Annotated in this window: 50 protein-coding genes and 2 pseudogenes (2 of these 52 only partly in view); 25 read left to right on the forward strand and 27 right to left on the reverse strand. The window is 57.4% G+C overall.

Annotated elements, in window-relative coordinates; all coding sequences use genetic code 11:
* Positions 1 to 530: the 3' portion of a PGF-CTERM sorting domain-containing protein gene (locus E2484_RS07760; protein WP_137284630.1), read on the forward strand. It extends 1,645 nt beyond the left edge of the window; 530 of the gene's 2,175 nt are visible here — the last part of the coding sequence; its start codon lies beyond the left edge, outside the window; the stop codon is at positions 528 to 530.
* Between the two features lie 353 nt (positions 531 to 883).
* On the opposite strand, the gene E2484_RS07765 is transcribed toward E2484_RS07760, so the two are convergent.
* Complete coding sequence (locus E2484_RS07765; protein WP_137284631.1) at positions 884 to 2,134, reverse strand: ABC transporter permease; 1,251 nt, start codon at positions 2,132 to 2,134, stop codon at positions 884 to 886.
* 72 nt (positions 2,135 to 2,206) lie between these two features.
* Here E2484_RS07765 and E2484_RS07770 point away from each other — a divergent pair, with 72 nt between their 5' ends.
* A complete protein-coding gene (locus E2484_RS07770) occupies positions 2,207 to 2,458 on the forward strand; it encodes a hypothetical protein (RefSeq protein ID WP_137284632.1) in 252 nt (83 codons plus the stop codon).
* 74 nt (positions 2,459 to 2,532) lie between these two features.
* Here the strand turns inward: E2484_RS07770 and E2484_RS07775 are convergent, their stop codons facing one another.
* Entirely contained in the window at positions 2,533 to 3,630 is a 1,098-nt protein-coding gene (locus E2484_RS07775; RefSeq protein WP_137284633.1) for a DUF1616 domain-containing protein, read from the reverse strand.
* Positions 3,631 to 3,715: 85 nt separating this feature from the next.
* Positions 3,716 to 5,386, reverse strand: a complete 1,671-nt coding sequence (locus E2484_RS07780; protein ID WP_137284634.1) for a DUF4129 domain-containing protein — start codon at positions 5,384 to 5,386, stop codon at positions 3,716 to 3,718.
* 818 nt (positions 5,387 to 6,204) lie between these two features.
* Between E2484_RS07780 and E2484_RS07785 the strand changes: the two genes are divergently transcribed.
* The 4 genes from E2484_RS07785 (at position 6,205) to E2484_RS07800 (ending at position 9,694) form a co-directional block, all read left to right on the forward strand.
* Positions 6,205 to 6,771 carry a HalX domain-containing protein gene (locus tag E2484_RS07785; protein WP_137284635.1) on the forward strand — a complete coding sequence of 189 codons (567 nt, stop codon included), beginning with the start codon at positions 6,205 to 6,207 and terminating at the stop codon, positions 6,769 to 6,771.
* A gap of 89 nt (positions 6,772 to 6,860) precedes the next feature.
* On the forward strand, positions 6,861 to 8,318 hold the full coding sequence (locus E2484_RS07790; RefSeq protein ID WP_137284636.1) for a DUF58 domain-containing protein: 1,458 nt from the start codon (positions 6,861 to 6,863) through the stop codon (positions 8,316 to 8,318).
* A gap of 143 nt (positions 8,319 to 8,461) precedes the next feature.
* A complete protein-coding gene (locus E2484_RS07795) occupies positions 8,462 to 8,785 on the forward strand; it encodes a hypothetical protein (RefSeq protein WP_137284637.1) in 324 nt (107 codons plus the stop codon).
* 3 nt (positions 8,786 to 8,788) lie between these two features.
* Entirely contained in the window at positions 8,789 to 9,694 is a 906-nt protein-coding gene (locus E2484_RS07800) for a hypothetical protein (RefSeq protein ID WP_137284638.1), read from the forward strand.
* A 97-nt stretch (positions 9,695 to 9,791) separates the two neighbouring features.
* On the opposite strand, the gene E2484_RS07805 is transcribed toward E2484_RS07800, so the two are convergent.
* The 4 genes from E2484_RS07805 to E2484_RS07820 form a co-directional block, all read right to left on the reverse strand.
* Entirely contained in the window at positions 9,792 to 10,025 is a 234-nt protein-coding gene (locus E2484_RS07805; protein ID WP_137284639.1) for an Rcat domain-containing protein, read from the reverse strand.
* Between the two features lie 312 nt (positions 10,026 to 10,337).
* A complete protein-coding gene (locus E2484_RS07810) occupies positions 10,338 to 11,366 on the reverse strand; it encodes an AAA family ATPase (RefSeq protein ID WP_137284640.1) in 1,029 nt (342 codons plus the stop codon).
* A 59-nt stretch (positions 11,367 to 11,425) separates the two neighbouring features.
* Entirely contained in the window at positions 11,426 to 12,499 is a 1,074-nt protein-coding gene (locus tag E2484_RS07815; RefSeq protein ID WP_321112123.1) for a DUF4350 domain-containing protein, read from the reverse strand.
* On the reverse strand, positions 12,500 to 12,775 hold the full coding sequence (locus E2484_RS07820) for a hypothetical protein (RefSeq protein WP_137284641.1): 276 nt from the start codon (positions 12,773 to 12,775) through the stop codon (positions 12,500 to 12,502). It abuts the gene before it with no gap.
* A gap of 318 nt (positions 12,776 to 13,093) precedes the next feature.
* Here E2484_RS07820 and E2484_RS07825 point away from each other — a divergent pair.
* Positions 13,094 to 13,576, forward strand: a pseudogene (locus E2484_RS07825) (transcription initiation factor IIB); the annotation flags it as partial.
* A gap of 101 nt (positions 13,577 to 13,677) precedes the next feature.
* On the forward strand, positions 13,678 to 13,914 hold the full coding sequence (locus tag E2484_RS07830) for a hypothetical protein (protein ID WP_137284642.1): 237 nt from the start codon (positions 13,678 to 13,680) through the stop codon (positions 13,912 to 13,914).
* Between the two features lie 130 nt (positions 13,915 to 14,044).
* Here E2484_RS07830 and E2484_RS07835 read toward each other — a convergent pair whose 3' ends face one another.
* Complete coding sequence (locus tag E2484_RS07835) at positions 14,045 to 16,555, reverse strand: efflux RND transporter permease subunit (RefSeq protein ID WP_137284643.1); 2,511 nt, start codon at positions 16,553 to 16,555, stop codon at positions 14,045 to 14,047.
* Positions 16,556 to 16,677: 122 nt separating this feature from the next.
* Positions 16,678 to 17,578 (reverse strand): annotated as a pseudogene (locus tag E2484_RS25965) (ATP-binding protein); the annotation flags it as partial.
* Between the two features lie 214 nt (positions 17,579 to 17,792).
* On the opposite strand from E2484_RS25965, the gene E2484_RS07850 reads away from it, so the two are divergent.
* The gene (locus tag E2484_RS07850; RefSeq protein ID WP_137284644.1) at positions 17,793 to 18,068 is read left to right on the forward strand and encodes a HalOD1 output domain-containing protein; all 276 of its coding nucleotides are present in this window, start codon (positions 17,793 to 17,795) and stop codon (positions 18,066 to 18,068) included.
* 16 nt (positions 18,069 to 18,084) lie between these two features.
* Here E2484_RS07850 and E2484_RS07855 read toward each other — a convergent pair whose 3' ends face one another.
* The 6 genes from E2484_RS07855 to sat all read right to left on the reverse strand — a co-directional run bounded on the left by E2484_RS07855 (position 18,085) and on the right by sat (position 22,300).
* Positions 18,085 to 18,324 (reverse strand): UPF0058 family protein, encoded by a 240-nt coding sequence (locus E2484_RS07855; protein ID WP_137284645.1) that lies wholly within the window; start codon positions 18,322 to 18,324, stop codon positions 18,085 to 18,087.
* 577 nt (positions 18,325 to 18,901) lie between these two features.
* Positions 18,902 to 19,378 carry a hypothetical protein gene (locus tag E2484_RS07860; protein ID WP_137284646.1) on the reverse strand — a complete coding sequence of 159 codons (477 nt, stop codon included), beginning with the start codon at positions 19,376 to 19,378 and terminating at the stop codon, positions 18,902 to 18,904.
* Complete coding sequence (locus tag E2484_RS07865) at positions 19,375 to 19,848, reverse strand: DUF4330 domain-containing protein (RefSeq protein ID WP_137284647.1); 474 nt, start codon at positions 19,846 to 19,848, stop codon at positions 19,375 to 19,377. Before E2484_RS07865 ends, E2484_RS07860 begins: the two co-directional genes overlap by 4 nt.
* A 392-nt stretch (positions 19,849 to 20,240) precedes the next feature.
* Positions 20,241 to 20,444, reverse strand: a complete 204-nt coding sequence (locus E2484_RS07870; protein WP_137284648.1) for a hypothetical protein — start codon at positions 20,442 to 20,444, stop codon at positions 20,241 to 20,243.
* A 75-nt stretch (positions 20,445 to 20,519) separates the two neighbouring features.
* Positions 20,520 to 21,140 carry an adenylyl-sulfate kinase gene (gene cysC / locus E2484_RS25970; protein WP_137284649.1) on the reverse strand — a complete coding sequence of 207 codons (621 nt, stop codon included), beginning with the start codon at positions 21,138 to 21,140 and terminating at the stop codon, positions 20,520 to 20,522.
* Positions 21,137 to 22,300 (reverse strand): sulfate adenylyltransferase, encoded by a 1,164-nt coding sequence (gene sat, locus E2484_RS07880; RefSeq protein WP_137284650.1) that lies wholly within the window; start codon positions 22,298 to 22,300, stop codon positions 21,137 to 21,139. Before sat ends, cysC begins: the two co-directional genes overlap by 4 nt.
* Before the next feature lie 217 nt (positions 22,301 to 22,517).
* Between sat and E2484_RS07885 the strand changes: the two genes are divergently transcribed.
* The 7 genes from E2484_RS07885 to E2484_RS07915 all read left to right on the forward strand — a co-directional run bounded on the left by E2484_RS07885 (position 22,518) and on the right by E2484_RS07915 (position 29,721).
* A complete protein-coding gene (locus tag E2484_RS07885; RefSeq protein WP_137284651.1) occupies positions 22,518 to 23,945 on the forward strand; it encodes an oligosaccharide flippase family protein in 1,428 nt (475 codons plus the stop codon).
* Positions 23,946 to 23,957: 12 nt separating this feature from the next.
* On the forward strand, positions 23,958 to 24,848 hold the full coding sequence (locus tag E2484_RS07890; protein ID WP_137284652.1) for a sulfotransferase domain-containing protein: 891 nt from the start codon (positions 23,958 to 23,960) through the stop codon (positions 24,846 to 24,848).
* Positions 24,845 to 25,717 carry an FkbM family methyltransferase gene (locus E2484_RS25975; RefSeq protein ID WP_137284653.1) on the forward strand — a complete coding sequence of 291 codons (873 nt, stop codon included), beginning with the start codon at positions 24,845 to 24,847 and terminating at the stop codon, positions 25,715 to 25,717. The genes E2484_RS07890 and E2484_RS25975 overlap by 4 nt, the downstream gene beginning before the upstream one ends.
* 4 nt (positions 25,718 to 25,721) lie before the next feature.
* Positions 25,722 to 26,648 (forward strand): polysaccharide deacetylase family protein, encoded by a 927-nt coding sequence (locus tag E2484_RS07900; RefSeq protein WP_137284654.1) that lies wholly within the window; start codon positions 25,722 to 25,724, stop codon positions 26,646 to 26,648.
* 50 nt (positions 26,649 to 26,698) lie between these two features.
* On the forward strand, positions 26,699 to 27,583 hold the full coding sequence (locus E2484_RS07905; RefSeq protein ID WP_137284655.1) for a PHP domain-containing protein: 885 nt from the start codon (positions 26,699 to 26,701) through the stop codon (positions 27,581 to 27,583).
* 206 nt (positions 27,584 to 27,789) lie between these two features.
* Positions 27,790 to 28,515 carry a glycosyltransferase family 2 protein gene (locus tag E2484_RS07910; protein ID WP_321112130.1) on the forward strand — a complete coding sequence of 242 codons (726 nt, stop codon included), beginning with the start codon at positions 27,790 to 27,792 and terminating at the stop codon, positions 28,513 to 28,515.
* 225 nt (positions 28,516 to 28,740) lie between these two features.
* The gene (locus E2484_RS07915; protein WP_137284657.1) at positions 28,741 to 29,721 is read left to right on the forward strand and encodes a glycosyltransferase family 2 protein; all 981 of its coding nucleotides are present in this window, start codon (positions 28,741 to 28,743) and stop codon (positions 29,719 to 29,721) included.
* Here the strand turns inward: E2484_RS07915 and E2484_RS07920 are convergent.
* Entirely contained in the window at positions 29,691 to 30,869 is a 1,179-nt protein-coding gene (locus tag E2484_RS07920; protein WP_137284658.1) for an O-antigen ligase family protein, read from the reverse strand. The genes E2484_RS07915 and E2484_RS07920 overlap by 31 nt on opposite strands.
* Positions 30,870 to 31,007: 138 nt before the next feature.
* On the opposite strand from E2484_RS07920, the gene E2484_RS07925 reads away from it, so the two are divergent.
* Both E2484_RS07925 and E2484_RS07930 read left to right on the forward strand, forming a co-directional pair.
* On the forward strand, positions 31,008 to 32,111 hold the full coding sequence (locus E2484_RS07925) for a glycosyltransferase family 4 protein (protein ID WP_137284659.1): 1,104 nt from the start codon (positions 31,008 to 31,010) through the stop codon (positions 32,109 to 32,111).
* 333 nt (positions 32,112 to 32,444) lie between these two features.
* A complete protein-coding gene (locus tag E2484_RS07930) occupies positions 32,445 to 33,344 on the forward strand; it encodes a hypothetical protein (RefSeq protein ID WP_137284660.1) in 900 nt (299 codons plus the stop codon).
* A gap of 22 nt (positions 33,345 to 33,366) precedes the next feature.
* On the opposite strand, the gene E2484_RS07935 is transcribed toward E2484_RS07930, so the two are convergent.
* The 4 genes from E2484_RS07935 to aglF form a co-directional block, all read right to left on the reverse strand.
* Positions 33,367 to 34,479 carry a glycosyltransferase family 4 protein gene (locus tag E2484_RS07935; protein WP_137284661.1) on the reverse strand — a complete coding sequence of 371 codons (1,113 nt, stop codon included), beginning with the start codon at positions 34,477 to 34,479 and terminating at the stop codon, positions 33,367 to 33,369.
* A gap of 75 nt (positions 34,480 to 34,554) precedes the next feature.
* Positions 34,555 to 35,970: a sugar transferase gene (locus E2484_RS07940; RefSeq protein WP_137284662.1), complete on the reverse strand. Its 1,416-nt coding sequence runs from the start codon at positions 35,968 to 35,970 to the stop codon at positions 34,555 to 34,557.
* 69 nt (positions 35,971 to 36,039) lie between these two features.
* Positions 36,040 to 37,026 (reverse strand): SDR family NAD(P)-dependent oxidoreductase, encoded by a 987-nt coding sequence (locus tag E2484_RS07945; RefSeq protein ID WP_137284663.1) that lies wholly within the window; start codon positions 37,024 to 37,026, stop codon positions 36,040 to 36,042.
* Positions 37,027 to 37,117: 91 nt separating this feature from the next.
* Positions 37,118 to 37,885 (reverse strand): UTP--glucose-1-phosphate uridylyltransferase AglF, encoded by a 768-nt coding sequence (aglF, locus tag E2484_RS07950; RefSeq protein WP_137284664.1) that lies wholly within the window; start codon positions 37,883 to 37,885, stop codon positions 37,118 to 37,120.
* A 1,665-nt stretch (positions 37,886 to 39,550) separates the two neighbouring features.
* Between aglF and aglM the strand changes: the two genes are divergently transcribed.
* The gene (aglM, locus tag E2484_RS07955; RefSeq protein ID WP_137284665.1) at positions 39,551 to 40,843 is read left to right on the forward strand and encodes a UDP-glucose 6-dehydrogenase AglM; all 1,293 of its coding nucleotides are present in this window, start codon (positions 39,551 to 39,553) and stop codon (positions 40,841 to 40,843) included.
* Between the two features lie 66 nt (positions 40,844 to 40,909).
* Here aglM and E2484_RS07960 read toward each other — a convergent pair whose 3' ends face one another.
* The 3 genes from E2484_RS07960 to E2484_RS07970 form a co-directional block, all read right to left on the reverse strand.
* The gene (locus E2484_RS07960) at positions 40,910 to 43,267 is read right to left on the reverse strand and encodes an STT3 domain-containing protein (protein ID WP_137284666.1); all 2,358 of its coding nucleotides are present in this window, start codon (positions 43,265 to 43,267) and stop codon (positions 40,910 to 40,912) included.
* Between the two features lie 178 nt (positions 43,268 to 43,445).
* Positions 43,446 to 43,967 (reverse strand): Lrp/AsnC family transcriptional regulator, encoded by a 522-nt coding sequence (locus tag E2484_RS07965; RefSeq protein WP_137284667.1) that lies wholly within the window; start codon positions 43,965 to 43,967, stop codon positions 43,446 to 43,448.
* Positions 43,968 to 44,094: 127 nt separating this feature from the next.
* Positions 44,095 to 45,435 carry an aminotransferase family protein gene (locus tag E2484_RS07970; RefSeq protein WP_137284668.1) on the reverse strand — a complete coding sequence of 447 codons (1,341 nt, stop codon included), beginning with the start codon at positions 45,433 to 45,435 and terminating at the stop codon, positions 44,095 to 44,097.
* A gap of 173 nt (positions 45,436 to 45,608) precedes the next feature.
* Between E2484_RS07970 and E2484_RS07975 the strand changes: the two genes are divergently transcribed.
* The 4 genes from E2484_RS07975 to E2484_RS07985 all read left to right on the forward strand — a co-directional run bounded on the left by E2484_RS07975 (position 45,609) and on the right by E2484_RS07985 (position 50,235).
* Positions 45,609 to 47,084 (forward strand): CoA-acylating methylmalonate-semialdehyde dehydrogenase, encoded by a 1,476-nt coding sequence (locus E2484_RS07975; RefSeq protein ID WP_137284669.1) that lies wholly within the window; start codon positions 45,609 to 45,611, stop codon positions 47,082 to 47,084.
* Positions 47,085 to 47,325: 241 nt separating this feature from the next.
* A complete protein-coding gene (locus E2484_RS24835) occupies positions 47,326 to 47,481 on the forward strand; it encodes a hypothetical protein (protein WP_170977241.1) in 156 nt (51 codons plus the stop codon).
* Positions 47,482 to 47,485: 4 nt separating this feature from the next.
* Positions 47,486 to 48,919: a sodium:solute symporter family protein gene (locus E2484_RS07980; RefSeq protein ID WP_137284670.1), complete on the forward strand. Its 1,434-nt coding sequence runs from the start codon at positions 47,486 to 47,488 to the stop codon at positions 48,917 to 48,919.
* A 71-nt stretch (positions 48,920 to 48,990) separates the two neighbouring features.
* Positions 48,991 to 50,235, forward strand: coding sequence for a Zn-dependent hydrolase (locus E2484_RS07985; RefSeq protein WP_137284671.1), 1,245 nt, complete (start codon positions 48,991 to 48,993; stop codon positions 50,233 to 50,235).
* A 36-nt stretch (positions 50,236 to 50,271) separates the two neighbouring features.
* Here the strand turns inward: E2484_RS07985 and E2484_RS07990 are convergent, their stop codons facing one another.
* Complete coding sequence (locus tag E2484_RS07990; RefSeq protein WP_137284672.1) at positions 50,272 to 51,441, reverse strand: M20 family metallopeptidase; 1,170 nt, start codon at positions 51,439 to 51,441, stop codon at positions 50,272 to 50,274.
* Positions 51,442 to 51,639: 198 nt separating this feature from the next.
* Positions 51,640 to 52,983 carry an amidase gene (locus E2484_RS07995; RefSeq protein ID WP_137284673.1) on the reverse strand — a complete coding sequence of 448 codons (1,344 nt, stop codon included), beginning with the start codon at positions 52,981 to 52,983 and terminating at the stop codon, positions 51,640 to 51,642.
* Between the two features lie 220 nt (positions 52,984 to 53,203).
* Here E2484_RS07995 and E2484_RS08000 point away from each other — a divergent pair, with 220 nt between their 5' ends.
* A complete protein-coding gene (locus E2484_RS08000; RefSeq protein ID WP_137284674.1) occupies positions 53,204 to 53,623 on the forward strand; it encodes a VOC family protein in 420 nt (139 codons plus the stop codon).
* A 488-nt stretch (positions 53,624 to 54,111) separates the two neighbouring features.
* Here E2484_RS08000 and E2484_RS08005 read toward each other — a convergent pair whose 3' ends face one another.
* Positions 54,112 to 55,404, reverse strand: coding sequence for an L-lactate MFS transporter (locus E2484_RS08005; protein ID WP_137284675.1), 1,293 nt, complete (start codon positions 55,402 to 55,404; stop codon positions 54,112 to 54,114).
* 201 nt (positions 55,405 to 55,605) lie between these two features.
* Here E2484_RS08005 and E2484_RS08010 point away from each other — a divergent pair, with 201 nt between their 5' ends.
* The gene (locus tag E2484_RS08010) at positions 55,606 to 57,423 is read left to right on the forward strand and encodes an aldehyde ferredoxin oxidoreductase family protein (protein WP_137284676.1); all 1,818 of its coding nucleotides are present in this window, start codon (positions 55,606 to 55,608) and stop codon (positions 57,421 to 57,423) included.
* Positions 57,424 to 57,447: 24 nt separating this feature from the next.
* Here the strand turns inward: E2484_RS08010 and E2484_RS08015 are convergent, their stop codons facing one another.
* Positions 57,448 to 57,671, reverse strand: partial view of a hypothetical protein gene (locus tag E2484_RS08015; RefSeq protein WP_137284677.1) — the 3' portion only. Its footprint extends 49 nt past the window's final position; only the last 224 of its 273 coding nucleotides appear in the window; the start codon falls outside the window, past its right edge — the gene reads right to left on this strand; it ends in the stop codon at positions 57,448 to 57,450.

The raw sequence follows: 57,671 nt of genomic DNA on the forward strand, positions 1-57,671 counted from the left end.
GCCTCACGTTCGACCCGATGACATCGTACCCCGGAAGTGACGAACGCAGAGCTGCTTTGAACGGGACGATTATCGCCACGGACGCACAAACATTCGGGACTCCCCAATTCAAGCCCGGTGGACCGGACACTGATCCGACTCTCTCCCTGCTCGTCGCCGGACCTCACCTTACGGTAAATGGGAGCGAAAACAAGGGCTTCTATGAGGCCTACCTCCCCAATAATCTGCTCTCGTCGTGGGGTGTCTCTGACCCGTCGACACTCCAAGCAGCCTACAACAACTCGTCTCGCGACCTCTCAATCAGCCGCCACACCGACAATGGTGTCTATGTTTCGGTTCCGATCCACTACTCGAAGGGGACTGTAGTCGTCTCAAAAGCCGATGACCAAGAGGAGACTACTACGACAACTACGTCAACGTCATCAAGTGAGACGACGACATCCTTTGCTGGGACGCCTGGCTTTGAAGTCACAGGAACACTACTCGCGCTTCTAACGGCCCTTCTACTTATCAAGCGACGTCACGTCTAACCCACTACTTCAGTTTGGGCACTGACGTGTCTTCCCACCCTTTCTAATATAAGTCACAAACCACACCAATCCGTTTTCAGAAAGCTTATTACTTGTATCTGGGGATTTTTGTATGACGGCAGGTCACCATCCAATTGCTTGGACCGTGCCACCGCAGAGAGTCCACCTGCCGTTGTCTCCACTTTCCCCTGTTCAGAAACTATACGGTAGAGGAAAGGTCGAGAACAACCACTATAGCCCCAATGATTCAGCTGGGTGATACTAACTTGGAAGAATAGATACGACTTACCAGGTCAGTACCTATGAGTGTTATTAGTTACTAAAATCATGGGAAGACTGAGCGGGGGAACCGTCTAATCTAACGAATCGAGGATCTGCATTCGGCCGAGATGCCAGCTTGCGGCAAGTGCTCCAGCTAGCCCCATGCTCACTGCGAGACCAGCACCACCAGCAAGAAGTGCGGGAGGTGTCCGAATGAACTGCGTCGTCCCGAAGTACGCCGTAAGTCGATTAAGACCGAAAATAGCGGGCGGAACAAGAGCCAGCCCAACAACGCCTCCGAGAATACCGGTGAGCAGTCCCTGAATCGCCATCACGCCATAGAGGATGGTCTGCGAAATCCCGGTTGTGCTCAGGCCTGCGTACACAACCCGTTGAGAGTACACCATATGGCTAGACAGATTAATTGTGAGGACAAACCCAGCTCCGATGGCAAGGACGACCAGCGTAACACCGCTTGCGATTACCACGGCATTCTGTTTAAGAATTGACTGGAGCTGCTCGCGATTAGTTTGAACTTTATAATCTGGATGAGTTTGTGAGAGCTCTGTTGCAACGACTTGTCGGTCAGCGTCCGGTCTGACCGACACGCCGATTAGTGTCGCTGGATCCCGCCGAGTCGTGCCAGTGAGTTCTTGAAGCTCGCTGAGATGAAGCGTGACAGTAGGTGTTCCAAGGAAGCCACCGAACGCTGGGGAGATACCGATGACTGTAAACTCGTGTTGCCGAGCATTGCTCACCGTCCCACCGATGTGGACTGTGCCCCCTACCGAAAGGTTGAGTCGTGCGGCCGTCCGCGGGTCAATGACGACACTGTGGGTCATTGGGCCGTCATAGCTCCCGTTGGCGTAATGAACATCTCCACGGCCGAAGTACTCCCCAGCGGTCACTTGGACATGGAGAGTATCGCCAGGGACGCCCATCCCTGTTAGTGTCGTTAGGTTCTCAGTGTCCTTCCCGACGTAGACAGTTTGAAACCCCATCGGCGTGGCCGTTCGGACATTCGGGTAGTCGCTGATATTCTTGGCTACCGAATGGGCATCGGTTAGTGGTGCATTCACGCCTCCAGGGCGTCCAGGCGCGAGTTCGACGGGTCCACCAGATATCCAGAGATCACGCCCGGTGGCTGAGAATTTCTGCTGGCCAGCGTCGACAACACCGTAGCCGATGCTCGCGAGTAAAACTGTAGCAAGGACCGCAATAGCAATGCCGAAGATAGTGAGGCTAGTCCGGAGACCGTTATGGCGTAACTGGGCGACTGCAACAGCACTCGCCCCTCGAACAGTAACGCCAATACTCCGGATTAGATGGGAGATATCCGTCATAGCGATTTGGAAGAGGTTTGTTAGTCAAGTGTATTTAATGCCGATGAACAAATGCCACTGTGTAGAATTGGGATGGATGTACGAAAGCTCAAGACGGTAAATGTGGGAGTCGTGACTGTTATGGGTGAGTTCTCCGTACGAGAAGTTAGAGTGATTGGTCGATTCATGAATCGGGTTCTCGAAAAGGTACTGGCGTTCAGTGAGGCTGTTTCTGAAACGTATCATGAAGACGGCCTACCATCGGCACTTGTTGGAATCGGACTGTTTCTTCCCGTTGTCGCAGTTGAGTTTTCACTCAAGTTCAAACCTTCTCGGCCGGAGTGAACGACCCCTTTCAGTAGCGACAAAGCATCCCCGATGTCCGGCAAACCGGTATTGGTGAAAATATTCCCCCGGGTTTAGGAAGCGTACGACTGCTCTTTGCTAGAAACTGACGAAGGCGGGACACGGTGTTGGGTTGACTGAGTTGCGGTGACGTTCACCCAGAGGTGGAGTTCTCGATACGCATTTTTGACGGTCGGCTCTGCGGGCGGATTCTCTTTATAGAGCAGGAAAGCCAGTCGCAATCGCTGGCCCTCTATCGTGGGTGTGATATTGAGTTGCTGCTGCCACGTCTCGTTCGCGCCGACAGACGTACCAAACCGTGTGAGTTCACGTTCGGTCTGGACACGGGTCGTATTATTGCTGATCGTCACCTTTTGGAGTTCCACAACGACCGAGTAGTCCATCTGACGATGTTCGTGGTTCCCGATGCCGACGTAGAGTGGCTTCGATTCCCCAACAGTGTACTCGGTCGGATAATCATCTGCGACGAGGTCTCCGGTTTCGTTCTCAGTTAGCACGTAGAATTCGGTGAATGCTTCGCCTTGCTTGGGCACGGCGACAGCGTAGGTGACACTCACAGCAGCCAGTAAGACACTGAGTACTAAGAGGGCGTTTAGTACTTTGTCAGTTCGATCGTCTGGCTCAAAGAGTTCTGTCTTTGCCGTTTCTGCCCAGTCTTCGTATGGAACTCGAAATCGTTCTTCTGGAGGAAGTTCCAACCGACGCGTCGCCGCAATACCGGTCGCGAAAACGGTGAACCCGCTCACAGCGACTAATATTGGCACTAGTCGAATTCCCCAGGGGGTAAAGTTGAGGAGTAGTCCAATCATGGGGACAATCGCGATACTCGTTCCGAACGAGAGTGCAACACGCTCGATTCCATCAATTCCGGTCTCCGAGCGCATTTCTGATGTGTCCGTATCAGTGTCTGGCTCTGCTGTCTTACCTGTTTCAGGGAAGAGAGCGGCGATGAATGCATAGCCGGGGATGAAGAGGACGAATGGGAGGCCAACGAGAACACGAAGCGGTGTCTGTTGAAGTCCGGGCGTAAGTACTGCAGTGCAAGTAAGAACGACGACAGCAAGTACGGCTGCGAGGTCAGCGGGGAGACGCCGAACCGACCGTGGGAGAAGTAACCACAGCCGATGGACACGGTCAGAATCAGACGACATGTACGTATACGTGGCCTTTCAGCACTCCCGTAAAAATCACTCGGTCTTAAGCTTAGGAAACACCGGAACGTCTCCCCTTCGTGGACTACTCGGTCGGTTCCACGCCAGACTCATCATCCGTGTCGGTTGGTGAGACGATGCTCGTAGCTATCTTGACAGCCGTAGTTGCCTGCTCGGATGATAGTGAACTTGGCGTGAATCGTGCCTGCTCGAACGCTTCTGTGAGTGATTCAAGCTCTGACAGACGGACAAGCGTACTATCCTGGGGGTTTTGATATTCTCGGTAGAACTCCCAATGGGTCTGTGCTGTCGGTTCCGCTACGGTATTGGTCTGTTCGGTCAGCTGTTGCCGGACCGCTCGATATGCCATCTGAACTGCATTGTTGTACTCTCCGTCCTCTAGGTGTGTCGTTGCTTGTTCGAGCAACGATTCGCCAACTGCCATCGTCCGTTCAGAGGGATGTGTCTCACTGGCAACCGAACTCGTGTGTTCTTGATCGGTGTCTGTATCTTCGGCAGTGGTCCGAGGACTACTCTGGGTGAGACTCCGAAGTACGAGAGCCCCAATCACGCCAATCCCCAGAAGACTCCCTCCGAATACGAGTGGTGAGACTGGAAGGCTATTCCATGGACTTTCTCCTGCGCCGGTCTCAATTTGAGTGGCTGCGTGAGCCTGTTTGAGGTTGCCTGCGCCACTATAGGTGACGTTCACGTTCACGGATTGGTCACTGGACAACGCAGTGGTGTTAGACGTGTTGAGTACCGTCGCGTACGCACCGCTTTTGTTCGTGGTTACGGTTGCAAGGGTCTGATTTGCTGCTTCAACGCGAAGTGTTTGATTCGCGATTGGCTCGCCAGCTACGGTACGTAACTCACCTTGGAATTGGACTTGGTTTGCTGACTCCTGTAGCGTTGTCACCGATAGGTGGGTGGCTGTTTCCGTAACAGATATTGATTCAGTCGTCGTTGTTCTGGCAAGTGCACGGTCTTCAAGCGGGACTGTGACCTGGAGTTCTTGACTACCTGCTTGAAGGGATGCAGGGATGGTCGCGTTGAGAGTGAATGTGCCAGCGGCGGTCGTCTTCGTTGTGCCGACGATTGTAGAGCCGAGTGTGACACGGAGTGGGACTTCTTCACCGACACCGATGCTCGCAACATCAACTTGCCCTGCAATCGTCACCGTCTGATTGTACTGGCTTTGTGATGGAAAGTGAGTCAGCGTCACTGTCGGGGTGACCGCAGTCACGTTCACCGTTATCGCAGTTGTTGAACTGAGATATGCAGATGTGTTCGCTGGGAGGTAGCGGAGTGAGATGGTCTGTGTTCCACGCGAGATGAGTGTCGGCCGAGCGCTGACAGTAAACGAGCCATTTGTGGTCGTGTTGGTCAACACCGTCCGGGGGCCTAGTTTGATAGCGATTGTACGATTCTCAAGTGCTGTGCCGTTAGCTGACGTCAGTCTCCCTGTGACGTTTAGTGGGTCACGGAACGAGATGTTAGTCGTAGCTTGGTCGATAGTTATCGTTGTCTGCGTGAACTCTGTCCGGCGTATATCGGCCTGTTGTGTCGAAATATTCTGCGAGGAATTCGAAATTGAGCGTTGGACGGTTGTGAGATTCGAACCGGTATTGTTCGCGATACTCTCGTAACTTTGGGTGAGATTCGTTTCACTTCGATTGATCTGTGTTTGAAGCTGTTCGAGTTCCCGTGCTAGTTTCCGAGCACGTGTCTCATTTCCGTTCTGCTTGGCCGTCACGTACGCTTTCTCTGTACGTTGATAGTCTTCAACACGTGAAATGTACTCTCGATGTTGTGCTGTCGTATTTTGGAGGCTGTCGGCAGTTTGGTCGTCCGTACTATTTGGCGACTGTTCGGCGAGTTCGCTGTAGCGCGCTAACGTTTGGTTGTAGTCATCCCCGAGTAGTGCTTGCGCAGTATCGTACTCGCCTTGACTGAGATTAGCGCTACTGTTTTTAAGTTGCGAACTAAGTTCCCGGGCGAACCATTGTTGGAGTGCCGTCGTGTCACCGTCTTCATCAACGTGTTCAGGATTCTCGTGCTGAGCTACGGACGAGTTGTTCGCCGACGGTTGAGCTAGCATACCATCCACTCTTGGCTCTTTAGCTGCGAACGCCGGAGTCGCAGTTACCGGATGATTGTTGGTTGCGTGAGTGGCTTCGGCTCCGTGTGCTAATATTGGACTGGTGGTTGCCGCTAGGAGTATGAGGAGAGAGAAGAGTAGTGTACGCACCGTGGGCGGAAGCATTACACCGATTTCGTCTCAACCCCTGCCTAAAATTCCTTCCATCTAAGATGAACTGCCCCGTTCTACTTGATGTCGTCCCACTGTTGCTGTATTGTTCCTGTTCAACGGATAGCGGATGCGATTAGAGTAAAAACATAGAAATATTGTTAATTATGGAAATATATAGAATTTTTATGTTATTGGTGTGTTAGGTACGGATGCTATCTTGATGTGCATAATAAAAATATACCCTAAATTGCGAATATGCAAAAGTATTAGTATTCCAAATATTTTGTTTTGAATAGTTACACAGAACGGGTTATAGAATAATGAGTGAGTCAGATACAGGACGGATTCTCGTTGTCGACGATAACCGCGACCTAGCAGACCTATACGCCGATTGGCTAGCTGGAACATACACCGTGAAAACCGCGTATAGCGGTGAAGAGACTCTCACAAAATTAGATAGCTCAACCGATATCGTTCTCTTAGATCGCCGTATGCCAGATTTATCTGGTGATGACGTGCTCGGAACCATCCGTGATCAGGGTCTTGACTGTCGGGTAGCTCTTGTAACGAGTATCGAGCCTGATTACGATATTCTTGACCTCGGGTTCGATGATTATCTCCAGAAGCCAGTCCAATCGGCGGAGTTACATGACCTCGTTGAGTCACTCCTCACACGGACTCAGTATTCGGAACACATTCAAGAGTACTTTGCAGTTGTCTCAAAGAAAGCAACTATACAATCGGAGAAAGACGACTCAGAATTAGCGACACATCCTGAATTCACAAGTGTCGTTGAGCAGAGTTCGAAGCTCAAAAGCGAAATTGACACCCTTCAGGAAGATTTCACCGAGGATGATTTCGTCGCCGCATTTCACGACCTTGACTAAATGCCAGCACCACTAAGACTATCCTTCCATCATCATTTCTGCAGACAGGACCAATAGATTCAACTGTTGGCCATTAGTGGATATCGCGCATGCAAGTCACGCGCCGTTATTGGGCTGCTGTTGGATTGGCAAGCCTACTTGCTGTGACTGCACTCATCTTTAGACAGCCACTCCTCGTCGGTGGCGCAGGCGCACTCGGTGCGTGGCTACTCATCCAGCAAATCGTATTCCTGAAAACCGTTCTGCAGGTGGATAACCAATTGAGTATAAGCCAAACGGTTGCACGCAAACGCGTGCTCGCAGAGGATAACGTTTCTATTGTCCTCAAAGCGACCCTCCCGGCTACTGATCTCCCTCATCCAGCTACGCTCACTATCACCGCAACCCTCCCCCCGGGACTCTCTCATACCGACCAATCGAATCGGCGTCTCACCCTCGATGCAGACTCACTCGAGGAAACGTCGACATTCACCATTAATGTCCCAGTTGCTGGTCGGTTTGAGTTACAGCAACCGACGGTCACCATGACAGATTCACAAGGACTATTCAAGTCTACATTCCCCACTCGAACAGCTGACACACCGTCGATTACAGTTGTCCCGCGCCGACCACAGAATCTACACGTCGGCCAAGGCGGTGATAACGCAATTTCTGCATTTGGTGATCACAAAACTGGTGACTTCGGATTGGGCTTGGAACCTGGCGAAGTCCGAGAGTACGTCCCTGGTGATACAATCCGCCAAATTGACTGGAAAGCAACTGCCCGCTCAACGAGCCCACACGTACGTGAATTCGAAGAGGAGTCAGACCGACAAACCGTACTGTTTGTCGACCATCGCGAGACGATGGGGACCGGTATTGACGGTGAAACAAAACTTGACTACGCCCGGCAAGTTGCGCTGGCATTCGCTGATAACGCTCAATCAAACCAGGAACCAATTGGGCTCTATACAGTCGGCGATGCAGGGATAACGACTCGTCAACCAGCAGCCACGACACTAGAGGCGTATACACAAATCCAGACGACACTCCATGATCTCACGCTAACCCATGCGTCTGCAGACACCCACCAAACAGCAGATTCACTCCCACCACGGAAGGCACGGCAGGCTGCTACGACCTTGACAGCAACTGACTCACCGTTTGCCACCCAGCTTCGGCCCTACTTCGAGGCATCCCGGACATACGTTCAGCGCATCAGCTCACAACCACTCTACAAGACGGTTAAAACCCAACTAGCTAGACAAGACAATACGATCAGTGCGATCGTTCTCACAGACGACAAGCATCGAAGTGAGGTCCGCGAAACGGTCAAGCTAGCCCGTAAACAACATGGGGACGTCCTAGTGTTCCTTACGCCAACAGTCCTCTTCGAACGCGAGGGACTGACCGATATCAATCACGCATACGACCGCTATTCCGACTTCGAGGAGTTCCGGCGTGACCTTACTCGGTTAGAAGGTGTCTCAGCATTCGAAATCGGCCCCGGTGATCGACTCGACGCACTATTGGCAACGCAATCAACCCCCAAACCGACTCACCAATGATACTCACGACTCGAAATCACCCTCGAACGTGGCTTGGCGCGCTTGGCACACTCATTGCACTCAGTACGTTCACTCTACTGCATGGCGTGCATGGCTTGCTTGCTGGAATCGTTACCGCGGTCAGTTGGTATCTGCTCCCGTCTGTGTACACCTTCACAATCGGCCAATTTGCACTCATTGCCACAGTCCCGGAACTGGGCACAAGTGCAATCCAGATAGGACTTCTCGAAGCTGGCTTACTTATGCTTCTCATTGAACCAGCTCTTACGGAAGACCAACAACTCCGAATACTCGTTCTTAGTTGGCTCGGCGCGAACCTTGGCATAAGTCTCGTCTTGGTGGTCTATGAGTGGCTTGGACTGCTCTGGCAGACGGGGCTCGTCCTCACCGTCAGTGTTGCCGTGTTGACGTACGGGTTGCACCGATACGAACAACTTGAACTCGGACTGCTCAAGGAGGTCTCATAACAGATGAGTATGGAAGCAACACCCACTCAGGATTCACAGAGTGAACAGCAGTCGGAAACCGACGTAGAATCGGTCGAAGACCTTGCTGCACAGGTCGAAGTACTGCAGGAAGAAAATCGGCGTCTCCGGACAGCGTATCGTGATGCTCGACGAACTGAGTATCGTCGCGCAGCCCTTGGAGTAGGACTCCTTGGTATAGTCGCCGGTCTCGGCGGGGTACTCTTCCCGGCGTCCCAAGCCACATTGTTCGCGTTTGCTGGAATCGGCCTCTTTACGAGTGTCCTCACGTATTATCTCACACCAGAACGGTTCGTTTCCGCGTCAGTTGGTGAGCGGACCTATACTGCTCTTGCGACATTCGGTCAAACTCTTGTTTCTGAACTCGGCCTGCAAGACACTCGTCTTTACGTCCCGACTGAGAGTACGACGGATGAAGCAATGGCAGACGTCCGACTGTTCATTCCAGAGCACACAAATTATACACTCCCGACTGCAGACGAACTGCAGTCCCTGTTCGTCGTGACTGAGGATGAACGGGCACGTGGAGTCGCAGTCCCATCAACTGGTGCGACGCTCTTTTACGAGTTTGCCCACACGATGACCGATTCCGTTGCGGACACACCGAGTAACCTTGCCGATCAAGTTACAGAGGCCATTGTTGAGGGTTTCGAGTTAGCGGATTCGGCAGTTGCTGAACTTGATGCTGAGACGAATCAAGTCACAATCGGCATTCAAGGGAGTGCATTTGGTGACGTTGGCCGCTTCGACCACCCAATCGCCTCCTTCCTTGCGACCGGGTTTGCTATCGGGCTAGGAACTCCCGTCCAACTCAAGACGGTAAATAGCGATGATGACCAGTTCGACTATCTCTTGATCTACTCATGGGAGTCTGAGACTGATACGGAATAGTCTCCTTCAGCGTTCTGTCGTGTTTCTCTCACACCCCGAATCACTACGGATGGGAGTTCCTTGTTGTGCGATGCACTGTTTTCGGTGGGATGGCCTGCTATGGAATTGGGCCAACTGTTTCAAATTCACACTGCGGACAGGTGTAATGCATGATATCCCCAAACGGTAGTTCGAGTCTGCCGTTCTTTTCTATTGATCCGTCTGGGCAATTCGGGCAGGATTCTCCCTCCTCTGGTGGTTCGTGTTCTTTCAGTCGATGATCGAGGTCGGTGACGAATGTAGACGACTGTGTTTTGTCTCCCGCTTCAGCATCAAATTGGTTTTCGCTCATCCCTTGTATCAGTTTGATTATGGGGTACAAAACGCTATAACTGAGAAATATGTTGCAATATCCATAATTGAATTGGTATATACAGTAATATGTAAGATAGGGGTATATTACGAAAGTGTCTGAAATACACGGATACCGCTTAACTTCATGGAATAAGGCAGGTCATCACTTCGAGTCGCCAGAGTCTCCGTCTTCCGGGATGACAAGAGAGCAACTCTCTCAAACCACTGACCCCGAAGCAGTTCACTCACTAAGAATAGAGAGTTCTCGGAGAGATTCCCCGGCTATGCTCTCACCGATCACGGGGAAAAACTACTTTTGATCTGTTGTTGCGGGCGAACCACCATCGCTACGTACGGCCGCTTCTGCAGGCTGAGGCTTTGTCTCCCCGCCGGGCGGTGTGACCGACTCAATAACGTCGTCGATGATCTCTGGCGCTGTTCGTTCACTGAGTTCCGCATCGGTACTCAGGACAACTCGGTGAGCGAGCACTGACTGTGCCATCGCTTTCACATCGTCCGAAATGACGTATTCTCGGTCGTGAATTGCAGCGCGTGCCTTTGCTGTTTGCATAAAGAGTAACGTTGCCCGTGGGGAGGCCCCATGCTCTAATGCATTACTTTCCCGTGTCTCTGACACGATTTCGCGGATGTATGATTTGACCGAATCATCGACGTAGATATCCGTGACGGTTTGTCGTGCCTCAACAATATCCTCTTCAGAAACTACCGTTGAGATATCTCCCGGACCAAGTTCTGGTTCCCCGTCGAATCGATCTAGCAGGGCGATCTCGGACGCTTCATCGGGAAGGTCAACGGTTAGTTTGAGTTGGAAGCGATCGCGTTGTGCCTCCGGGAGTCCATGGGTTCCTTCCATCTCGATCGGATTCTGGGTCGCGATGACCATGAACACAGCCGGCAACGAGAGGGTTTTACCCTCAATCGTCACTGACCCTTCCTGCATTGCTTCAAGAAACGCGCTCTGAGTTTTCGGCGTTGCCCGGTTAATCTCGTCAGCGACGACGAGATTCGTGAATATCGGCCCTCGCTGAAGTTCGAATTCACCGGTTTGTTCACGATAGACGTTCGTCCCAGTAACGTCTGCAGGAAGCAGGTCGGGCGTCATCTGGATTCGTGAGAACTCTAAGCCAGTAGCTGTTGCAAACAGGTTTGCGATCGTTGTTTTTGCGACGCCAGGAACTCCTTCAAGAAGGACGTGACCGCGCGTGAGCAGTGCAATTGTAAGTCCTTCAATGATCTCTTCATTCCCGATTAAAACGCTACTGACTTCTTCAGAGACGGCCGAATAGAGAGCTTTTGGATCACTAGGTCCGTTTGTCATTGAGCGAGGGCTTCTAACTACTGTATGATAAAGTACGGGGGTCGACAGCAAATAATAGACTATTCTTGCTGGGTTTCGGTATCGGGTGCCTTCCGGCGGGCAGTCACAACACGTTGGATTCGTTCATCGTCCCAGTCTGGATACTCCTTACGGAGATGGGTTACAAGATCTGTTTCAGTGACTTCGATTGCAGCTGGCTGCGATTGCGTTCTTGTGACCCTCCGTTTCAGTCTCATCAGGCCGTCAGTCTGAAGCACGATAAAGACTGCAAGCGTTCCTCCGACCCCGATAAGGAACTGTAGGAGAAGGGAGTCCCTGAGAAGAAGGAGGGCGACTGCAAGCGGTGGGAGACTTGCAGTATGGGAGTAATCGAGTACAACATGTGAGTGGCCTGCAAATAGTGAGTGGGCGAAGACCCGGTTACCGGATTTCTCGATCATTGCATTGATGAACAAACTTGGATCGCCAACGACGATGATGGTTCCTTGGCCAAGTTGTTCGGTGGTCACCACGGGATACGAACCGACTGTTTCGCTTGCATCAAGACTCTGGTTCTGATTTGTATCGAGATAGGCGTAGTGAGAGGTGCTGACGAGGACGGATGCATTGTTGGGGTTCACAGCCGTACCGTGATTCAACGTTACTGACGAGACGTTGTCTACAGTCGAGTGGTTTGTAACGTTGTTCGCAACTGGCATGGCTGGGGAGCGATAGTTGAACTGTTCGTCTCGAAGTGGTTGCCCATCAAGACGGGCCTCTGCACCAAGATCACTGAGCAGGCCATTCGTGTGCGACCCATAGTCGTCTGCAACAACGAGAGTCCCACCGTTTCTGACGTATGACTCGATTTGCTGTCGGTCTTCTTGTGAGTATGGCTGATCCGGCGAGAGTATTACACTGAGTGTCTCAGTTGGGGTGGACTGGGTGTATGCCGTTGTCTCACGGGCGATCGTGGTTGTAGCTCCAGTTGTTTCTGCAATGTCTTGTAGTTCTGCAGTTCCATCCCATGCGTTATTGTAAATCCCGAACGCTGCGGTTGACGTGCTTGCGGCAATGACAAGCATCACAACCGTCAGCAGTCCAAACCCAATTACGAGTCGTTTTGGGGAGAGAAGTGCGTCTAACTTAGTCACTTAGAACACCCCTGGTGGAAGGATTGCAAGAATGCGGCGAATAACGATACCTGCAAACACGAGTAGTCCGAATACGATAATCCATTTGAGGCGACGACGCCACTGTGGAGTCACGGTAAACGGAGCCGTCAACTCGACGGTGATGAGAAACCCAATGAGCGAGAGTACGAAGACGAGTTCAAGCGTGACTGAATTGAGGAGTGTTAGTCCAAAAACTGCGAGGAGCATCCAGGCGGTGAATCCGTAAATAAAGCGGAATCGCCGCTGTGTTGCCATATGGCTACGCAACCAAGGCATACTTTACAAACGTGTCGATTCCGCTGTTCGTATCCGTATTTTCAATTCTACTTCACTTTCGCCTTTCGCAAAATAGGTATATGTGTAATCTCTCGTATTGATTGAATATGGAGTTACTCGCGCGCATTCTCCAGCGAGATAACAATTCAGGGCCAGACTCGGGGGAGTATCAGTGCGGAGATTGCGGTGAGTGTTTTGAGGTTCAACGACAGGTCTGTCCGGAGTGTGGGGGGTATACTATCGACCGTCAATCCTGGCTGCGAACCCCAAAGTCATGAGTACTACCGGTCTTGTCCCGTCATCTATCGGCGTGCACTCAACGAGGACTTGATTCGTGGCCGGTCCATCGAAGGAGTCGCGACCAGTTGCCTCTGTGCTGCGTGCCGCCAAGAGGGGATTCCTCGTAGTCTGGAAGAAGTAGCTGAGGTTTCGCGTGTCGAGTAAAAAGAAACTGGCAGAACCTATCGGTACGTCGCGAAGGAACTCAGCCTCAAGATGGAGTCAGTCGGTCCCCAAGAGTACGTGCCACGGTTCAGTTCTGAACTCGGCGTGAGCGAGCAAGTGAAGATGCAGGCGAACTCGATTATCGACGAGACCGCTGAACAGGGCCTGCTCTCTGGGAAGTCTCCAACAGGCTACGCTGCTGCGGCACTCTATGCTGCATCGCTACTCTGTAACAAGAAGAAAACCCAGCGCGAGGTCGGCGACGTCGCGCAGGTCACCGAAGTCACGATTCGGAACCGCTATCAGGAACAGAACGAAGCGATGGGTATCCACTAACGCTATGAACGAGGGATTCGTCTCGTAAAGACGTGCCGTTACCATCTGTTTTATGATAGAAATGCTGATATTCATGAGGGTGTGCTTCCTCTATGAAAGTGATGAAGCGGTCGCCAGCGTCTCGACCACTACCAACCTATGCAGAGGAGGTGCTCGAACATTTGCAGTCGAAAATCGAGCCGACAGCAGATGGACTTCCACAAGACAAGGTAGAGACGAACTTAGACATAGAAGGCTTTGAGGATTCAACGATTGACGTGGCGCTTGAGGAACTACTGAATCGCGGCTACATCTACATCGTGAACGACCACATACGACTTACAGACAGCGACAGCTGATTCTCAATCCTACGCTCGAAATCACCATGATGTCAGGTGATTATCGCGGTTCAAAGGTATGGGCGCTACAGGCTCCGGTTCGACTGTCGAACGAATCGTGCTTTGCGGTGTGAGGCGGCTGAATTTAGTCTTAGGGGACGTCGGTTGTGGTGGGAGCGGTTGTCACGGTGGCAGGCACGTAGCGGTCCCAGAGGACGAGCAGGCTCGGTAGGACGAGGATGCTCACGACGAACGCCGTCGTCATGGCGATGACGACGATGGCGCCGAAGCTCTGGAGTTGGGGATGGGGGACGAGCATGATGGTAGCGAACGCTCCTGCAGAGGTGAGGGTGCTGCCAAGCAGTGCGCCGCCAGTACCGGTGACGGCGGCGTCGAGCGCCTCGGACGTGCTCGCGCCGTCGCGGCGTTCATCGGCGTAACGGTCGCCGACATGAATGTTATAGTCGACGCCGAGACCGATGACAAGACTCATTAGAAGCGCGGTCAGGAGCGTCAGCGGGATTGAGAGGACGTACATCCCGCCGATAACGAGGCCGAGGACCAGCGCGATGGGGATGGAGACGGCCAGTCCGAGCGTGGCGCTGCCGTGCATGTACTTGAACACGATGGCGAGTGTCAGGACGATGGCCGCAAGCGCGAGCGCCATCGTCGTGAGGATGCCGCCGACGATTTCGCCGAGCACTGCCTCGTTGACGGCGAAGCTACCGGCGACAGTCGCGGTTCGTTCGCCGCCGTCTTCCATGACGTTGGCACTGTCGGAGAGTTGTGCGACGACTTCCTCGGCGTTGGCATAGTCGGCGTCGAGCGAGAGCGTGACGACCAGGGACTCGTACTCGCCGTCGCGGCGTTCAACGACGCGACTCGCGACGTCGCTGTTGGCGGCGTAGAAGGCGTCGTACACCTGTTCGAGGTTGCGGTCAGGGACGCCATTGCCGTCGGTGTCGGCTCGCTGAAGCACGGCCGCGAACGATTGGTTCTGTGCGGCGACGGCCTGCATCGCCGTCACCGGCGACCGGACCGCGCGGGTGCCGGCCTGGTCGACGAGCAGGTCCTGCTGTCTGACGTCGTCGACGCCGCGCTGGAGGTCTTCGAGCGCGTCGTCGCTGGTGACGTCGCCCTCTATCAGGATGGGTTCCTGGAAGGCGTCGTCCGCGCTCGCGGGCTGGTAGACGTCTTCGACGTAGTTACTCTGGCCGGCGACGGGATGGGTGTCCCAGCCGAGGGGGCCGGGGAGTTGCTGTTTCCACTCTGCGACTTCGCCGTCGCTCTGCTGGTAGCTCTCCTCGTCGAGGTCCATCCAGGCGAAGCCACCGGCGGTACCGACGAGGACGGCAACGACCAGAACGACGGGCGCGCCGCATCGTGCGAGCGTTACGGTCCGTGCAAGCACCGGACGGAGGTAGCGGCCGTGGCCGAGCGCGGCTTTGCGGCGGTCGATACCGAAGCGTTCGAGCAGACCGTCGATGCCGATTTTTAGGGCGGGGACGACGGTGACGAAGATGAGGAGCGCGGAGACGACGCCGAGCGTGATGGAGACGCCGAGGTTGCGGATGAGCGGAAGGGGGTTCGAGAGGTTCGCGAGGAACCCGATGGCTGCCGTGACCGTCACGAGAACGAGTGCGGTGGCGACGAGCGTGACGCCGCGACGCATCGGCGCGCGGATGCCCTCGTCGTCGCCGCGCTGTTCGCGGTAGCGGTTGAAGACGTGGAAGCCGAAATCGATGCTCAGTCCGGAGACCAACACGACGGGGACGATGCTAACGGTGCCAGCGGCGACGCCGAGCCAGCCCAGTAGGCCGAACATCCACAGCACGGAGAGCACGACGCCAACCATTCCGACGACGACGTCGACCAGGTCGCGGTACGCGAACCCGAGCACGACGAGGATGAGCGCTAGCGCCGCGGGCACGACCAGTTCTATCATCTGGCCGAAGAAGTGACTGCTATAGGCGTTCCAGGCGTGGGAGTTCACGACGAAGAACTCGGAGTTGGACCGTTCGGACGCACTCTCGTAGAGGGCTGCGCTCGCGTTGTCGAGCGTCGCGTTAGAGACGTCGGTGTCGAGTGCAACCAGCATTCGGCGGTCGGTCGCCGTCGCGTCTGCGGGGTCGTGGTCGGCCGGGAGGAACCGCAGCGCCTGCGGGTCGTTCGTCAGGATCTGTTCGACCAGCCGTTCGACTTCGGCGGGACTCGCGTTCTCGAGCGCTCGAATCTGTTCGTCGAGGGACGCACTCTGGTTGCCCGCCGCGCGCTTGGCAACGAGGTTTGCGATACCCGTGACGCCGTCTTCGTGGAGTGCTGTGTTGATGGTCGCGTTCTCGCGTATTGCCTGCTGGTATCGTAATCCGGCTAGCAGGGACTTCTTCGAGAGTACGTTGCCGTCGTCGTCCCGGACGTATACCATCTCGAATGTCCGGTTCGGTCTGTCGTTAGTCTGTGCGAAGTGTTTCTGGATGTATTGTGCCTTCTGGACGCGTTCCACGTCGTCGAACGCGTCGGAGTCGGCACTGGCCTGACTCTCCGTGTCGAGCTGGGGAATCCCGGCCAACACCAGTGCCGAGAGGAGGACCATCACTAGTATCGTGATGCGTGTGTGGTCGGTGACGAAATCTACTGCTTTCGTTAGTCTGTCGCGTCTCATAGATTGCTTTACGACCCTGTTCTGATAGTATATATTTATGAATTGACATTGAGTTGCTTGACCAGAACCTAGCCAAAGACTTTAGATAGCAACCTGTCTCCGAGGGAGTCGGTCTTCTTTCCCTATCGATTAAGCGCTTCAACGACATCCTCGACAGAAAACAGGCGGAGGTCATCGCGCTCCTCGGCGGCTTCTTGAACGGATGTCTTGAAACCACTCCGTGAAAACAGCGCATACTCCTCGTTTCGCTCCCTCCCTTCGCTTGGCGTCCAGCGTAACTCCTTGACGTGGTTTTGAAGTTTCGAGAACGCCTCGTATCCAAGCAGCGAACGCTGGAACTTGCATTCTCCTGCGAAGAGAGTTTCGCCAGTTGTGAGACCAACAACGTCGACTTCGTGTTTGCCGTACCACCATTGGCCTGTGTCTGTAAGCGTGTACTCCGGATAAAGCGTTCGTAGCGCCGAACAGCATAGCTCCTTGAACGAGTAACTCACGAAGTCAGGTAGTTCAGGTTCAATGAGTATCTCGTATGCTTCGTCACCGAGTTCGTCGTATCGGGCACCAGTCCCATAGACGAAGTGGAACCAAAGCGGAAGAAGGGATTACGGATGCGGTAGCGACTTCGTTTCGTTCGCTCTTTTTGTTCGGTGACTGGGAAGTGCCGATCAACCAATCGCAGGCGCAACAGGCGTTGGAGATACTTCGAGAGTTGGTTGTAGTCGATACCGGTTGTTCCTGCGATTTCGTTCCGGCTAGTCTTCCCTCCCGCTATAGTCTCCAGAATCGAGAAGTACCGCGTTGGCTCGGTGAGTTCCATTTGGAGTACGTAATCGGGTTCATTACGTAGTGAACCATGTCGTGAGAGAATGGTTTGCTGAATGTTCTCTCCGAGGCTCGCGTCGGGAGCGACTTCTTCGAGATAATATGGCACACCGCCGAAGACCCCCATGTGAGAACCTGCTGGTCGGCCGTGTAACTCTCGGGGAAGAACTCCATCGCAGCGTCAAACGGAAATTGTCTGATACGAGCAGGTCAGCGTTCTATGTAGCGGCTTGGAAGGACGACGACTCGGAGACGATTCTCGAACGACTCGACCGTATCAGCTCGACTGCTAGCGACATCATCGCGACCGTGGGCTAATGTGTACTGTACTTTGATAGAGTACATTTCGTGTCTTCTTGTGGGTACCGGTAGATATGAGAGAATGGCCTTTCCACCCTGAGAACTATTACCACATATGGATGGGGACGAGGTCATTCCTACCAGTTTGACCGAAGAGGAACTGACACTGAGGGTGGTTGAGACGGTTGCAACGCACGAAGGGGTGGACCCAAAGGCCATCGTGGAACCCATCGGTGAGGTTCTCGACCCTGATGCCCTCGAAACACTGTTTCGACCAAAACGTGCGGAGAAGACGCAGAACGACGTGCGAGTCATCTTCCAGTACTACGAGTACGAAGTCACCGTCACAGCCACCCACGATATCTACCTCACAGAAAAGAGCGAACCGTAAGCACGTCCGACCTCTCTCACGGCACAGGGAGTTCCGGCTCCGTGTGCTGGGACTCTTCGACCCACGTTCCGATCTGGGTGGCGAGTTCCATGACTGCTTCGTGATGCTCTCGTTTCGATTTCTGAACGCTTGATGGCGCGACGCCGAGTCGGTGGTACGCAGATAGCTGGTCCCTCGGCATCCCCTCGCACGCGATTAGGTGTTCACGGGTTACGTTCAACAATGCGTGCAGATGAATGTACTCCTGTTTACGCATGGATACACCCCCTGTGGTCTCTCGTGTCCAACCGTCGTCGAACTGGTTTCGCCGGTAGTCGTTTCATTGTCTCCCCCTCTTTTCGGTTCGTTCTTGAATCGGAAATGGTGAACTCTCACACCTACTGGCGTACTTAACTGGACGCTACGAGAACTACCGTCGAAGCAGATTGCACTGGGCCTCAGTTGTACCCAGTCGGCAGTCAACGGTCGAACTCGAGCGCGTCGACACGTCACCGTACATCGGACCCGGCGACGTTGGAGTCCGCCTCTCGTCGGCTCCGAGCGTTCGAGACCGAGGCGCAGACTGCCCTGAAGGATTTGGACAACGCCGTCACGGACGCAGGTATCGGTGACCTCCACGAGTTCGTCGGCTTCCCGGAGGACGTCGAGTGGGAGCACAGGTACATGCCTGCGGCTGAACGGGCGACGTACGACGACTCACTTGGCGATTCGATTACGGGGCCGGAGACAGGAGTACCGACCAGTGAGCAGTCGGTCTGGGAGTCGAGAACGTGGATTCGGACTCGGTCGCGTTTCTGGGCTTCAGTCGCTGTTGAGTGGGTTTCGCTGAGCCACTACTCTCGGTGTTCCTCGGGCGGTGCCGGTGGTTCTAACGCGTCTCTCAGCAGTTGAATCGTTCTCGATTCCGCAATCCACTCTCGTTTCACGGAGGTCCCGAGTCGCTCCGTCGTTCGATAGGCGAGTGACCCGCGCCACGTGCGTTCGACGACCGGGGTCAATCGGTCGAGGAGCGCGATGAACGGGGCGACGGTATAGGTGTCCCGGAGGTCGATGACAATAGCGTCGGGTTCCGGTTCCTTGGTGAGCCAGCGGTACAGGTGGGAGTGGCGGACGGAGTGGGCGAGCCTCCGAAGTCCGGTTACGACGACCGAGGTATCGGTCGCGTCGTTGGTGGAGCGTTCGGAAGTCGCGGCAACGCGACCAAACCATGTGGCAGCGAGCCACCCTCGTAATCGGGCGACCGTGTTCGCAACGAGTCCGACGAGGACGGACTCCGCGAGATACCCTTCCTGTGGGGGTTGGTTCGTCATGAATTGGTTTGGACGCTCGTGACGTTCCCCTCGACGGTGACCGTCCCGAGGTCGAGGGAGAGCTCTCGGCCGACCTGAAGCGGTTCGCCATCGAATTGAATCTCTTCGTCTGACGTCGTGGTGGCGAGTGCGAGTTGTAGTGTTACGGTCTTCTTTTCGGGATGGGGTCGCTCGTGGAGCTCGCCGTGTTGATCCGCGACGACGACTTGGGACGGCTGGACGGATTTGTTCTCGACGGCAGTTATGGTGTCCGAGTCGATTTGGCCTTCGGGGATGGCGTCCACGACGTAGGGTTGGACATCGGTGATTTCGAATGTGATGGACGTGTTCTGTTGGTCGGTGTCCGTGTCGTCCGCGGTCAGTACGAATGTCGTCCCACCGGCGGTGGCTACGAGGACGAGACATACAGCGAGTACGTCGATGATGTTGATGGTGCCGAAGAGGCGGCCCTTGTCGTCGATAAAGGTCATATGTGTAATTCCGCCTTTGTGGTTCGGACTGTGGTTGGTCGGGCCGCTAAACTGTTGTGTTTCGTTCTAGTAATCCGGGTCTACAATGTGTCGGTACCTCTCACTTGGGTGAGGCTGTGCCGTTAAATACTAGTCGCCCGACGAATTCTGGCGAGACGTCTGCAGGTCCGCGGCGGTATCGACAGTGTTGGCTGGAACCGTCTTAACTCCGGCTCACACACCACATATCGACTTTCCCGCGAATTGTAACTCGGACATCACATTCGAAAGCCGAACTGTCGACTCATTCCGCGGCGAGATGGATTCGGTTGACGCCGACGAGTAGAATGCCTTCCACGACGGAATGATTTCATCGGGTGTCGAAACGTCCGAGCGGATATCGACGACGAACTTTATCGCTGAGTATCTTCGTCGATACAGAGGTGTTTTACGCCCACATGATTCGGGATGCCGAGCGCCACGACGCCGCCGTCGCCGCGATGGACGCCCTCCTCAACGGTGAGTGCGTCAATGACGTTGAAGTACCCAAGTGCGACCGTTATCGTCAATGAGATTAATAATGGACTGGTTGGGGGTATCAAATCGTACTGAGCCATTTCATTAAACAATCTCGTTTGTCGTCGCTAGCGTTGAGGAACAGGAGGCTCTCCTGCGACTGCGGCCGAACGAGATTAGTCGATGTGACCGAGTTCCGAGAGTCGGTCCTTGATGTCCTGTTCCTCCGAGCTATCGAGTTCGAAGTTGTAGTTCTGCTGGACGTCCTTGTCGAACACTTGAAGTTCTTGGAGTCGCTGTCTGACGTGTTCGACGCTTTCGGCCAAGGTCTGATCCTCGGTATCAACGACAATGTCTGGGTTGTGGGGTTCTTGGAATGGGTGGTTGACTCCAGTAAAGTTCTCAATCTTGCCTTGGCGGGCCTGCTGGTAGAGGTTCTTCGGGTCGCGGTTGGCACACTCCTCGACGGAGCATTTAACGTAGATGAGAACAAACTCACCCTCTGGTTCAACGATTTCTCGCGCCTTCTGCTGGGATTCGCGGAACGGGGTTATCATGCCCGTGACGACGGAGATTCCGTTTCGGTTGAGAAGCTTACTGATGAACGCCGTACGTCGGTTATTCGTCGCTCGGTCTTCCCGTGTAAAGCCGAGGTCCGGGTGAAGACTCTTTCGAACCTCGTCGCCATCAAGGTTTTCGACGGGGATCTCTCGCTCTCGGAGGTCCGCTTCGATGCGACTAGCGAGTGTCGATTTCCCCGACGCCGGACGGCCCATGAACCATAATGTTGATGTCATAATGCCTGCTCCTGAGACTTCTTCCGTTCGATGAATGGATTTTCAGCGTCCATAATGTAGCTTGCTACTTCCGACCGCATCATTTTCTTCGACGGCAATTCACCGTTTTGAATCAGTTCGCGGATTTTCGTGCCGCTGGGGTGAATCTGTTCGTCGTCGTCGTGCGGGCATACTTTCTCGGAGACCATACCGTCACAGCGCGTGCAGTAGAACGCGAAGTCGTAAAAGAGCGGTTTGATACCCAAATCTTCGATTTCTTTGAAAATACGCTGTGCGTCGAATCCGCCGTAGAAGTCCTTGACGCCAGCGTGATCGCGTCCGATGATGAAATGACTGCAACCCTGATTTTTCCGAACGAGCGCGTCGAAGATCGCCTCCCGGGGGCCAGCGTAGTTCATTTTGCTGGGGAATACCGTCAATGCCGTCCGCTGGTCGGGGTAGTAGGACTCAAGCAGTTTCTGGTACGCACCGAGGATGACTTCATCCCGGTAGTCGCCGGGTTTTTTCTCACCGAGCTTCGGTTGGACTAGCAGGCCATCTACCCGTTCGAGACCGGATTTCTGAATGTACTCGTGGGCACGGTGGGGCGCGTTTCGGGTCTGGAACCCGACGACGCTCTCCCAGCCTCGGTGTTCGAACAGGACCCGCGTCTCCCGCGGTAAGAGGTCGAACTCGTTGTAACGGTACTGGTCGAAGACGAACACCGTCCCACCTACGAAGAAGTCGTCTCGCTGGTAGAGATTGCGGACGCCAGGGTGGGAACGGTCCGTCGTTCCGAAGATTTTCGACGCCGCCTCTTTTTCATTATACTTGTAAATCTCGCTCACCTCTATCGCCCCAACCAACTCGCCGTGGGGATCTTTGAGTCCAACTTTTTCACCGGGAGTGAGGGCGTCAACCTCATCGTTAGAGACGTCAAGCACGATGGGAAGGGGCCAGACGGTCCCGTCTTCTAGTGTCATGTCATTTATAACTTTGAGAAAGTCGTTCCGGTCTAAGAACCCCTCTATCGGACTGTACCGACCAGTTGCGATGTTGAGTAAATCCTGATACTGGTCTTGGTCGAGTCGTATCGACTCGGCCAGTCGTATTTGTAGTTGCTCGCGGTGTTTCTCACCGACAACACGGTCAACCAGTTTACCACCGTGAGGTTCAATCATGGAACCTGTTCTCCAGTGAAGACTGATAAATGTAATTATCTCCGGTCAAGTCAGTTTCAACCCACGCCACGGATAGATACTTTTTTGCGGAGATCGTGATATTCCTCTATTAGTTCTGGAAATCGACCCTACGGCTCAACATTCGAACGATCTTCCTATCCATGTCCCTCAAGGTGAGCGGTCAATTCAATCCCTCAAACTGCAATTCCCCCTCAGAATGAGCATCGTAAAAAAATACATTCGTGATAGTCTCGTCGGTGTCGTCGGGAAGGCTACGAAGCTAATCGGCGGCTATGGGAGCTTGTGGCTACTCACGAAAATCCTCACGGAAGCAGGCTACGGTAATTATGTAACTAGTTTTGCGATAGCCACGCTCATTGCACTGTTCGCACAAATCGGACTTCGGCAGGCAACGATTCAGCGCATTTCTGAACTCGTTACAAAAAAGGATACTGACCGCGTGTACGAGTACGCCGGTGCCACCGTCACGTGGGTCGGTCTCATCGGACTAGCAGCCAGCGTACTCCTTTGGGTGAGTGCCCCACTCCTGACGTTCGTCTTTCCAACAGAGGGCGTCGTCCAATGGGTCAAACTACTTGCACTCCTGATTCCGGGGATGGCCGTTCGACCAATCTGCACCGGCATCTTGCGAGGATTCGAACGGATTTCGGAGTCGATAGTGTTCGGGCAAATATTCGTCCAGCTAGTCCGGCTACTAGGACTGCTGGTCGTGTTATTCCTCTGGCCGACGCCTGCGGGGGTCGTGCTCGCGCTCGGGGCGTCGTTCTACCTTCCGATTTTGGTCTTCGGATTCTACAGTCGCGGTTGGAGGTATCTGAACGTCTCGGGACTCTCCCGTTCGCACATGAAGTTCTCGGTCTATCTACTGGCGAACTCTATTGCAAGTCGGTTTCTGAAGAATACGGACGTACTGCTCCTCTCGGCGCTCGCCGGAGCTACGGCGACCGGCGGGTACAACGTCGCCTGGAAGATTGCCGTCATCGTTCGGTACGGGGACCAAGTCTTGACCAACATCCTCCAACCGCGGATCTCGAAGTTCCTTGAAACGGGCGACGACGAGGGGCTCATGACCGAGTACGACTGGGTGCGAGACATTTCGGTTGCGGTCGGGATACCGGTCGTTCTCGTCATACTACTATTCGGGTATGAATTGCTCGCGGTTTTCGGGTCATACGCGGAATACTACCCCGTTCTCCTCCTCTTGGCAGTCGGCGGGGTAATCAATGCGTCGTTCGGTACCGTCGGACAAATACTTCTCATGGGTAAAAAAGGGCGGTTGGTGCTGGTCAATACGGTGTTCAGTCTCGGGTCGAATATCGTGTTAAACGCATTGCTAATCCCACGATACGCCAGTATCGGCGCGGCGATAGCGACCGTTCTCACGGTGTACTTCCTCACAAATCTCCTCGGTGCGCTTGAAGTAAAGTACGTCATGGGAATCGACACGCTGGACGCGAAGACGTTCGCCGTGACCGGCGTCGTGACCAGTGTCGTCCTGCTCCGACTCGCTCACTACGAAAACGCAATTCCGGTCGCTATCGGTGCGACAGTCGTCGCGTCGGGTCTGTTGGTGTATCGGAACAAGCAGTTCCTCTCAGTCGCGATAGCGGACAGGACGGAGTAGCGATGCGTATAAGTGTTCGCTGGAGAGACACTCGAAAACATACCTGTACCCATGTCCGAGTCACCCCTGCCCGATTTCATCATCGCTGGCCCGCAAAAGTGTGCGACAACGTGGTTATACGAGTGCCTCTACGAGCATCCCGACGTTCTTCTTCCCGAAACCGACTCCGTCCACTACTTCGATATGAAATATCACCGAGACGAAGAGTGGTATCGACAGCACTTTTCGGAGTACGACGGCGAGACACTCGTCGGTGAGGAGACACCGACATATATCCGAAAACAACAAGCACCAAAACGGATTTCTGACATGCTTCCGGACGTGAAAGTGATATTTACTCTTCGGAACCCGATGGACCGTGCATTTTCTCACTACTGGCATGAAAAGAGCAAAGACAAGATTTCGTTCGAATTTTACGAAATCCTCGAAAACTACGACCTATTCCAAAACTGGGTCGAACCGGGTTTTTACTACCAACATTTGAAACGATATGAAGAATACTTTTCCGCGGATCAAATTAAAGTACTCTTCTTTGACGACCTCGTTGAAGACGACCGGGCGTACCTACAGGAGGTATACTCATTCCTCGAAATAGACAATTATACGCCGTCGGTTTTGGACGAGAAGGTCAACCAGGGAAAGTTCCGGGACATCAACAAGCAGTGGGTTTACAATCAATTCGCGAATGCATTCAAGACCTACGCCCCGAATGAAGCTGTCGAAGCTGTCCGACCACTCCATACCCACACACGGGAATTGCTTGCGTCGAAAAACGAATACGAGAAGGGAATGAACGAACAAGTCCGCAAACGGCTTGAAGCAGTCTTCGCCGACGAGATGCGGCATCTTTCAGAGTATACTGGCCGTGACTTAGACCACTGGTTCCAGACTCGCTCACTATGATTGATATAAAAGAACATATACCGAAAGCGGTCAAACAAGTCTACCGTTCGTTTCGGAACCCTGATTCAGATGCCCTGTTCAACTTGCGATATCGGCATAAGCGACAACACACCTTGGAGTCTCAAAACCTTAAACTTCTGTTCGACACTTCGACACTAATTGCGAAACGGTGGTTCTTCCCGCGCTATTCGGACGGAAGTCTCCACGAACCTGTGGTGTCCAAGAAACTGATTAGTGTACTTGATACCGATTCTGTCTTCTTCGATGTCGGGGCGAACGTCGGGTATTATTCTGTCCTAGCTTCTCAGCGATGTAAGACTGGTCACGTCCATTCGTTCGAACTTGACCCACGTCTCGCTAGCATCATTGCATCACACTTTGAGCTATCTTCAGCCCAAAACGCGACAATAACTTGTGCAGGGGTTTCTGATAGTTCGGGAGAATTTGTGTCGTTCACACCGCACCAGTCAGGAAATCTTTCGACGAATACGGTTCAAGAAGACCGTGGAGGAAGAACAAACGGTCTCAAAGTCCCGTCTCTTACGTTAGATAAGTACTGCTCTAAAACCGAAATAGCTCCCGATGTGTTGAAAATCGACGTTGAGGGATTCGAGAGGCAGGTTTTAGAAGGGGGAGCTAATATATTGGAAAAATCCCCACCGCGAGCGTTATTCTTAGAACTCCATCCAAACTTGGTTGATAATTTCGGTATCGCGCCGCGAGAGATATTATCACTTCTCAATGAATTCGGGTACACGTGCTATCGCTTCGCTGACCACCGTAGCCACGTCCACCCTGCAGACTCGCTGTCGCTGATCTCTACCCCCCCGAATATCGAGAACAACTGTATGCTGTATTGTAGTCGGTAACGCTATGCTGAGACGCTCATTCAGTACCACGGCGAACGTCGCACGCGATGCATACGGTCGTCTCCGCCACCCCCGCAGAGAGATGAAGGAGCCGACCGTCGTCATGTTTCACGGCGTCTCCGAGTGTGCCAGTCGAGACTGGGGACCATGGCAGTACACAGTTACGCCCGACCAACTAGACGAACGACTGGCGAGACTGTGCAAGCACCACAAAATCGTCTCATTGGACGAACTCTCTGCCTGGCTCGCTGGACGTGGTTCGATTCCTGAAGACGCGCTCGTCGTGACCTTCGACGATGGCTATCGAGATTTCTTGACGGAGGCAGTCCCGATTTTGGAGCGCTACAAAGTTCCTGCGACGGTATACGTCTCGACTTCTCTTCTCGGAGCAGACCCCCCGTTCGAGCAGCGACTCGGTGAAGCACTCCTCGCTATGGACACCATCGACGTGACGTTCGACGGCAGTCGAATCGACCGTTCGCTCGACTCGTTGGACGACGTGGTCTCGGTGTACGAGATGCTTCGGGGAGCGACGAAGTACGCCCGGACGGAGCATCGAGAGGCACTGCTGTCTCGACTTGATACGAGTGGGGCGTCCACTGAGGAGATGCTCACTCCGACTGCAGTCAGCGACCTTGCAGACCACCCCCTCGTAACGGTCGGGTCCCACGGGCACGAACACGTCCCATTCGGGATGCTCTCGGGCGACGAAATTGCAGAGAACGTCGAGACCTCTGTTGAGCGATTGGCTTCGCTTCTTGGCAGGCGACCGCGACATTTTTCGTTTCCGTACGGTTCACACGATAGGGCGGCGATTCGGACCGTCCACTCGCGTGGGTTCGAGAGCGTAGCGACGACCGAACCCAGACCCGTGCGTCCCCGAGACTGGGACCGCAGGACCCTCCCGCGATACGACGGGGCTGTGCCGTAGCGAGTTGGAAATCTTTACGTTTGAATGCCCTCGAATGAGGTTATACCACGATGGAATCAACGCTCTCGGACGGGATCGCGGATCTCCACACGCACACGACGGCATCGGACGGAACTATCGGCGTCGGGGAACGAGTCGGGTTGGCGCGCGAGCAGGGTCTCGACGCGATAGCGATTACCGACCACGATGTCGTCTCCGAGGAGTTCACCGAGCGGTACGGCCGTTCCGAGGGGGTCGAAGTTGTTACTGGCGTAGAAATTCGAGGTGACCTGTTCGACACGAAGATAGAACTCCTCGGCTACTACGTTGACCCGACAGACGACGGTTTGCAGTCACTGCTATCACGAGTCCGAACGTATCGTCGAAAGCGAAACGCACAGATATTGGATGAGGTCTCTCGTGAGACTGGTCTCGACGTGTCCCCGGAGATGCTCCGGGACGACGACGATGCAATACTGGGCCGACCCCACATAGCCGAGTACCTCGTCGAGCAGGGCGTCGTCTCCTCGATTGGAGCGGCGTTCGATGAGTTCCTTGGGAGCGATGGATCCTGTTTCGTGCCGATGGAGCGCGTTTCGCATGACGAGGTAGTCAGCACGATACAGGAGGCCGGTGGCGTCGCGTCGCTAGCCCATCCCGGTCGTATCCGAGAACCCGTCTCCCGCGTTGAGGAGATGGTTAAGGAACTCAGCGAAGCAGGGCTAGACGGAATCGAGACGTGGTATCCCTACGGCGACGTTCGGTCGGACGAGTACGCGGGCTTGACCGTAGACGACGCATTTGCGCTGGCTGACGAACACGACCTATTGAAGACGGGCGGGTCCGATTGTCACGGTCCCAGGTCCAATAAGTTCCGTCTAGGAAATGTGAAAGTCCCTGCATCGGCGTTCGAAGCGATTCGAGAACGGGCCGGAGAATACCGAATTTTGAAATAGGAACTATTCGTGTTTCTCGACAGTACTTACGACCGCAGGTCCAGTGAGTTTGTAGGATTCTCAATACGAGTCCCATACTCGGCGAGTCGATATTCAGAGGTTAGGGCGATAAGCCAACGAGCGATGTTTCTGGTAGGTGATTACATATGAATCAGCCAACCGTCTCAGTTATCATCCCGTACAGTCCAGCCCACACACCACAGAGGATGTTAGCTGAAGCAAAATCTTCAGTCGACGCACAGTCCGTACCGACTGAAATCGTGGTAGTCGAAGATACCGACCAGCGAGGGCCAGCATGGGCGAGGAACCGTGGTCTCGAACGAGCGACGAGACGGTACGTAGCGTTTCTCGATGCCGACGACCATTGGCGGGACGGAAAGTTAGAGATGCAACTCGACCGTCTTCGAGAGAGTTCCGCAGGGATTTGCGTGGAGGGCGAATACAGTTCGAGCGCGACGTTCATGCGAGACCTGTTCGTAATGAAGGCGAGTTCGCTGACCTCCTCTGTACTCCTCGACACGAAACAAGTAGATGTCCGCTTCGAGGAATCGCTCGAACGGCGTGAGGACCATTTGTTCATCTTGGAGGCGGCGTCACAAGCAGGTGCGTGTTTCGCCTCGGACCTCGTCCAAATTCGCAAACACGAGGGTGGCCTCTCCTCTCGCAACACTCCCGAACTCCGGATTGAACAGAATGAGGAATTCGTCAATTATGTGCGATCGCGTGTGGATGAGCAAATGGTTGAGCAGTTTCGCGACGAACTGTTCCGTCGCCTCCATCACCGTATTGGACGTTCGGCGTACCATGACGGGAAATACGGGAAATCTACCCGCCATCTATGGCAATCTCTCACGTACGGATTCTCAGTCAAAACGGCAGGAGCACTACTGCTCAGTAGTTTCCATTATCTCTGGGAGCGTATGAGTCGCTAGAATGCCGATCTGCGGGCGATCGCGTAGAACACTCCATGTTTATAACGAGAAAGGATTAGGAGAAGATTGGGAGAGTAGATCCCGAGCTCAGATGTAGAGATGGCTGACGAGAGTAGTCTTGGGAAGTCGAAAGTTGGTGAAAACTATGTAATTTCTCCACATTGGTACACGGAGACTAAAATATCTCGGAGGGTTTAAGAAGAACCAACGACCCTTAGGGGAACAATGACTGTCACCGTCGTTATACCAACCTACAACCGACCGGAATATCTCGAAGGAGCCATCGAGACTGCTTTACAGCAGACATACGATGATTTGACCGTGGTCGTCGTTGACGACGGATCGGCGGACCCTTATGCGAGCGAAATCGTCGCGGATTTTCCAGAGCGCGTTACGTGCATCCACCACGAGCAGAATAGAGGGCTTTCCGCAGCACGGAACACAGGGGTTCGGGAGTCCGACGGCGAATACGTGGCGTTTCTAGACGACGACGACCGCTGGCACGAGACGAAACTCGCTCGACAAGTCGGCGCTATCGAAGGGAACGAACAAGCAGGACTGGCAACCTGCTTAGTTGCGTCTATTTCGCCAAGCGGAGAAATCCTCCACTGTGAAAATAGCGCTCCAAGTGGCGATTGCTCGAAAGACATGTTAGTAGGTAATAGGATTGGAACACCATCACGTATTCTCGTCCGGAGAAGCTGTTTCGAGAGTGTTGGCGGATTTGATCAATCATTACCGACGAAACAAGACTGGGATTTCTACCTTCGCACATGTCAAGACTGGCAAGTCGTCGCCGTTGAGGACCCCCTATGTTTCCGAACGGTCCACGAAAGTATGTCTAGTTCGCCTACAGCGACCGAACGGGACAAAAAGGCTATTCTCAATAAACATAAGAATCTAATCCGAGAGAACGGATGTTGGGAGCAGGCACGAGCGAAAGTATTCAAAGAGATTGGACGAAGTTACCTTGGAGCAAGTGATTTCAGTACGGCACGGACGTATCTCTGGAAATCGTTCCAGTTAGTCCCGACAAAGCGGTGTGGAGTTATGCTCTTGCTCTCGTTTACCAACTCAAACATCTTTAATGAAGCTATTAACGTAAAGCGCACTCTATCGTTGAAAGTGAATGATGCTTATGGTGGCGATCTTAATTTAGACGCGGTGCCAGGGCTTCAAAACCGTGGAGATTCATCCGTGATATAGTAGCCCATTGAAATAGCGATTAGTGTTGAACGCATTGACACACCGACGAAGGTGAGACCGTTATTTACTTGGATTATTGCGAATGCTACAAGGAGCATCACATGCAATAAACCATAGTGAGTCGTCGCCTGTCTGGCACTCCCTATCGTTGTCCCTAGAACGAGTAGTAGGTATAGAAAGCCGCCACTGACACCGAAAGCGACAAACATGCGAAGATACGAGTTATGTGGGTTTCCGACGATTTGTGTAACTCCCCTGAAGTTGTATCCCCAGACGTACTGGTCCTTCAGGGCGTGAGCGCTAGCAGTCCAAAGCTCACGACGGCCGTTGAGTGAGAATTCCGTGAGTGCCTCTGGGCCGGGAGCGAGATTAAATAGCATCATTAGGATGAGCGCCAACAGTGAGAGCCCCCCAGTCGTGGCGAGTACGAGTTGCTTGCGGCCCCAAATTGAGTACACTACGAACAGGCCGAGAGCCGCGACCAGCGCCGCCCACCCTGTCCGATAGTTACTGAACAGTAAGCCAGCCACGTTGATTCCGAAGATGAGTTTGGGGAGCGTAGTTTTGTGGATTCGCCACTCGGCCAAGGCGGTGATAACTCCGACGAGCGCGAACGACCCGAGTTGATTCGGGTTGACGAACACGCTCGTCATTGGGGGGAGTTCGGGATACCAATATAGGTCGGCACCCCAGAGCGACAGGTCGATGAATCCAATTCGGAGCGGGAGTCCGATATAGGGTAGAAATCCAAGAAGTACCAGGACCGCACTCAGCCGACTCGCGACGAAACAGAAGTGGCGAAACGAGATGCTTCTAGGGAGGATGAACAGGTTCGCCGTAGTGAATGTGAGTAGCGCCGCGACTCGGACAGTACTGACAACTGATGGGTCAAGTATGGTCCGCAGAGACGCAACTGACGCAAAGAGCAAAAAGAGGAGTACGTAGACCCGCTGTGCGGAAAGTACTGCGTCCGAGAGTACAAGAAAACTCAGGACGATTCCGATGTAGACGACCGCCGTCACGACATACGCGAAGGATGTGGTGAGAAGCGTGTTCTGGAGGATGATCGCAGTGAACAGCCCAAGCGCCAACAGCCAGGAAATAGTAGACCGAACCCCGACAAATTCGTCAGACTGCTGTACTCTCACATTACCTCGGCGGGTACAGATTTATAAAAAGATTCCGTTGTGGGCCGGTCGAATTCTCGCCGACGGCAGCGCATCGGTTCCCGAGAAGACGATCATATCGGCAAATTTTTGAAACAGGTAGCCAAGGTGGGAAAATACATGCCGGAGGTCCTCAGTCTCGTAAATGTCGTTTCTTCGACGTCGATTCCGGTAGAGATTGCTTCTGCGGTCAACGAGTACACGCCGTCGGCGGTCACGATGGGCAACCTGATGCAAGACCCCGAAGTGGACATTGACCCGGATGTCGAATCGATGGACCTTCCTATCGTCTTCTTGGACGGCGGGTCAAATTTCGACGTGCGGGGGTACAAGCGACTGTGGGACCACCTACGAACGAACGAGTACGACGTACTGCACACACACCACAACTTCAGCGGTTCGGTCGCGCGATTACTCGGACGGAGTTTGAATATTCCAGTCGTCAATACCGAACACAACGACCTTACGCACTTCACGACCGCTCAGCGGGCAGCGAATGCGGCAACCTTCGGACTGCCGGCGGTGAACGTCTACAATTCTCAGAGCACGAAAGCGTCGCGGGGACCGATAGAACGACGTCTCTCAACGGCGGACGAGGTCGTCTACAACGGCGTCGATGTCGATCGAATCGACGCCAGCGAGGGCTATCCGCTTCCGCTGGACCTCCCAGACGAAACGCTCGTGACGAACGTCGGTGTGATGACCCCGCAAAAGAATCAATGCGTGATTCTCGAGGCGGTCGCGGAGTTAAAACGGAGAGACGCGTGTGACGACGTTCACTTCGTGCTAGCAGGGTCCGGGCCGCTGGAGGACGAGCTGAGAGCTACTGCAACTCGGTTACAAGTCGATGATATGGTCACGTTCACGGGGTATCTCCCCGAACGGGAACAGGTATATAGCCTGCTCCACGACTCGGATGTCTTCGTCAATCCTTCGGTGTACGAAGGATTTTGCGTCGCGGCCGTGGAGGCAATGGCTTGCGAATTACCTATAATTGCAAGTGATATCGAAGTTCTACGTGAGGTTGTTGGTGAACCTGGTATCTTCGTTCCCCACGATGATACAAAAGTGATAGCAAGCAGTATCGCCGAAACAGTCTCCAGCTTGGGTACAGACGAAACCGAACGACGGCGTAAAAAGGGGCGAAGGAGGGCAGTGAATAAATTCTCGCTGGAGCGAACTGCAACGGCTTACCACGAGCTATACGCTGATCTATCTAGGTAGTATCTACCTCCAGCACCTATTAATTCTCTTTAGCTAAAGAACAACGATTGGCTGGTGCCGAGTGCGACCAGCTGGACTAACTTCGAATAACATGATCCTCTAAGCCGGTGTAACAGACGGAAGTGTGAACGTTTATCCGAAATAGAGAGTTATACAAACCTCGGGTCGAATACTGATATATCTACTGATGAGAAGTGCGATAAACCTCGGACTTGACGGTGCGATGCACACGACCACCGTACCTCGGAAATTTCTACGAAATAGATGGTTTGAAAACAGTTGGAAAGTCACTCCAAGAAACCAACGCTTACGATCGCTAAGGAACCTGAAATAATGCTAGAGAAGATACGTCTTGGCCTTCGATATCCAGAAAAAATAAAACGAAAGGCCCGAATTCAACTAGCGAGACGACTGACCAGTCCTAACTACGAGACAGTCCAGTTCCTGGCTGAAGATTGGGACACGCTGCTTATTCTCGACGCCTGTCGGTACGACCTCTTTGCCGAACACAATCCGTTTGAGGCCACCCCAAAAAAGGTTTACTCGAACGCGAGCCACACACGAGAGTTCCTCGAACAGAACTTCGGATCGTCGGACCTACCGGACACGGTCTACGTGACCGCGTCACCGCAAGTGACTAACTGTGATGCGTCGTTTGCTCACGTCGAACACGTCTGGCGCAATCACTGGAGCGACGAACACAGAACTGTCCTCCCAGAAGCGGTCACTGACGCCGCACTGGCGGCGAACGAGCAATTTCCGAATAAACGGCTAATAGTACACTATATGCAGCCTCACTATCCGTTTATCGGCCCGACTGGAGAAGAAATTGGCCAACACGCGACGTTTACCGGTGGCAAGCCCGGTCGAAAGTACGCTTCCGTCTGGGAACAGCTCGCTGCCAGTCAGATTGACGAGCACACCATCAAACGAGCCTACGCCGAGAATCTCGAACTCGTGTTGCCAAACGTGTGTGATTTAGCCGACTCTCTCACCGGGAAAACAGTCATCACAAGCGATCATGGGAATTTATTCGGAAAGCGAGTCACGGCTCTTCCATTCGAAATATACGGACATCCGAGAGGTGTCCACGATCCTGAACTGACCGCAGTCCCGTGGTTAGAGCTTCCGTACGAGGAACGTCGGACGATTTCTTCGTCCGAGCGTCTCTCCGAGGAGTCATTCGAGAGCGACGAAGTAGATGAGCGACTTCGTGACTTAGGGTACGTCTGAGAAGTCAGCGTCAAATTTCTACTCATCGAATCGAATCGAGCGTCTGGGTCGTCTCCGAGACTGTATTCTCCCACGTGAACTTCTCCTCAACGGTCGTCCGCCCATTCCGCCCAAGCTCTCGCCGCTTTGCCTCGTCCCCAATTAGCTCCCGAAGTTCGCGCTCGAAGGCCGCCACGTCGCCGACGGGCACCGTCTCGCCTGCTTCTTCGACGACTGGCGCAACGTGTTCGAGGTCACTGGTCACGGCCGGGGTCTCGGACGCGAACGCCTCTAAGACGGTCCGTGGGAGACCCTCCGCGCGACTTGGCAGGACCAGAACATCGGCGGACCGATACACCTTCGGCATCTCGTCGTAGGCGACGTGTCCGAGGAAGGTGACGGCCTCGGAGACGCCGAGGTCGGCCACCTGCGCTCGGAGTTCGTCGCGGAGTGCGCCGTCGCCACAGATGTAGAGTTCCGCGTTGGGGTACGCCTTGCGCACGCCCGCGAACACCTCGACCGCGTCTTGCGGGCGCTTGCCCTCGACCAGACGCCCGACGAACAGCACGACTAGTCCTTCAGCCTCGATCAAGTCGCTCTCCGGTCCGTCGGGCGTGAACCGGGTCTGGTCGATGCCGTTCGCTACGACCTCGACGTCCGTACCGACGCCGAACTCACGAACGCGCTCGCGGTCCTCATCGGTGTAGCAGAACACCACGTCTGCGCTGTCGAACGTCCAGCGGCCCAGCGTCCGGAGGTAGGCGTCGAATACCCATTCGGGTGCGTTCTGCGAATAGAGGCCGTGGTTCGTTATCGCCAACGGTGTGTCGCCGATTCGACTCCGGAGCGCAGCGAGGTTGGTCGAGAAGTAGAGGTGCGAGTGAGCGTGGACGACGTCGAAGTCGTCGGCCGTCGCCAAGAACTTCGCCACGCCAGCCGAGATGTCGTTGCCGAGCAGTTCGACCGTCGGCGACCGTCGGACGACCGTGTAGCCGTCGCGCTCCTCTCGTCGCGGCTTCGAGTCGTCGTTCCCAACCGTCAGCACCGTCACGTCGTGACCCATCGCCGCCTGGTCACGACTCATCGCGTGAACGTGGTACGGGCCGCCACCTTTGACGTCGGGATACACCTTCTGTGCGACGCGAAGAATCCGCATTCGGTTCACCCGTCCAACTCCGTCATTAATACTCTACTGATATTCGCACGTCGGGACACGGAATCCAGCCGTCTGCTATCGGTTCTCCGTGACCTCACGAAAGTCGGCCAGCACCTTCCAGATCTGTCGGACGACGATCTTCACGTCGAACCAGAACGACTGCTTCCGGATGTACTCCAAATCGTACCGGAGCTTCGCCTCCGGGTCGGTACTCTTGGCGTCCCGTATCTGCGCCAGTCCGGTCAGGCCGGGCTTGACGAACCACCGCTTGCGCCACGTGTCGGTGCGCTCCTCCAGCAGGGGTTCCTCGTCGGTCCAGACCGCACGCGGACCGACGACGCTCATCTCGCCGGTCAGGATGGCCCAGAGTTGCGGAATCTCGTCTAGATGCGTCCGGCGCAGGACCCGCCCGACCTGCGTGATGCGGTCGTTCTCCTCGTCGTCGGTCGGGACCGCCGACTCGCCCTCCGGCACCATCGTCCGGAACTTGTACACCTCGAACGTCTCGCCGAGTTCGGCGGTGCGCTCTTGACTGTAGAACACCGGTCCCGGACTGTCCAACTTGATGACGGCCGCGATGACCGCGATGAAGGGCGCGAACGCGATCAGGCCGATTGCGGCGAACGTCACGTCGAAGATACGCTTGAACACGTAGTCCTGCCAGTCCCACGGTTCGAGTTCGATGTCCACGATGTCCTCGTTCCCCGCCGCCGTGGCGGTCAGCACGTCGTCTGCGTGGTCGCGGTGGACCTTGGCATCGACGCCATGTTCGTAGCAGGCGTCGAGCGCGCCGAAGAACTCCGCACGGTCGGGGTGGGCGAACGCCAGCACTGCGGTGTCCACGTCGTACTCGACCAACACCTCGTCGAGTCGAGAGAGACCGCCCAGACAGTCGAGGTCGTCGAGCATCACGTCGCCGCTTCCATCGGTGACCGCCGGTGTGGCGACCTGTCGGTCTTGCTCGGAGTAGTAGGGACTCGGCGGTGAGACGTAGCCGACGACCGGTACGTCAGTCGCGTCGAGGACGTCACGTATCTCCTCAGGGTCGTCGCCGACGACGAGGGCCCGCTCCTTCCGGCCGGGCCGGTAGCCGATGGCGACGAACCACGCCGGAAAAGCGACCAGCAGGATCGCGACGGTCAGCGCGAGCGTCGAGCGCGGGAGCGGATACGTATAGTCGAAGTAGCCGACGGTCGCCATCGCGAACCCGGCGACGACGACCCGCTTCTGGGTGAGCAGTATCGTGTCGAGGATGCGCCGCGGACGTGGCTTGAACAGCGGGACGAGACTCCCGGCGACGACAAGTGCGCTCGTCACCGCGGCAATCGCCAAGTCGTCGCCGGTCAGCACGACTGCGGGAAGCCTCCGGAACACCGGCAGAATCGTCGTCAGCCACTGGACTGCGGGGTGGTTGGCGACCAACACGGCCGCGACCGCCCACAGAAGCGTGCCGACGACGCTCATGACGCGATACCGATATCCCGAAGCCATCACGCTATCCCGCTCAGTCAGTTAGCTTAAAAGCTGTGGAGTGACGTTTCGGTGTCAATATTTGACAGCTTACGAGTTCCGGACGAGCGGTTCGTACCAGTCGCGGTTCTCCTGATACCACTCGGTGAACTGCTCGACGCCCTCCCGGATGGTCGTCGTCGGTTCGTAGCCGATCAACTCCTTCGCCTTCGAGATGTCGGCGTGAGTGTGTTCGGCGTCGGCGTCGTTGCGCTCGCCGAATTCGAGTTCGAGGTCGGGTGCGAGTTGGTCCCGTATCTCCTCGGCGAGCGTCTGAATCTCGATGTTGTCCGTGCTTCCGACGTTCATCGCTTCGCCGTCCGCGGCGTCGGTCCCCAGTAGCGCGGCGTTCGCTCGCACCACGTCGCCGACGTAGGTGAAGTCGCGGGTCTGAGTTCCGTCGCCGTAGATGACCGGCGATTCGCCGTTCAGACACCGCGAGACGAAGTTCGAGATGGCCATGTTCGGCCGCATTCGCGGGCCGTAGACGGTGAAGTACCGGAGCGCGACGGTCGGTAGACCGTACACTTCGTTGTAGACGCGGGTGTACTGCTCCTGGGCCACCTTCGACGCGCCGTAGGGGCTGACTGGCGTGTTCGGATGCTCCTCGTCGTAGGGCAGATACTCGGGCTTGCCGTACACCGACGAGGAACTCGCAACGACCACGCGCTCGGTGTCCGAATCACGGGCCGCTTCCAATACGTTGAGCGTGCCAGAGACGTTGATGTCGTCGACCTTCTGAGGCTGTTCGACGCTGGTCCGGACGCCCGCCTGAGCGGCCTGATGGAAGATGACGTCGGCCTCGGCGACGTATTCGCCCACCAGGTCCTCGTCGCGCACGTCGCCGTGGACCAGTTCGTAGCTTCCGTCGCTCTCGGTGGCCGCGTCCCGGGCCGCTTCGACGTTGTGTTCTTTGATGCCGACGTCGTAGAACGGTTCGAAGTTGTCGAGCGCAACGACGTCGTGGCCGTCGCGTGCGAACGCTTCGGCGAGGTGGCCGCCGATGAACCCCGCACCTCCGGTGACGAGTATTCGCATTACCTACCTCCCCAAACGCAATTAGCAAAAATCCACCGAGTCGAGACGCGAGTTCAGACGGCTGACGCTTTGATCGAAAATAGCGGGACGTTCAGTCGCTCGAGACTTCGGTCGAACCGGAGTCGGTTTCGGATTCGAGTTCGACCTCTTCGCCGCGAAGCAGACGCTCGGCCTTCTCGCGGTCCTCGGGGTAGCCGACGTCGACGCGCCAGCCGTCCATCCGAATCGCGTCGATGGTTCGGCCGCTCTGGATGAGGAGGTCTACGGCCTCACTAATCTCGTACTCGCCGCGGTTCGAGGGCTGGACGAGGTGGCAGGCGTGGAAGATGGCCGGCGTGAAGGTGTAGAAGCCGGTCATCACGAGATTGGAAGGCGGATTTTCGGGTTTCTCAACTACGTCGGTAATCTCGCCGTAGTCGTTGGTGTCACAGACCCCGTACCGGCCAGCCTCTTCGTACGGAACCTCCTCTGTAAGGAACGCAGCATCTGCGCGATCCTCCTGCTGGCGCTTGACCACGTCGCCGAGGTTGGCGTCGAAGATGTTGTCGCCTAAGATGAGCATGAAGTCGTCGTCGATGTGCTCCTCGACGGTCAGTAGGGCGTGAGCCAGCCCTTTCTGCTCGCGCTGGTGAGAGTACGTGATGGGGATCCCGTCGAACTCGTCACCGTAGTGGTCGATTATGTCCTGCTTTCGATAGCCGACCACCACGACGAATTCGTCGGCACCTAACTCGGCCAACTGCTCGAGGCAGTGGGTCAGGATAGGTTTTCCGTCTACTTCGACCATCCCTTTGGGCTTGTCCTCGGTCAGCGGCCGTAAGCGGGTTCCTTCTCCAGCAGCGAGTACAACAGCTTTCATGTTCATCGGAACTTCGCTGGAGTGGTAAATATTTTTAGACTCGGCATGGTCACACACCCCAGAGAATGGTTACTGAATTGTGACTGGCCGTACGGAACCCATAGCCCGTGGTGTTCCGTTAATGGAGGTCAAGACAACGTGTTTGCTTAGGACAACTGACCTTGGGGAGTCACACACCCCTCGTAACGAGTGAAAGTATCTGCTGGGTCTCTCAAGAGACACACCCCACAACGAGTGTAGTGGCGGAAACAAGGATGGCATGTTCCACTAAACAGCCAGACAACGAGTTGAGTGTAGTGGGACTCCGACGGACACACCGGATACTGAGTGAATGCTACCTACTCCTTTCCGGTTAAGGCCTGAGTGACGACTTGTGGATCTCCGAGAAGTCGATGTTCGTCGGTTTCTCACTTCGATTCTGTTCACGCCAGCACGCCCCATTGGTCGTATTCAAGAAGCGATTCGAGAAGGTCAGAAGCAGATAGAAGCGTCGTCATCTCGTATTCGGTTGATTATCATCAGATACCACCTGCCGATTGAATTGTATCGTCACGAATAGAATACGGATACTTGAGATTCCACTGTCGATATCGACCCATTCTAACGCGGATACTCTCTGGACAAACCTACAGCCAAATTGAACGAGTCTCGACAGCTGAGGGGCTACAATAGACGTGCTAGTGAGAGCAGAATTCGTCTACACCTCGTGAATCAGCCGAAAGAACGACTCTTGTGGAGAGGTGTACTCTCTCGCCCGGGTTTTCAATCGGACTCACTTAGATAGGAGACCATCGGGATCGAAATCGTTCTAGAGAGGCGATGAAATAAGAATATAGGACCATACCCATTTCGAACCCAAACAGCGCAACCCCAGAATTCGACAGAGAAAACAGGGTGTATCCAGCAATTCCGTTCTCACAATACGAGAGATATCTACAGTAGCGCATCATGGCGATGACGACCTACTCCAGGTTCTCGCCACACAGAGGCCTTCTAGACGCAATCTCGCACTCAGCAAAGACCGTAGAACTCTCGCGAATCTAACTCAGTGAAACTCTCGAATTCGACATAGAAACCGGGAATGTACCGTCAAATTCTGTTTCTGCTACCCTCCCACAGAACAGGGGGCGTCTCGTACCGAACCATCGAACTGACCAAAAACTCCGAATCAGTACGTATACCGCGTCTCTCCAGAGAAATAGACAACACCCCGGAGTTGTTCGATAGTTCCAGAAATCCAATGAGGACGGGATGCGAGAACAGCAGTCTACACCCCTTAACACAGCGTCTCTTTCGGAAATTAGCCGATTTGTAAACTACCGTCGTATAGTTTGTGCTGAAAGTGAGATGAAGAAGAGCAAGTATAGAGAGGTGTAGAGGGGCAGTTAGAAAGTCACCCGTAGTGTGGCTCTCGACTGTTGGTTGGATTGAATCACCTCCGATCTATACAGAGGTTGGGCTTCGCAGAAAGTAGAGAATAAATCGTCAAAGTGTGCACTAACTTCCCAAAGGACTCCGAGTTGACGTGAAGGTGGAACGTTGAGATATCTGTGTCTCCACAGCTTGGATGGAGGGGGTTCAAAAGTAGTCGTGGCGTCGACTACACGGTAGCTTCTGTCGTCAAGACCCAAAGTCTCAAGGAAAATCCTAGAGACCTATTCGGTAATGAACGTCAGCATCGTCGGGAGCGGCTACGTCGGGACGACCGTCGCAGCCTGTCTCGCCGACTACGACCACAATGTGACGAACGTGGACATTGACGAGCGCATCGTTGCGGCCATCGAATCCGGCGAGGCACCAATCCACGAACCGGGACTCGACGACCTCGTCGCCGAGTACGGCGGCGAGCGCCTGCGCGCGACGACCGACTACGCCGCGGTCCGCGAGACGGACGTAACGTTCCTCGCACTGCCGACGCCCACCGACGAGGACGGCCGCATCGACCTCGAAGTGCTCGAAGCGGGCGTGCGGTCGCTCGGCGAGACGCTCGCGTCGAAGGACGACCCGCATCTCGTCGTCGTCAAATCCACTGTCGTTCCGGGCACCACCGAGGAGACAGTCGCCTCGATTCTGGCCGAAGAGTCCGGAAAGACGCTCGACAAAGACCTCCACGTGGCGACGAACCCCGAGTTCCTGCGCGAGGGAAGCGCGGTCGCCGACTTCCGCGACCCCGACAAGGTCGTCTTCGGGACCCGAACTGACCTCGCCCGCGAGCGACTCCGAGCGGTCTTCGACCCACTGCTCGCCGACTCCGAGGCCGAACTGGTCGAGACCGGGATTCGAGAAGCAGAGATGATGAAGTACGCCAACAATGCTTTCCTCGCGTCGAAGGTAAGCCTCGTCAACGAACTCGGAAACATCTGCAAGGAGTACGGCGTCGACGCCTACGAGGTTGCCGACGCGCTGGGACTGGACGACCGCATCGGCGAGCGATTCCTCCGGTCGGGAGTCGGCTGGGGCGGCAGTTGCTTCCCGAAGGACGTGGCCGCCCTCATCGCCGCCGCCCGCGACGCCGAGTACGAACCGACCCTGCTGGAAGCGGCCGTCGAGGTCAACGACGAACAGCCCGAGCGACTCCTCGACCTGCTCGAACGCCATCTGGACCCGGCCGGAAAGCGCGTCGCGGTCCTCGGCCTCGCGTTCAAGCCCGGTACCGACGACGTTCGAAACTCTCGCGCCATCCCGGTCGTCGAGGGACTGCGCGAGCGCGGCGCGGAAGTCGTAGCCTACGACCCGGTCGCGACCGAGAACATGCGCGAGCGCTTCCCCGAAATCGAGTACGCGGCGTCTGCGGATGACGCACTCGACGGCGCTCACGGGGCCGTCGTCGTCACCGACTGGGACGAGTTCGCGGCGCTCGACTCGGCGTTCGACGCGATGGCCGACCCGGTCGTCGTGGACGGCCGGAGAATCGTGGAGCGACGCGACGGCATCACCTACGAAGGACTGACGTGGTGAACTGACGACGGACTGTCGTGGTGATGCGGCAAAGGGTTGGAGTAATGCGAAGGAGAGCGAGAGTAATTACGCGCCGACGCTGACGTTGCCGCCGTTCTGCACCGCGCTCTCGGTTACGTCCACCGTCTGGTTGCCGACTGAGTACGTGCCCGGATACGAGACCGTCACGGAGAACTCGCCGTCGGGTCCGGTCTCGGCGACTCGGCGGTAGACGAATTTCTTTCCGTCGACTTCGACGGAGTTCGAGACGGTGACCGTCGCGTTAACCGACGCCGTTCCCGTGATGTTCGCACCGGGAACCACCGCGAAGGCCTTTACCGACCCGCCGTCGCTGATATGCATCATCTGGTAGTGGCCCGCGCCGGTCGCTCCCCTCGGCCCGGCACTTCCGAACCGCTGGTGGAGTCGGGCGTAGTTGGAGTCTTTCGGGACCTCCTGTACGTCGAGGTTCTTCGTGACGACGAATCCGACTCTATCCCCAAGCTTCTGGTACTGTGCGTCGGGGTCTTTCGACGCGAGGAAGGATTCGTAGTGGCTCTCGGCGAATCCGTACGACCGCGACTCCCCGTTTACGAAGTAGTTGTACATCCGGTTTCGGCCCCACTTGCTCAGTACGTAGTTCTGGGGGTACTCCCAGCCGCGCTCGTCGGCGTAGCCGTCCATCTCCGTCGCCGCCTCGAACTTCTCGTCGACTATCTTCACCTGTTGGTGCCGGACCGCGGTCTGGACCGCGCCCGCGCTGCCGACAACCAGGAAGAGGAGGGCGACGGCCGTAATCGTGGCTCTGTCGGGGAGTCCAAGCGACGTCGGTTCGGTCTCGTCGCGTGGATTCTCGCCAGCGAACGACAGTGGCGAAAGCACGTCGAGTTTCGTGGCGAAGGCGACGAACCCGTAGCCGGCCAGTATCGCCGCGAAGGGCGCGAACTCGCCGACGAACCGCCGCTGGAACGTCGCTAGCGCGAGGAAGTACCAGCCGTACGTGCAGAGGACGAGCCACGGAACGTGGTTACGCCGGTACGCGCGCACGCTAGCCAGCCCGAGTATCGGGAGAGCGAGTATCCACGCGAAGCCGAGTTCGAGTATCGGCCCGAGGAAGAAACCGGTAGGGCCGCCGGCGAATATCGACTGAGTTTCGGCCGGTCCGGACTTGAATAGGAGGAAGTCGAGCCGCTGGAACAACCGATTCGCGTACGTCGGCAGGACGACCGGCAGGAGAGCCAGCCCGCTCAGTCCCCCGGCGACCTCGGCGGTGCCGAGGACGAACGGTGGCATCTCGGCTCGGCGAACCGCTTCACCGGCGAGCGACACGCCGAGCACGCCGACCAACAACAGCGCCGGCGAGTACGCCACTACGTCAGTGTGCCACCCGAAGCTGGTGTGCGCGAGATGCGAGAGCACCGATGCGAGCGCCAACCCGGCGAGTATCGGTGTGCTCGCCACGAGCGGCGACCGGTCGGCCCGCACGTCCGCGACGGCTCGAACCGCGATGTAGACGCCGAGTGCACCGATGAGAAGCGGTCCGGCCTCCCACGCCATCACCTGTCCGGCCACCGCGACGCCCAACGCGCCCGACGCGAGCCACGGCCGAATCTCCGTGAGGCTCTCGCGGTCTACGTCGGCCAGCCAGACCAACGAGAGTGCGGTCAGCGCCAGCCACGGGTAGTCGAACGCGTGGTGGTCGGCGAAGCCGAGACCGGTCCGGTAGGCGAACGCCGGAATCACTGCGAGAATCCCGACCGATGCCAACGCGACTCGGCGGTCGTCGGTCACCCGAACTGCCAGCGCGTAGACGAGCGCCGCGACGACGAGCGCCGAGACGACGGGATACCACGCCAGTACCAGTCCCGCAGCGTCTGCGCCGAGCAGGTTGGTCAGCCACCACAGCGTCCCGACCATCAGCGGTTCGCCCTTCGCCACAGCACCGGGCAGCCCCGAGAGGACGCTGAAGTCGAAGACACCGGTGGCCTCAACGGTGAGTTGCTCGACCCAGTAGCGGTAGTAGTAGGGGTCGTTCGAGGGGAGAACGACGTACTCGCCGCGGAACACGTTCGGGTAGACGTACGTCCGCATCAAGAGGACGAACGCCAGTGCGCCGCCGAGCGCACCTGCTTCCACGGTGGACACTGATGGGAGCGACAGCGACGGGAGTATCGGTCCGTCCGTCACGGACGACCTCGTGTCCGACGCAGCATCGCCGTCCAGACTCGCCTGGACGGCCTGCGGATCGGCGACTTCGTACCCATCGCCGTCCTTGGTGACGATGTCGCGAGAGACCAACTCGCCGAAGGTCCCCGAGTCGAGGGGTACGTCGTCGAAGCTCCATCCGTCGGCGTCGTCGTCTACCGCGAGGAGTTCGCGGAGGTCCGATTCGAGGCCGGGTCGCTCCGCGAGGAGGTCGTCGGTCGCCTCGCGTACGTCAGTCATGGTGGCTGAATTACGTGACTGGTTTATAAACCCTGCGACACTTGCCGGCGAAGTCCGGTCGCGCCCTCCGTGGATGTTGTCGTTATTCGACGAACTCCGGCAGTACTTCGGTTACCGAATCACGATTTCTGTATCGAAACAGGACGATTAATCTGGGGTATCGACGCCACCTTCGAGTTCAGGTCGACTGATCGAGTACCGCATCGCGTGCTTCGTCGGGCAGATTCGCTGTAATCGTCTGGGCCGATTCGAATTCCTGCATCACGAACCGCGAGGACGTTTCGTTTACCCCTTCGATGGCGACCATCTGGTCGATGAGGTCGTTCAGTTGGTCGCGGCTCTGGACGCGACTGATCACGACGAAATCGACGTCGCCCATCGTGTAATACACCTGTTCGACCCCGTCGAGCGCGGTCAGTTCTTCACCGATGTCGTCGGAGTACCCGCTCTCGTGTGTCACGGACACGTTAGTTATCGAAACCATCTCGAGCCCGAATACGAGCGGGTCGACGTCCGCGGTGATACCTCGAATGGCTCCGCTGTCTTTGAGCTTGTTCAACCGATAATGGACGGCTGATTTCGAGAGGTCGAGTTCTTCGGCGAGCGTATCGAGGCTCACGTCGAAGTCCCGTTCGACTCGCTCTAAGATAGCAAGATCGGTCTCGTCGAGGTCAGTGTCGGAGCGAAGTGCGTCGGTCATAGTTCGTAATTATCGGCGCGCTCTTGTGAAGAACGCGGTATCTGTTTAGTCTATCCCACATCGTGGGTATCTTTGTGTCGTTTCCCACGGCCGGGCAAGACCGCCTCTGTTCGCTGAAAGAGGGCGGTTACGTTTCCATCGCGGCATCGGAGACTTCGAGACCGGCGTCGACCGCCTCGATCGCTTCGTCGATCTCGTCCTCGGTGATCGTCAACGGCGGTGCGACGATCAGCGTATTGATCATATTCGCCACGTACGCCCCGTGATCGGCTGCCGTCGACGAGACTTCGTCGACGACTGTCGTCCCCTGGCTGACTTTGTCTTCACGTTCACCGAACGGCACGCGCTTCTCGGGGTGCTTGGTGAGTTCGATTCCGCGGAAGAGACCGACGCCGCGTGTGTCACCCACACTCGGGTGTTTCGCCGCGAGTTCGTCGATCTGTTCGCCGAGGTACTCACCGACGTCGCTCGCGCGCTCAATGAGGTTCTCCTCCCGATACGTCTCGATCGTCGCAAGTCCGGCGGCGACCGCAACCGGGTGCCCTGCGTACGTGTGGCCGTGGCAGAGCATGTTCTCGTCGAAGTGGTCGGCGATTTCGGATGTGACGATCGTGGCGCCGAGCGGTTGGTACGCACCGGTGAGCCCTTTCGCCATCGTTATGATGTCCGGTTCGACGTCGAACACGTCGCAGCCGAACCATTCGCCGGTCCGGCCGAATCCAGCCATCACCTCGTCGCAGATCAGCAGCGCACCGTGGTCGTGCGCGATCTCCTTCAGTCGCGGCAGATACTCGTCCGGCGGTACCAGAATCCCGTTCGATCCAACGATCGGTTCGACGAGTACTGCGGCGACCGTGTCACCTTCGAGTTCGAGCATCTCGTCGATGTACTCGAGGCTCTCCATCGGGTCGAGCGTCGAACCGTACGCGTACGGATCAGGTGCCTTGATCGTCCCGGGAATCCCGGGCTCGGCCTCCAGTCGGCGTGGATCACCCGTGACACTAATCGAACCGTAGGTAGCGCCGTGGTACGAGCGGTACCGCGAGATGATCTTTTGCTTACCGGTGTAGAAGCGTGCGATCTTGATTGCCGCCTCGACGGCTTCCGTCCCGCTGGTCGAGAAGAACGTCTTCGAGAGGTCGCCTGGAGTGACGGCTGCGAGTTCCTCCCCGAGTTTCGCGCGCGCTTCCGTGGTGTAGTTCGGCGCGACGTAGCCCGCTTCGCGTACCTGTTCGGCGACTGCGTCTTCGACTTTCTCGGCGGAGTGGCCGAGGTTCGAGCACATGAGCTGACTCGAGAAGTCGATGTACTCGTTGCCGTCGGCGTCCGCGAACCGGACGCCGTCTGCGTCGGTCACTTGGGTCGGGCTGACTTCGTTCTGGAACGACCACGTCCCGAACACGTACTCTTTGTCGGTCTGCTCGGTTTCGTTGAGGCCTTCGTCAGTCGGGGATTCTTGCTGTGACATCGGCGTGTGTCACCTATTAGCTTGTGATTGATTAATCTTTACCCTTTATCGAAATTCGTAGGATATTGTTCTCCGAACTGTAGTATACCGGGTACACTGTTTCTTATATCCCATTGCTATTAGGATGATGTAGGAAAAGCTTATTGCGCGAGAGCTAGAGAGTCAAATGACGAATGACCGTAGATGGTACTCCACCCAGAGGCGACGTACAGAACTACATCGACGGTGACTGGCGAGACCCGTCGAGCGACCAGGGCCAAGACGTCATCAACCCGGCGACCGGCGAGACGCTCACGTACGTCGGGTTCAGCTCCGAGGCCGATGTCGACGCGGCGGTCGAGGCCGGTCAGGCGGCGTTCGAAGACTGGAGTGCAACGCCGGTCGAGGAGCGCATCCAACCGCTATTCGAATTCAAGCGGCTACTCGAAGAGCATCAGGACGAGCTCGCAGAAATCCTCGTCCAAGAGCACGGGAAGACGTTTGCCGAAGCCATGGGTGAACTACGGCGCGGCATCGAGAACGTCGAGGTCGCGTGCGGTATCCCGTCGATGATGCAGTCGGGCCATCTTCCGAACGCCGCCCCTGATATCGACGAGACCGCTGTCCGGAAGCCACTCGGCGTGTTTACGGCGATCACGCCGTTCAACTTCCCGGGGATGATTCCGCTGTGGTTCCTCCCGTACGCGGTCGCGACCGGAAACGCGTTCGTCCTGAAGCCGAGCGAGCAGGACCCGATAGTCGCCCAGCATCTATTCGAACTCCTCGACGAGACGGACTTCCCGGACGGAGTCGTCCAACTCGTCCACGGGAGTGTCGACTCGGTAAACACGCTGCTCGACCACGATGGAATCGAAGGCGCGTCGTTCGTTGGCAGCACACCCGTCGCAAAGACCGTGTACGAGCGCGGTGCCGGGAACGGCAAGCGCGTCCAGGCGCAGGGCGGTGCAAAGAATCACGTCATCGTCACGGAGACCGCTAATCTGGACTTCGCTGCGAAGAAGACCGTGTCGTCGGCGTGTGCGTGTGGTGGTGAGCGCTGCCTTGCAAACGACGTCGCCGTCGTCGAGGAATCCGTCTACGACGAGTTCGTCGACCGTGTCGTGGAAGAAGCGAAGGCCCAGCAGGTCGGCTACGGGCTCGACGACGGCACCGACATTGGCGCTCTCATCACACCGGAACACGAAGCACGGGTGCGCGACCTGATCGCAACCGGCGTCGACGAGGGCGCTGAACTCCTGCTCGACGGCCGTGACGTCGACGTCGAGAGCTACGACGGCAACTTCCTCGCGCCGACCGTGTTCGGCGATATCGATCCGGAGATGACGCTCGCCCAGGAGGAGATCTTTGGTCCGGTCCTCGGCTTGATGTCGGTCGGCGACGTCGACGAAGCGATTGACGTCCTGAACCGCAGCGACTTCGGGAACGCCGCGAGTCTGTTCACTGGGAGTGGCGCTGATGCCAGGAAGGTTCGTCACGAGGCAGATGTCGGTAATCTCGGTGTGAACGCAGGGACCGCAGCTCCGATGCCGTTCTTCCACTTCGGCGGCCGCAAGGACTCGTTCTTCGGCGACCTTCACGCACAGGGCGAAGACATGATCCACTTCTACACGGACAAGACCGTCTATATCGAACGCTGGCCGGACGCCTAACGTCTCTTCTCTCGCCTTTGCTCTCGACTAACTGCGTACCGTCGGTGCCAATCGCTGAAGTTGTGGATGAGTCGAGGAAGGACGAGCGTGGGCTTCTCCCGTCTCGACCGACGTCTGTCAGGCGCCGACACCGATAGTTGATGAATTTTGTTCGAGAGTTCCGGGATACGTTAGGATATAGTAAGAAGAATCACACGCTCCCCAATATTTATTACAGACTCAGTGTGATGTGTGAACGCATATGACAATGTTAGGGATGCCGACGTCAATGTTCCTCGTGTTCGCCGCGACGCTGCTGGCGGGAAGCATCGCAGCCATCCACTACACGGTCGTCCACGTTCTCCTCGGGAGGCCGGTCGAGGAAAGCACACCCAGTCAGGCCGTGGGAGGAAAGTAGTAGAATGGCAGTCAATCCATTCTATCTCGGGACGTTCGTCGTGTACCTGGTGATCGTGTTGGGTATCGGTGTCTGGGGCTACACGAAGACGGACACGGTAGAGGACTTCTGGGTGTACGGTCGGGATCTCGGACCGTGGCTGGCGACGTGGTCGTTCGTCGCCAACTTCGTGAGCGCAGTCAGCGTCATCGGGTTCATCGGGGCCGTGTACGGCGGTGGCTACGCCATCATGACGGGGATCGTGTTCGGGTTGATGCTCGGCATCAGTGCGCTGTACTTTGTCGTCCACAAGGTCCGTGAGTTGAACCAGGTCACGCTGCCGGACATCATCGCCGAAGTGACGGGCAGGGAGTGGGCCCGACCGATCGCAGCGACGGTCCTCCTCGGCAACGCCTGGGTGTATCTGATCATGCAGTTGGTCGGTGCGAGCCTTCTCGTGACGACCATCACCGGCGTGCCGTACAAGTACATGGTCTGGGTGATCGGAGTCGTGTTCATCGCCTACACCGTACTCGGCGGACTGGTCAGCGTCGCGTGGACCGACCTCCTCCAAGGGACGCTCATGGTCGGAACGGTGTTCGTCGCGCTCGCTTACATGGCCCTTGACCTCGGGGGCATCACGGCGATCAACTCGCAGTTCGCCGCGATGGACCCCGCGAACGTCGCCCCGCTCGGCAAAGGGACGTACACGGCGATCGGCGTCGTCGGCTCTATCGTGGCGTTCTTCGGTACGATATTCACCGGCGGTAACTACATCATCCGCATCAACGCGACCAGAGACGTGCGCACCGCCAAGTTCCACCTGGCCGCGAGCGGCGTCATCCTCTCGGTGTTCTACGCGGCGCTAGTGTGGTTGGGCGGAGCGACTACGGTCGCTCTGGATGGGACCGGTCTCAGCGTCGACAACGTCGACAAGGCGTTCCCGGTGCTCATCACGGAGTACCTGCCGACAGAGATCGGCGTCGTCATCATTCTCGCGGTCATGAGCGCCATCCTCTCGACGACCGACACCCGACTGCACACGACGGGCGTCACCACGTCGAACGACCTCTACGATTACTTCGCCTCGGACGTGTCGAACGACCAGAAGCTGAAGGTGAGTCGCTACGCGACGATCTTCTTCGGTCTCACCGCCACGGCCGTCGCGGTCAATCCGCCGGGGACGATCATCACGCTGTACACGTTCCGGGCGATTCTGCTGACGAGCGCGTTCCTCCTGCCCGTGTATGCAGCACTATACTGGCGGGGACTCGACGGCCGCGCGGTGCTCGCCTCGATGTCGTTGGGCGCGATACTCGGCGTGGGATGGAAACTCGGCGGAGAGTTCTTCAGCGTTCCCGCGACGTTCGTCGGCGTCGGAACCGCTCTGCTGGTGCTGATCGTCGGACACTTCATCTGGGCCGAGAAACCGGCGGCTCAGACCGTCGCCTCCGACTGACCCAGCGCAACTACTGCTTTCCGTATTCTGAACGAACCAACTGACGAAGCGAAACCACTCGGCAATCCAAAATGGCAAACGAATTTAACATCGATAGGAATCGGCTGATCGAGACCGTGAAAGAGCAGGCCGCGATCGGCGGTACCGATGGCGGTGGCCTCCATCGACTCGCGCTGTCAGACGAGGACAAGCAGGTCCGTGACTGGTTCCACGAGCAGATGGAAGCGGCCGACCTCGACGTTCGCATCGACGAGATGGGAAACATGTTCGGACGGCGTCCGGGGACAGATTCGGACGCAGCGCCCGTGTTGCTCGGCTCTCACCTCGACTCCCAACCGAACGGCGGCATCTACGACGGTGCACTCGGCGTCGTCGGCGCACTCGAGTTCGTTCGGACGCTCGACGACCAGGGAATCGAGACGAAACACCCGATAGAGATAGTCAACTGGACGAACGAGGAGGGCTCACGGTTCCAGCCCGCGATGATGGCCAGCGGCGTATGGGCCGGCGTCCACGACCGGGACGCGATGTACGCCGAAACCGATGCAGAGGGTAACACGTTGCGGGCCGAACTCGAACGGATCGGCTATCGGGGCAGCGCCCCGGTCGGACCCCAGGAGGAGTACGAGGCCTACCTCGAACTTCACGTCGAGCAGGGTCCGTACCTCGAAGAGTGGGGGCAGTCGGTCGGCATCGTGACGGACATCGTCGGGTTCACGTGGGGAGAACTCACCTTCCGCGGCGAACCCGACCACACAGGAGCGACGCCGATGCACCACCGGAGCGACGCGCTCGTCGCTGCCGCGGACGTAATCGTTCGGCTCCGACGACTCGCCGAAGACCTCGGCGAACGTACCGTGGCGACGACCGGTGTCGTCGATGCCACTCCCAACTCGATCAACGTCATCCCCGGTGAGGTCACGTTCACCTGGGACGCACGCGACCCCGACGACGCGGTCGTCGAAGCGGCGTTCCAGCGGGTGCTCGCGGAGGCCGAACGCGCCGCGGAGCGCGAGGGCGTCGACTGGGAGTGGGAGGAGCGAATGCGGGCCCCGAGCGTCAAGTTCGCGGACCGCTGCACCGAGACAATGGCCGACGCCGCGGCGTCACTCGATTACGACTACACGGACATCGTCGCCGGTGCCGGCCACGACGCGACCCACCTCGCGGAGGTCTGCGACACCGGGATGGTCTTCGCGGTCAGCGAAGGAGGGAAGAGTCACAGCGAGGCGGAGTACACGAACTGGGACGACTGCTACAGGGCGGCGAACGTACTAGCGAACGCGGCGCTCCGAGTCGCGACCGGGGCGGCGTAACGCCCGCTCTGACCGCGCATCGTCGACGGGAGCGGACTACGACCTCGCGGAGAGCAGTTCTCGGGCCGCACGTTCGAGTATCTCTGCGCCCGACCTGGCGGCGTCCAGGTCGACGTGCTCGTCGTACGTGTGAGCCTGTGAGATGTCGCCTGGTCCCCACGTAATCGCCTCGATGTCGGCGTCGTTGACGAAGTTCCGAACGTCGGTCGAGGCTTTGATCCCCCAGGGTTCGGTGGACACGTCCGCGACGTCGGCCGAGTGGTCTCGGAACGTCTGGGCGAGTGGGCTGTCGACGGCGATCGACGCCGACTCGTAGGTCCGGGTTCGCTCCCAATCGGTTTCGATATCGTGTTCCTGTTCGACGTCCTCCAACAAGGCCGCAATCTCGTCGTCGATTTCGACGGCGGTTTCGCTCGGAAGGAACCGTCGGTCGACGGTGATGGTCGCACGCTCCGGGACGACGTTCTCCTTCGTCCCAGCGTCGAACTGGGTGACGGTCGCGTACGCTCGCCCGACGAGATCGTCTTCGCGCGACCGGACGCGTTCGTCGTACGATTCGAGCGCGTCGAGTACCGGTTTCGCGTGGTGAATCGCGTTCGTCCCCTGATCTGGACGACTGGCGTGGGAGGGGTCGCCGTCGACGCTGACCTCGTACCAGGCTAGCCCCTTCTCACTCGTCGCGGTCCGCAGTCCGGTCGGCTCGAGGACGACGCCGTAGTCGCCGTCGTAGCCCCGTTCGAGCAGGGTCTTGGTCCCCGCCTCGGCAGTCTCTTCCCCGATGGCGGCGTGAACGACGAGCGATCCGTCGAGATCACCGGACTCGATGGCGTCTTTGAGTCTGGCGGCAGTTACCATACCGATCGCGACGCCGGTTTTCATGTCGACGCTGCCGCGTCCGTAGAGCGCCCCGTCTTCGATCTCCGCGCCGTAGGGGTCGTGGCTCCACTCCTCCCGATTGCCCGCCGGGACGACGTCGATATGCCCGTTGAGCACCAGCGTGGGGTTGCCTTCACCGATTCTGGCTGCGACCTGTGGTCGGTCCGGATACGGTTCTCGGACGAGCGTCGCTTCGATATCGCGATCCTCGAACCAGTCTGCGATGTACTCCGCACACTCCCCTTCGTTCCCGGGTGGGTTCTCGGTCTCGATCCTGACGAGATCACCAACGAGTGACGCGAGTTCGTCTTGCTTCTCAGTACGAGACATAGTCCCACATACGGTCCTAATATGTAAAAATAGTTCCGACGAAAAAGGCGTTATTCTTAATACTGTTTGTTAATAGGGTGAGTAGTTGGAGTACGTTCTATCTTCAGTGCGTATTTCAGCTCGGACGCTACCGGGCGTCGCCGGAGGTAGTTAGTGGTAACTGACGACGCCCCGTTTCCGTCGGACAGGGTCCTGGCGTTACTGCCGGAAAGCCTCGGCGAGGACGGCCGCGATCGACTGCGCCCGCGCGAGCAAGCGCTCGTCGTCCATGAACGACCCGACACACTGCAGCCCGACCGGCAGGCCGTCCACGCGGCCGCCCGGCAGCGAGACGGCGGGCACGCCGGCGTGGGTCCAGGGAAGGTTCATCACCGGGTCGCCCGTACCGTCGATCCCCTCGGGCGCCGGTCCGGGGGCGGCCGGACTGATCCATACGTCGACACCCTCCTCGGCCGTCACCGCGGCCACCTCGGCGCGGAGGTCACGCCGACTCGCACGGACGGCCGCCACCTCCTCGACGGTGACCGATTGGCCTTCCCGGACGAGGTCGGCCGTTTCCGCTGCGTACCGGTCCCCGTACTCGTCGACCCACTCGGCGTGGGCAAGTGCGGCCTCCGCGGCGACCAACCGATCGTGGCGCTCGTTGAGCGCGTCAATGTCGTTGAACAGTCGGACGCGGCGCACCTCGTAGCCAGCGCGTTCGAGCGCCTCGACTTGGGCGTCGAACTGGTCGAGACCCACCTCGGTCGCCTGCGAGAGGTACGGCCCGGTCGGTACGCCCAGCACGGGACGGTCGTCAGTCGCGACTGTTTCCCAGTCGTCACACAGCACCGACGCCGCCACCCGCATACCAGTTACGTCGCGGGTAAACGCGCCGACGTGGTCGACGGACTCGGCCAGCGGAAGCACGCCGTCCGTCGGGATGCGGTCGTAGCTCGGTTTGAACCCGACGATCCCGCAGAACGCCGCGGGTCGAATCGTCGAGCCGACGGTCTGAGTGCCGAGTGCGAGCGGCGTCTCGCCCGCTGCGACCGCGGCCGCGGACCCGCTGCTGGAACCGCCGGGCGTGTGCTGAGGGTCGTGGGGGTTGCGCGTCGGCCCGGGTTCGAAGTAGGCGAACTCCGTCGTGACCGTCTTCCCGAGGACGAGCGCTCCGGCGTCTCGGAGTGCGGCCACGGCCGACCCCTCCGCGCCGGTCAGTTCCGAAATCGGGAGGTCCGATCCGGCCCGTGTGGGGAGCCCACGGGTGTGGAAGATATCCTTGACACCTACTGGCACGCCGTAGAGCGGCGGCCGGTCGCGGGGTTCGGGGTAGCGATCCCGGAGCGCGGCGGCCTCCGCCGTCAACCGGTCGGATCGGCCGGGTTCGGGCACCAACGCGTGTACGGTCGGTTCGACCGACTCGATCCGGTCGTGGAGCCGTTCGACGTACTTGACGACGTCACGTCGTCCGGTTCGCAGTGCACTCGCGGCCTCGGCCAGGGTCACAGCGTCGGTCGCAATCAGACTCGTTTCGTCTGCCTCGTTGGGTTCGTCGGCCATCGTTTTCCTTGACGACTCCGACCAACGCTCACGGGAACTGTCAATGTTGGGCTACCGGTCAGCGCTACGCCGTGGCACGGCGTGAGTCGAATACGTCCGCGTCTGCATCGTGATTCGACGGCACTCCGTCACTCGGCCGTCTCTCTCGTGGCCTCTCCCGGTGAGCGTGCGGACGAACCGAAAGGACAGGATTTTCCGAGTCGCTCCCGCGTCACTACCCATGGCCTCAGCATCCGCGCATCACTTCGGCGTGACCGTAACCGACCTTGACCGCGCGGTCGAGTTCTACCGCGAAATCCTCGGTCTCGACGTACTTGACCGATTCACCGTCTCCGGCGAATCCTTTTCAGCGGGTGTCGGCGTCGACGGGGCGACCGGCACGTTCGCGCATCTCGACGCCGGTTCGGCCCGCGTCGAACTCGTCGAGTACGACCCTGCAGGCGAGGACCGCGAGAGCGAAACGGTCAACCAGCCCGGTGCGAAACACCTCGGTCTCGCCGTCGACGACCTCGATCGATTCTACGAGGAACTGCCGGCGGACGTCGAAACGGTGAGCGAGCCACAGACGACCGAGAGCGGAACGCGAATCCTATTCCTCCGCGATCCGGAGGACAATCTCGTCGAACTCGTCGAAGCGTAGGGAACACGGTCGACGAAATCACGGAGCAAAGAGTCTACAGTCGTACCACCTCGGCCGTCTGACGTGGCGGAGTTACAGCGAAATCGCTGCGAGGAGTACGAGGCCGACCGTTAGCAGAAACGCGACGCTGGCTACTGTAGCGAGGGCCGCACCTATTACCAGGGTTAGCAGCGGCGAGTCGAACCTGCGCCTGTCTAAAATCCCGCGCGAGTGCAAGGGGTAGTGTAGTTCCATGGGGAATCACTCTTCAGGTGAAAATCGACGTCGAGACTACCTTAATCCCACACGCCGTTCCCAGAGACTGGAAATCGGTGGAAGTCAGCCTCTCGATTCGAGAAACCAGTAAAACGACTGGTGTGGGTGGCCTCTTTACCGCGGGATTTGACTGGGTGGTCGTCGTTGCTTGATGCTCGGCGTCTCGTCGGAACGGGAAACGCTGCTATCGGCGACCTTCGCGCGATAAAAAAAGTCGATGATTGCCCGGTGGCTCAGTCGGAGACGGCCGGCGAGGCGGTCTCGGTGCTCTGAGAATCCCGCACGCGGTTGATGTTCCGTCGCAGGAGGACCGTCGAGAGAAGTCCGACCGCGAGCGCTGCGGTGATGATGTAGAACGACATGGCGTAGCTCCCGGTCGACTCGACGATTCGCGCCACGAGGGTCGGTCCGGCGACGCCGGCTAGACCCCACGCAGTCAGCGTGTAGCCGTGGATGGCGCCGAGTTCCTTCGTGCCGAACAGATCCCCGAGGTACGCCGGCAGACACGCGAACCCGCCGCCGTAGCACGTGATGACGAGGAACAGGAGTCCCGCAAACACCCAGACGTGTGAAATCTGGGGCATGAGGAGGAACGCGGCGACCTGCAGGACGAAGAACGTGGCGTAGGTCGCCGTTCGTCCCAGGTAGTCCGAGGCGCTCGCCCACACGATTCGGCCGCCGCCGTTGAACACTCCGATGACGCCCACGATGGACGCCGCGGTAGCCGAACTGGCTCCGGTGACCGACTGGAGCATCGGCGACGCGACGGACAGCAGCATGATACCCGCCGAGACGTTGATGAAGATGATCAGCCAGACGAGGTAGTACCGCGGCGTCCTCAGTGCCTCTTTCGCGGTGAGCTGTGCGAGGTCAGTGCTGACGTTGACGCCCTTCGCACCGGTGTCGTCGAGTTCGCTGTCGTCCATGCCCTCGGGAACCCAGCCCTCCGGTGGCTTCTTCAGGTAACTCGACCCGGCCACCATTAGGACGAAGTAGCCGACGCCGAGCGCGTAGAACGCCATCGGGATGCTGTAGTTCTGCATGATGGCGTTCGCGACGGGTCCGGTTACGAGCGCGCCGGCACCGAAGCCCATCACAGCCATCCCGGTAGCCATCCCGCGTCGGTCGGGGAACCACTCGACGAGCGTCGAGACGGGCGCGATGTAACCGAGACCGATGCCAACACCGCTGATTACCCCGAAGGTGGCGAGGAAGGCGGGGTAGCTTTCGATCTGGACGCTGACGCCCGCGCCGATGATTCCGAGTCCGAACGTCACGGCGGCGGCGAGTCCAGAGATTCTCGGTCCGTACTTTTCGACGAATCGCCCCAGGAACGCGGCTGCCAGGGCGAGGAAGACAATCGCGACGGTGAACGCGAGCGTCACGTCCGAAATCTCCCACCCTAACGTGTCACGGAGCGGGTTCTGATACACGCTGTACGCGTAAATCGATCCGATCGACAGATGAATCGCGACGGCCGACAGCGCGATTAGCCATCGATTCTTGTCTGCCTGACTGTGTGACATCCTTTCGCGCATTAATAATAATCCGGTAAAAGTACTTCGGTTAATAATCGGATTTAACCGCGCTGTACGTCGATTAGTGTTCGCGACCTAACCCATCCGCTCCGATGTTATTAAAATATGAACACTTCTAGCGAGGCGACCCGGTTCTGAACTCGGCGCGACACGGAAGTGGTTTATCGCGAAGGTCCGTACCAGGGCGACGTGACGCAGACACGGGACCACGTTCTCCGGGTCGACCTCACGGCGGGGACGGTCGAGCGCGAGCGCGTGCCGGAGCGGTGGCGACGGCGGTTCCTCGGCGGCAAGGGTCTCGGTGCCCGGTACCTGTACGAGGAACTCGACGCCGCTACCGACCCGCTGGGACCGGACAACCTCCTCGGATTCCTGCTCGGTCCGGTCTCGGGGTACCTGCCCGGCGAGACCCGATACGCGGCGGTTACGAAGTCGCCGCTGACCGGCGGATTCCTCGATTCCTACGCCGGCGGTCGATTCCCCGACCGCCTCGCGGGCACCCTCCCGAGTTGCCTCGGCGTTCTCGTGTCGGGAAGCGCCGACGTACCGGTCACGGTCCACGTGCGTAACGGTGACGCCGACATCGTCGCCGAGACCGACCTTGGGAATGCCGACGTCGAGGCGGTTGCGGACGCGTTTCCTGATGCTGCGGTCGCGTGTATCGGTCCCGCGGGCGAACAGACGGTCCGATACGCGACGATCGCGTCGGACGGCGGTGACCACCACGCTGGTCGTGGCGGTGCCGGTGCCGTAATGGGCGCGAAGAATTTGAAAGCGGTCGTCGTTCACGGCGAAGCAATCGAACCGACCGGTCACCTGGCGCAACTCTCCGACGACTACGCCGAGACGTACCGGGAACACGATACTGGCCGTTGGTTGGCTGCGGGCGCGACGATCGAGAGCCTCGACTTCGCCGACGAGACGGGACTGCTCGCGACTCGGGGCTGGCAATCCACGGAGTTCGACGGGAGCGAGGCCATCGGCGTCGAGGCCGCCAAGGAGGACGCCGTGGAGCGCGAGTACCCGAACGGGGACCATCCCGGCGGATTCCGGGTCGAAACCGACGAGGGAGAGACCGTTCCGCGCGGTGCGACCGCGATGACGCTCGGCGCCGGTCTCGGCGTCGACGACTTCGAAGACGTCGCGGCGCTGGGTGCGCTCTGTGACCGCCTCGGGATGGACGTAATCAGCGCAGGTAACGCCGTCGCTTGGGCGATTCGTGCCGCCAACGCCGGACACATCGACCTCGACGTATCGTTCGGCGACGCCGAGGCCGCCGCGGCATTGTTAGAGCGAATCGCGACCCGCGAGGACCCGACTGCGGACGCGTTAGCCGACGGGGTCGCCGTCGCCGCCGACCGGTACGGCGGTGACGAACTCGTTCCGACCGTGAAGTCGATGGCCGTGCCCTCGTACGATCCGCGACGGGCCGGGAGCATGGCGCTGGCCTACGCGACGAGCGACCGCGGGGGCTGTCATCGCCGGGCGCGACCGTTCGAGGAGGAGGTCTTCGACAGGAAATGGTCGCTCGAAAAGCAGGTTAGAGCGGTCACGACGGCTCAGAACGCCAGATCGGTCCTCTGGAGTCTCCCCGCGGACGACTTCCTCGGGGAGACGTTCGACGACTTGGGTGCCGAGTGGCTGGCCGCTCTCGGCCGGGAGTACGACCCCGAAGAACTCTACCGACTCGGCGAGCGCGTCTGGACGCTCGTCCGACTGTTCAACGTCCGCGAGGGATTCGACCGGGGCGACGATAGCCTCCCTGCGCGTTTTCAGGAACCGCTCGTCGACGAGCAGGGACGGAGGGTTCGGATCGACCCCGACGACTTCGAGCGGGCGCTCGACCGGTACTACGCCGTTCGGGGGTGGGGGCCGGACGGCCGTCCGCTCGCAGAGACGCTCGACCGACTCGACCTCGGCGACATCGTCGATGACGAGACGGCCGTCGGTGAGCCCTCCGCCGTCACCAGATCGGCAAACGCCGGTGGAGTGGATCCCGCTGAGTGAATCACTACTGCGTCGACGGTTCGGTCATCGAAGTCGCATCTCTTCGGCGCGTTCGACCGCGAGCTCGGTGATTTCGTCGATACTACTGTCGGAGCGGTCCGCGAGCACTCGGAGCATCATCCCGAGTTGGATGGCGGCCGTCTCCCGCAGTTCCTCGGCCTCCTCGGTATCATTGCCGAAGTAGTATTCGTGCTGACCGTTCTCGTGAACGAGTCCGGCGTACACCGAAACGAGATCGTCTTCGACGA

This window comes from Halorussus salinisoli, from assembly GCA_005239435.1.
Lineage (GTDB): Archaea > Halobacteriota > Halobacteria > Halobacteriales > Haladaptataceae > Halorussus > Halorussus salinisoli.

Coding starts and splice junctions, on each gene's coding strand:
- E2484_RS07765 (WP_137284631.1), bottom strand. CDS start 2,134: ATGACGGATATCTCCCATCTAATCCGGAGTATTGGCGTTACTGTTCGA.
- E2484_RS07770 (WP_137284632.1), top strand. CDS start 2,207: ATGGATGTACGAAAGCTCAAGACGGTAAATGTGGGAGTCGTGACTGTT.
- E2484_RS07775 (WP_137284633.1), bottom strand. CDS start 3,630: ATGTCGTCTGATTCTGACCGTGTCCATCGGCTGTGGTTACTTCTCCCA.
- E2484_RS07785 (WP_137284635.1), top strand. CDS start 6,205: ATGAGTGAGTCAGATACAGGACGGATTCTCGTTGTCGACGATAACCGC.
- E2484_RS07790 (WP_137284636.1), top strand. CDS start 6,861: ATGCAAGTCACGCGCCGTTATTGGGCTGCTGTTGGATTGGCAAGCCTA.
- E2484_RS07800 (WP_137284638.1), top strand. CDS start 8,789: ATGAGTATGGAAGCAACACCCACTCAGGATTCACAGAGTGAACAGCAG.
- E2484_RS07805 (WP_137284639.1), bottom strand. CDS start 10,025: ATGAGCGAAAACCAATTTGATGCTGAAGCGGGAGACAAAACACAGTCG.
- E2484_RS07810 (WP_137284640.1), bottom strand. CDS start 11,366: ATGACAAACGGACCTAGTGATCCAAAAGCTCTCTATTCGGCCGTCTCT.
- E2484_RS07820 (WP_137284641.1), bottom strand. CDS start 12,775: ATGGCAACACAGCGGCGATTCCGCTTTATTTACGGATTCACCGCCTGG.
- E2484_RS07830 (WP_137284642.1), top strand. CDS start 13,678: ATGAAGCGGTCGCCAGCGTCTCGACCACTACCAACCTATGCAGAGGAG.
- E2484_RS07835 (WP_137284643.1), bottom strand. CDS start 16,555: ATGAGACGCGACAGACTAACGAAAGCAGTAGATTTCGTCACCGACCAC.
- E2484_RS07850 (WP_137284644.1), top strand. CDS start 17,793: ATGGATGGGGACGAGGTCATTCCTACCAGTTTGACCGAAGAGGAACTG.
- E2484_RS07855 (WP_137284645.1), bottom strand. CDS start 18,324: ATGCGTAAACAGGAGTACATTCATCTGCACGCATTGTTGAACGTAACC.
- E2484_RS07860 (WP_137284646.1), bottom strand. CDS start 19,378: ATGACGAACCAACCCCCACAGGAAGGGTATCTCGCGGAGTCCGTCCTC.
- E2484_RS07865 (WP_137284647.1), bottom strand. CDS start 19,848: ATGACCTTTATCGACGACAAGGGCCGCCTCTTCGGCACCATCAACATC.
- E2484_RS07870 (WP_137284648.1), bottom strand. CDS start 20,444: ATGGCTCAGTACGATTTGATACCCCCAACCAGTCCATTATTAATCTCA.
- cysC (WP_137284649.1), bottom strand. CDS start 21,140: ATGACATCAACATTATGGTTCATGGGCCGTCCGGCGTCGGGGAAATCG.
- sat (WP_137284650.1), bottom strand. CDS start 22,300: ATGATTGAACCTCACGGTGGTAAACTGGTTGACCGTGTTGTCGGTGAG.
- E2484_RS07885 (WP_137284651.1), top strand. CDS start 22,518: ATGAGCATCGTAAAAAAATACATTCGTGATAGTCTCGTCGGTGTCGTC.
- E2484_RS25975 (WP_137284653.1), top strand. CDS start 24,845: ATGATTGATATAAAAGAACATATACCGAAAGCGGTCAAACAAGTCTAC.
- E2484_RS07900 (WP_137284654.1), top strand. CDS start 25,722: ATGCTGAGACGCTCATTCAGTACCACGGCGAACGTCGCACGCGATGCA.
- E2484_RS07905 (WP_137284655.1), top strand. CDS start 26,699: ATGGAATCAACGCTCTCGGACGGGATCGCGGATCTCCACACGCACACG.
- E2484_RS07910 (WP_321112130.1), top strand. CDS start 27,790: ATGTTAGCTGAAGCAAAATCTTCAGTCGACGCACAGTCCGTACCGACT.
- E2484_RS07915 (WP_137284657.1), top strand. CDS start 28,741: ATGACTGTCACCGTCGTTATACCAACCTACAACCGACCGGAATATCTC.
- E2484_RS07925 (WP_137284659.1), top strand. CDS start 31,008: ATGCCGGAGGTCCTCAGTCTCGTAAATGTCGTTTCTTCGACGTCGATT.
- E2484_RS07930 (WP_137284660.1), top strand. CDS start 32,445: ATGCTAGAGAAGATACGTCTTGGCCTTCGATATCCAGAAAAAATAAAA.
- E2484_RS07935 (WP_137284661.1), bottom strand. CDS start 34,479: ATGCGGATTCTTCGCGTCGCACAGAAGGTGTATCCCGACGTCAAAGGT.
- E2484_RS07940 (WP_137284662.1), bottom strand. CDS start 35,970: ATGGCTTCGGGATATCGGTATCGCGTCATGAGCGTCGTCGGCACGCTT.
- E2484_RS07945 (WP_137284663.1), bottom strand. CDS start 37,026: ATGCGAATACTCGTCACCGGAGGTGCGGGGTTCATCGGCGGCCACCTC.
- aglF (WP_137284664.1), bottom strand. CDS start 37,885: ATGAAAGCTGTTGTACTCGCTGCTGGAGAAGGAACCCGCTTACGGCCG.
- aglM (WP_137284665.1), top strand. CDS start 39,551: ATGAACGTCAGCATCGTCGGGAGCGGCTACGTCGGGACGACCGTCGCA.
- E2484_RS07960 (WP_137284666.1), bottom strand. CDS start 43,267: ATGACTGACGTACGCGAGGCGACCGACGACCTCCTCGCGGAGCGACCC.
- E2484_RS07965 (WP_137284667.1), bottom strand. CDS start 43,967: ATGACCGACGCACTTCGCTCCGACACTGACCTCGACGAGACCGATCTT.
- E2484_RS07970 (WP_137284668.1), bottom strand. CDS start 45,435: ATGTCACAGCAAGAATCCCCGACTGACGAAGGCCTCAACGAAACCGAG.
- E2484_RS07975 (WP_137284669.1), top strand. CDS start 45,609: ATGACCGTAGATGGTACTCCACCCAGAGGCGACGTACAGAACTACATC.
- E2484_RS24835 (WP_170977241.1), top strand. CDS start 47,326: ATGACAATGTTAGGGATGCCGACGTCAATGTTCCTCGTGTTCGCCGCG.
- E2484_RS07980 (WP_137284670.1), top strand. CDS start 47,486: ATGGCAGTCAATCCATTCTATCTCGGGACGTTCGTCGTGTACCTGGTG.
- E2484_RS07985 (WP_137284671.1), top strand. CDS start 48,991: ATGGCAAACGAATTTAACATCGATAGGAATCGGCTGATCGAGACCGTG.
- E2484_RS07990 (WP_137284672.1), bottom strand. CDS start 51,441: ATGTCTCGTACTGAGAAGCAAGACGAACTCGCGTCACTCGTTGGTGAT.
- E2484_RS07995 (WP_137284673.1), bottom strand. CDS start 52,983: ATGGCCGACGAACCCAACGAGGCAGACGAAACGAGTCTGATTGCGACC.
- E2484_RS08000 (WP_137284674.1), top strand. CDS start 53,204: ATGGCCTCAGCATCCGCGCATCACTTCGGCGTGACCGTAACCGACCTT.
- E2484_RS08005 (WP_137284675.1), bottom strand. CDS start 55,404: ATGTCACACAGTCAGGCAGACAAGAATCGATGGCTAATCGCGCTGTCG.